Raw genomic sequence first — 56,261 nt, forward strand, 5'->3', positions numbered from 1 at the left:
CGCCATCGTCGTCCGTTCGCCGGGCACCATGGTGACCATGCTCGACGAGAGCCCGGTACCGCTGGTCTACGCCCGCAAGGTGGCCGACCTCGAGGACTTCGTCGCCGCTCAGCCGCTGGCCCTGACCCTGTACGTCAACCAGAACGCCAAGAACTTCCAGATGATGCGGTACGGCCGCATGTGGCACGTCTTCGTCAACCACGGCGAGAGCGACAAGATGTACATGACGACGAACCAGTTCAAGGCCTACGACTACGCCTTCGTCGCGGGCGACGCCGCCAAGGACCGCCTCGCCGCCAAGCTCTGGGACTACGACCTCGAGAAGCGCGCCGTGCCCATCGGACGCCCGCAGGCCGACCACTTCTCGGGCGAGGTGCCCTACCCCGACGACGACCGCCTCGTCGTGCTCTACGCCCCGACCTGGGAGGGTGACCGTCCCGCGGCCGCGTACGGGTCGATCGCGACGCACGGTCTCGCCCTCGTCAGGGCCCTGCTGGCCTCGGGGCGTCACCGGGTCGTCTACCGGGCGCATCCGCGGAGCGGCGTGCTCGACCCCGAGTACCGGCGGGCGCACGAGGCGATCATCCGGGCCCTTGACGAGGCGAACGCGCGTGATCCCGACGCCCACCACGTCCACGACGTGGGGCCCGAGCTCGGCTGGCAACTGGCTGCGGCCGACGTCGCCGTGACCGACATCTCGGCGATGGTCTACGACCGCCTGGCCACGGGCCGTCCCCTCGTCGTGACCCGTCCGGTCGCCGTCGAGGCCGACGTCGACGAATCGGGCTACCTCGGTGACGCCGAGTGGTTGACGGCCGACGGTGCGGGCGACATCGTCGCCCTCGTCGATCGGGTCGTCGACGATCCGGAGGCGCGGGGTCGCCTCGAGCACTGGGTCCGTCGTCACTTCGGTGACACGTCGCCCGGAGCGGCCACGCATCGGTTCGAGAGCGCGGTGGCGCGCCTCGTGCAGCTGCGTGACGACTACGCGGCGCGCCGGCCGTCGACCGATGACCCACGTTCGACCGGTTCGGCGGGCGACGCCGAGCAGGAGGCCGGCGACGCGGAGGCGTCCGACCTCTGACCCCCGGCACCGCACGCGAGGGGTCTGAGGCACCAGGGCTTTCATGTCTCGGTGCCGTGGACTCTGGATGTCAGACGCTGAGCAGCGTATCCATGAGGCATGCCTGAACCGACGTCCGCCGCCGCCCGCCTCTTCGGAGAACGCATCCGTGACGAGCGTCTGCGCCTCGGGCTGAGCCAGGACGAGGTGGCGCACCTGGCGGGCATGAACGTGTCCAACTACGGAAAGATCGAGCGCGGCATCGGCAACCCCGTGTTGCACACGATCGTCCGTCTCGCCGTCGTGCTCGGGGTCGACCCGGGCGTGCTGGTCACCGACCTCGGGGCCGATCACCTGCCGCCCGTCCTCGAGGCCTTCACGGCTGCGGACTACGTCGCCGAGAGACGCGCTCGGCTCAGCAGCTGACCCGCCACCTCACGGGAAGGGCTCGTCGGCCAGGGTTCCGTCGACCAGGCTCAGAAACTGAACCGCCAGAGGTACTCGTCGCCGCCGGGCCGGAACCATCGCACGACGGCGATCGCACTCCGGCTCAGTTCGACGCCCAGCACGCAGAGGTCGACGGACTGGGCGGGGTCGAGTCGGGTGGTCGCGACGGGGACGAGGAGCCCGGTGCCCACGAGGGTGACCCTGACGCCCGTCACGGTCTCGGGGGAGTCGTTGACCAGCCGGTAGACGCGGGGTGCGCGGGAGCGGTCGAGGCTGAAGGGACGGTGTAGGCAAGGATCGACGTCGTCATGTCGTCGACCCTAGGAGCGACCGACGCGGGTCGACGCGCGTTCTTGTGGACGACGGCTGACTGGGGAGGACCCGTCAGGGGCCGGATCGCCGCCTCGCGCGAGGCCCGCGTGGCCGCCTCGCGGACGCCGGGTCGCCCTGGCGAGGGGAACGGTCAGAGCGACAGGTCGAGGGGGAATTCGGCAGGGGCCGCACCGAACGCCGTGCGGGCCGTCGTGACGACCTTGCGTCCGAGGAGGTGGTTGCCCGTCCCTCCCACGACGGCACCGATGCCGAACGGAAGGGCCCTGCCGAGGACCGAAGCCCCCTGCGACGCGGCGAACCGTCGGACGAACTGCTTGCGGATCGTGTCGGTCAGGCCACTCATCGCCGCCTTGGGCAGTTTCGAGGTCACGAGCTCACCCCAGAACGCGGTCCTGGCCGGGGCCGTCCCCATGGCCTCGCCCGCGAACTGTCGGACGAGGCTGGCACCCGGGCCGCCGAGCAGCATCGCCATGACGAGGGCCCGGGCGCGGTCGGGGTCCGAGACGGCGATGCCGTGGACCTCGGTCACGGACTGCGCGAAGAGGGCGCTCGCCTCGAGGAAGCCCGCGGTCTCGACACCCGAGAGGGCCAACGACACGCCCCAGCCGACACCGGGGATCACGGCGCTGGCCCCGACGGCGGCCCCGCCGGTCGTCACCGCGGCGAGGTACTCGCGTTCGAGGATGGTGATCAGCTTCTGTGGCGTCGCCTTCTTGTGCCGACGGCGCAGCGTGGCGACGTGCTTGACGACCACCGGACGTTGGACGGCCAGCAGCTTGTCGAGACGGCGCACCCAGGCGGTGTCCTCGGACCTGTCGGGCGCGGACGTCTGGTAGTGGTACTCGGTCGAGTTCCCGGCGTCACGGGCGACGAGTCGTCCGTCCGCCGTCGAGGCGTCGTGGTCGGGGCTGTGGGGCTGACTGCGTTCGGGCACTCCTCGACCCTACGCCGAGGGGCGGGGAGGGTGATCGGTGGCGTACCGGGCCAGGGCGTCGTCGAGTGGGCCGTCGAACACCAGGGCGCCCTTGTCGAGGTAGAGGCCCCGTCGGCAGAACCGTTTGAGGTCGCGTTCGTTGTGCGACACGAGGAAGAGCGTGCGACCGTCGGCGAGCATCTCGCCGATCCGGGCGTAGCACTTCTCACGGAATGCCTTGTCGCCCACGGCGAGCACCTCGTCGACCAGCACGACGGGCTCCTCGAGCCGCGAGATGACGGCGAACGCGATGCGGACCTTCATTCCGCTCGAGAGGTGTTTGTAGGGCGTGTCGACGAAGTCGCCGATCTCGGCGAACTCGATGATCTCGTCGAAGCGCCGGTCGATCTCGGGGCGGGACATGCCGTGCAGGCCGGCGGTCAGGTACACGTTCTCCCGGACGGTGAGGTCGGCGACGAAGCCACCGGTGATCTCGATGAGCGGCGCGACGCCGCCCGTCACCTCGACGGTGCCGGTGTCGGGCAGGATCACCTCGGCCACCAGCTTCAGCAACGTCGACTTGCCCTGGCCGTTGCGTCCCACGACGCCGATGGCCTCGCCCGGCTGCACCTCGAAGCTGATGTCGCGCAGGGCCCAGAACTCGCCCGGCCGGGACCGCCTGCCGCTGTCGGCGAAGAGGTCCTTGAACGACCGTCGGCCACGTCGGTTGCGGCGGAAGCGGATGCCGACCCCGTCGACGCGGATCACGGGGCGAGGTCCGGCGACGGTCATCAGATCTCCTTCAGGACGGCACGTTCGCTGGCTCGGAAGACGAGCAGCCCGACCGCCAGGACCACGACGCACACGCCTCCGCCGACCAGCACCTCGGTGAGGTCGAACTGTTCCGGGAAGAACGCCGACCGGTAGAGGCCGAAGATGCCGCTCAACGGGTTGAACGCCGCCAGCAGGTGGAGGCTCTCGGGGAGGTCCTGGGTGCCGTAGATGATGGGCGAGGCGTAGAAGGCGAACCGGAGGGCGAGCTTCGTGGCGCGCTCCAGGTCGCGGAAGAACACGACGAGCGGCGCGACGATCAGCCCCACCCCGGCGACGAGCACGGTCTGCAGGACCATGGCCAAGGGGAAGAACACCACCTGCCACTGCAGGTGCGCGCCGCCCACGACGGCGAACAAGGCCAGGACGGGAAGGCTGAGGGTGAACTCGATTCCCTTCGAGCCGACGAGCCGGAACACCCAGATCGTCCGGGGGATCTTGGTCGACCGGACGAGCTTCGCCTCGCGGATGAACGCCCGGGTGCTGTCGGACACCGCCCCGTTGAACCACATCCAGGGCAGGAGGCCCGAGAGCAGGAAGACGATGTACGGCTCGTCGCCGACCGACCGCTTGAACACGACCGAGAAGACGAAGAAGTAGATGCCCGACATGACGAGCGGGTCGAGGATCGACCAGAAGTAGCCGAGCTTCGACGTCGAGTACCGGACCTTGAGGTCGCGGCTCGTCAGCAGCCACAGCGTCTGTCGGTACCGCGCGAAGCCGCTACGACGGGGCCGTTCGGCCAGGTCAGTGCTCACGGACGTCCTTCTCGTTCAGGACACCAGGCACCGGCGCGCAGCCGTCGGGAGACGGCTCGGTTCAGACGAACAGGTTCGCGCGCTCGAGGTCTTCGGCGAAGTCGACCTCGACGGCGTAGAGGTCGGAGATGTCCACGGGCTCAAAGCGTAGCCCGTCCTGGCCGATGGCCAGTTCGATGCCACGCTCGAAGTAGTCCTGGTTGTCGACCTTCGAGAGCTGGTGCATGAGCGTCGCCTTGTCGGCCTTCGACACGAAGTTGATGCCGACGGCCTCGCCCAGACCACCCTTGACCTGCTTCGACAACTCGGCGATGTAGCCCTCGGCGTCGGTCGTGTACTTGACCTCTTCGTCGGACACCTTCGAGGTGTTGACGGTGACGAACGACTGGTCGTCGCGGACCAGGCGGGCCGCGCGAGTCAGGGCCGTGGGGTCGAAGACGACGTCGCCGTTCATCCACAGGACGCCACCGGAGGCGCTGGCCCGCAGGGCGCGGAGCAGGCTCTTCGACGTGTTGGTCTGGTCGTACATCTCGTTGTAGACGAACGAGGCCGACGGGAACGCCTCGACGATGTGCTCGAACTTGTAGCCCACGACGACGGTCACCCGTGCGTCGGGCCCGAAGGCGGCCCGGATGTTGTCGAACTGCTGCTGCATGATGGTGCGGCCGTCGTTGAGCTCGGTCAGTGCCTTGGGCAACGAGCGGCCGAGGCGGCTGCCGAGCCCGGCGGCCAGGATGACGATCTGCTGGCGGTGGTTCGTGTCGTTCTTGCTCACGCTGGTCTCCTCACAAGGGGCGAGCCCATGCGGGACGGGCTCTGCGGTGGCCCCGGCGGTGCGGACCGGACCCGTCTCTGGGTGCGATTCGCCTCGTGTTCGAGCGGTGTTCACCGCGGAGCATCGATCTGGACACGTCGTCGTGCTGTTGCAGACTACCCGATGGGGCCAGGAGCGGCCAGGGACCGTGCCCGAAGCGTGTCCGTTTCGTGATATGAGTCACCCGTCGACCGGTCGGCGTCGCGGCCTTGGTACGGTGGGGCGATGGCTGGACGGCGCGAGGACGAAGTGGGTGACATCGCCCCCGACTCGACACCGGGTGACGACACGGTCGGAGCGGTGGGCGCGTCCGACCAGGGGGAGAACACAGTGGACGACGACTCGACGACCGCGGGGGACGTGGCCGAGGGGACGGCTGAGTCGACGGAGGCCGCGACGCCCCGCGTCCCGGTGACGAAGTCGTCGACCGCGCGCAAGCCCCCGGCACCCCGGAAGCCCGCGTCGCCCCGCAAACCCTCTCAGCGCACCGCCGCCGACCGGTCGGCGGCGGCCAAGAAGGCAGCGGCGACCCGTGCCGCGAACGCGCGCGCCCGGGCCGAGGCGGCGGCCAAGGCCGCGGAAGAAGAGGTCGTCGCCGAACTCGCCGACGCGGGTGCCACGACGGACGGTACGGTCGTCGTCCCCGTCTCGGCCGACGACTACTTCGGCGACGCCCTGACGGCCGAGGAGGAATCGGCGGTCGCCCCGGACGACGCGCTCGCCGCCGACGCACCGACGACCGCCGGCGCGACCGCCCCGGCCGACGAGGCCACCGTCGAGGTCCCCGAGGCCGAGACCGAGGCCGACGACGTCGAGGCCGCCGAGGCCCTCGACAGCGAGGGCGACGTCCGACCGACCCGTCAGGTCGACGTCGAGGCGCCCGTCGTGCTGTCGATCTCGGGGCTCATGAAGCGCTACGGCGGCACGGTCGCCGTCGAGAACGTCGACCTCGAGGTGCGGGCCGGGTCGTTCTACGGCATCGTCGGTCCGAACGGGGCCGGCAAGACGACGACCCTGTCGATCGTGACCGGTCTCCTGCGTCCCGACGCCGGCACCGTGACCGTCCTCGGGGCCGACGTCTGGCGCGACCCGGCCGCAGCGAAGCGGAGCCTCGGCGTCCTCCCCGACCGCCTGCGGCTCTTCGACCGGCTGACGGGTGCCCAGCTCCTCTACTACTCCGCGACCCTGCGGGGGCTCGACGGCGTGACGGCGCGCAAGCGCTCCTCCGACCTCGCCACCGCGTTCGGGCTCCACGACGCGCTCGGTCGTCTCGTCAGCGACTACTCCGTGGGCATGACGAAGAAGATCGCCCTGGCCGCCGCGATCATCCACTCGCCCCGGGTCCTCGTCCTCGACGAGCCCTTCGAATCGGTCGACCCCGTCTCGGCCGCGACCGTGACGGACGTCCTGCAGCGCTACGTGGCCGGGGGCGGGACGGTGCTGCTCTCGAGCCACAGCATGGACCTCGTCGAGCGCATCTGCGACAGCGTCGCGGTGATCGTCGACGGCCACGTGCTCGCCAGCGGCACGGTCGACGAGGTGCGGGCCGGACGCTCCCTCGAGCAGCGGTTCGTCGAGCTCGCCGGCGGGCGCGCGGTCACGGAGGGCATGGAATGGTTGCAGAACTTCTCCGACTGAGGCTCCAGACGATCGGCAACACGGTCCGCTTCGGGCCCCGCCGACTGACCGTCGCCGTCGCGTCCGTGCTGGCCGTGTTGATCGCGACCATCGCGGTCGCGAGCCTCGTGAGCGGCCTGCGTGATGCGCCCCTCGACGACGTGCGCGCCCTCGCGGTCGGCGGGGGAGCCCTCTTGCTGGTCGGATTCGCCGTCGTCCCCTTCGCGACCGTCCGTCCTGCCTGGAGCGACCCCCGCCGCCTCGCCGTCCTCGGCGTGCCCGAGGGGCGGGCGGCGATCGGACTCGCGCTCGGTGCCGCGGTCGGACTCCCCACGCTGGCCCTGCTCGTCCTCTCGACCGGATACGTCCGGGCCTGGGGCGAGGGCACCGGCGTCGCCGCCGTCGCGGTCGTGGGGGCACTCGTCGCCGGCGTCACCGCGCTGTTGCTGGCCCTCGTGGCCTCCACGCTGAACAGCGTCGTCCTGACCTCCCGACGCGGTCGCGAACTCGCACTCGTCGGTGCCGTGCTCGTCGTGCTGCTCGCCGTGCCCGTGGTCGTCGACCTCGTCCGTCTCTCGCTGCCCGGCCGTTCGGGCACCGGCGTCGTCGCGGACGCCCTCGCCTGGACTCCCTTCGGAGCCGCGCTGGCGCTCCCCGGTCACGTCGCCGCAGGTCAGACCGGTCGCGTCGTGGCCGACGTCGCCATCGCCGCCGTCACGCTCGTGGCGCTCTGGCTCGCCTGGCGGGCACTCGTCGCGCGCGCGTTCGTCGACCGACCCGAGCCCGAGGAAGTCGACGACGGCGACGGACTCGGGTGGTTCGAGTACGTCAGGGCCTCGCCGACCGGAGCCGTCGCGGGCCGCAGCCTCACCTACTGGATGCGCGACGCCCGCTACCGCATGTCGCTCGTCATCATCCCGTTCCTCCCGCTGCTCGTCGTCCCCCTCGGCATCGCGGGTGTCAGCTGGAACTGGCTGGCCCTCGTCCCGGTGCCGATCATGTGCCTGATCCTGGGGTTCCTGCCACACAACGACGTCGCCTACGACAGCACGGCTCTCTGGATGCACGTGGCGTCCGACACGCGGGGTCTGGCGGACCGGGTGGGGCGACTCGCGCCTCCTCTGCTGATCGGCGTCCCGCTCGTGGTGCTCGGCTCGGTCGTCGCCACCTGGTTGTTCGGCGACTGGCAGGCCCTGCCGTCCGAGCTGGGGGTCAGCGCCGGCTTCCTCCTCAGCGGCCTCGGTCTCTCGAGCCTGGTGTCGGCCCTCCTGCCGTACGCCACGGTCCGACCGCACGACGACCCGTTCCAGCAGCCGCAGTCGAACGGCGCGACCGCGGCCTGGGCCCAGACCGTCATGATCGGGGGAGCCGTCCTCGCCACCGCACCCGCCCTCTGGTTCGCCGGTCGCGGGCTCATCACGGGCTACCCCGCGGGCGGCACGTGGGCGCTGGTCCTCGGCGTCGGCATCGGACTCGTCGTGCTGGTCGCGGGTGTCGCCCTGGGTGCCCGGGTCTTCTCGCGCCGGGCTCCCGAGCTGCTGGCGTTCGCCCTCCGCAGCTGAGCCGAGGTCGACGTACGATGTCTGCATGACTGACACGCAGACGGGCGGCGGCCTCGACGTCATGGACCGCGAGCTCGAGAAGCTCCTGAACGACGAGGCGATCGACCCGGGCGACCACGAGCGCTTCTCGCACTACGTGAAGAAGGACAAGATCATGGAGTCCGCGCTGAGCGGCAAGCCCGTCAAGGCGCTCTGTGGCAAGAAATGGACGCCCGGTCGCGACCCCGAGAAGTTCCCGGTGTGCCCGACCTGCAGGGAGATCTACGAGAAGATGACGTCCGAGTGACGTCGGCGCCTGATCAGGCGTAGACGGTCGGCACGACAGGCTCGCCACGACCCAGCCGTAGTGCCTGGTCGGGTAGCTCGGCCACGGCCGCGGCCCGGTGGAGGCGCGCGCGGGCGACACCTTCCGGCCCGGTGTGCCGGGCATCGATCTCGCCGGCCGTGACGAGCGGGACGTGCAGCGAACGCTCCCCGGCCGCCGTCTCCGACGACCCGATGCGGATGAGCTCGCGGGTGGCGACCCCGTCCACGATGACGCGCACGGGGGACTTCCGTCCGCCCACGGAGGCCTTGTCGGCCGACTTCTTCGCCACGGAGACCCAGTCGCCGTCGTCGCCGCGACGGGCGACCAGTTTGAAGACCATGCCGGCGGCCGGGTGGCCCGATCCCGAGACGACCGAGGTGCCGACGCCGAACGAGTCGACCGGGGCCGCGCGCAGGGCGGCGATCGTGTACTCGTCCAGGTCGTTCGTGACGGTGATCTTCGCCGCCGTCGCGCCGAGCTCGTCGAGCTGAGTGCGGACCTGCCCCACCAGCGACGGCAGGTCGCCGCTGTCGATGCGCACCGCCCCGAGCGAAGGCCCGGCGACCCGGACGGCCGTGGCCACGGCTTCGGGGATGTCGTAGGTGTCGACGAGCAGGGTGGTACCCGGCCCCAAGGTGTCGACCTGGGCGCGGAAGGCGTCCTCCTCGGTGTCGTGCAACAGGGTGAACGCGTGGGCGGCGGTGCCCATCGTCGGGACGCCCCATGACCGGCCGGCCTCGAGGTTGCTCGTGGCACCGAAGCCCGCGATGTAGGCGGCCCGGGCCGCGGCCACGGCGCTGCGTTCGCCCGTCCGCCGTGAGCCCATCTCGGCGAGCGGGCGACCGTCGGCGGCCGAGACCATGCGCGCCGCCGCGCTGGCCACGGCCGAGTCGTAGTTGAAGACGCTCAGCGCCAGGGTCTCGAGCAGCACGGCCTCGGCGAACGTCGACTGGATGACCAGCAGCGGCGATCCCGGCAGGTAGACCTCGCCCTCGGCGTAACCCCAGATGTCGCCCGAGAACCGGTAGTCGGCCAGCCAGTCGGCGGTCGTCGCGTCCACGACCCCCGCCTCGCGCAGCCAGGCCACCTCGTCGTCGCCGAACCGGAAGTCGGCGAGCAGCTCGAGGAACCGACCGGTGCCCGCGACGATGCCGTAGCGCCGCCCCTCGGGCAGGCGTCGCGCGAACACCTCGAACACGCTGTCGCGGTGGGCCGTGCCCGCCTTGAGGGCGGCCTCCACCATGGTGAGCTCGTACCGGTCGGTCAACAGCGCGCTGGTCACCCCACCAGCCTAGGCTCGCCCGGTCGTCGAGGGGGTCGCGGCTCGCGCCGGGTAGGCTTCGTGGTCGTGACGGACGCACCCATCGGAGTCTTCGACAGCGGCGTCGGCGGGCTGACCGTGTCGAGGGCGATCATCGACCAGCTGCCCCACGAGTCGATCCGCTACGTCGGCGACACGGCCCATTCGCCGTACGGGCCGAAGCCGATCGCCCAGGTGCGCGGCTACGCCCTCGCCGTGATGGACGACCTCGTCGCCCAGGGCGTCAAGTTGCTGGTCATCGCCTGCAACACCGCCTCGTCCGCAGTGCTGCGCGACGCCCGGGAGCGGTACACGATCGGCGCGGGCATCCCCGTCGTCGAGGTGATCCAGCCCGCCGTGCGCGCGGCGGTGCAGCAGACGCGCAACGGCCGCATCGGCGTCATCGGCACCGAGGGCACGATCAACTCGCGCGCCTACGAGGACGCGTTCGCGGCGGCCGCGGGTCTCGAGCTGATCACGCAGGCCTGTCCCCGCTTCGTCGAGTTCGTCGAGGCGGGCGACACGTCGAGCCCCGAGCTGCGGGCCGTCGCCGAGGGGTACCTCGCCCCGCTGCGCGACGCCGGCATCGACACCCTCGTCCTGGGCTGCACCCACTACCCCCTCATGTCGGCCGCCGTCCAGTACGTCGTGGGCCCCGACGTCCGTCTCGTGTCCAGCGCGGAAGAGACGGCAGCCGACGTCTACCGCACCCTCGTCCAACACGGGCTCGAGCGCACCGACCGGGGCGAGCCGCACCACGAGTTCGAGGCGACCGGGCCCGACGAGAAGTCGTTCCTGCGCCTGGCCCGCCGGTTCCTGGGTCCCGAGGTCTCGCGCGTCGGGCACCTCGAGACGGGGGCGATCGAGTTGCCCCCGGGCCGCCGCCCCGTCGACCGGACCTGACCCGCGCCTCCTGCGCCCGCGGGGTCGACGACCCCGCCCGCCACCGTCCATCCCCAGCCGAGAGAAGGCACCATGACCGACACCACGAGCACGACCGTCCGCGCCGACGGGCGCAGCACGACCGACCTGCGCCCCGTCACGATCGAGACCGGGTGGAGCGCCCACGCCGAGGGCAGCGCCCTCATCACCTTCGGCGGCACGAAGGTGCTCTGCACGGCGTCCTTCACGAACGGCGTGCCCCGCTGGCTGACCGGCAAGGGCAAGGGCTGGGTCACGGCCGAGTACGCGATGCTGCCCCGGGCCACCAACTCGCGCAACGACCGCGAGAGCGTCAAGGGCAAGATCGGCGGTCGCACGCACGAGATCTCGCGCCTGATCGGCCGCAGCCTCCGCGCCGTGGTCGACACCAAGGCCCTCGGAGAGAACACGATCGTCCTCGACTGCGACGTCCTGCAGGCGGACGGCGGCACCCGCACCGCCGCGATCACGGGTGCCTACGTCGCCCTCGCCCAGGCGATCGAGTGGGGGCGCGAGAAGAAGTTCGTCGGGCAGAAGGCCACGCCCCTGACCGACAGCGTCTCCGCCGTCTCGGTGGGCATCATCGACGGCGAGCCGATGCTCGACCTCGCCTACGTCGAGGACGTCCGGGCCGAGACCGACATGAACGTCGTCGTCACGGGCAGCGGATCGTTCGTCGAGGTGCAGGGCACGGCCGAGGGCGCGCCGTTCGACCGTCGCGAGCTCGACTCGTTGCTCGACCTCGCCGTCGCCGGCGCCGTCGACCTGAGCCGCTTCCAGCGCGAGGCCCTCGGCCGATGACCCGCGTCGTCATCGCCACGCACAACCAGGGCAAGGTGGCCGAGCTCCGACAGCTGCTCGCCGAGACGGCGCCGGGCGTCGAGCTGGTCGCCTACGACGGCCCCGAGCCGGTCGAGGACGGTGAGTCGTTCGCGGCCAACGCCCTGATCAAGGCGCGTGCGGCAGCACGTCACACCGGGCTGCCCGCCCTCGCCGACGACAGCGGGATCTCGGCGGCGGCCCTCGGCGGGGCTCCCGGCATCCACTCGGCGCGCTACGCCGGCACCCGCGACGCGGACGACAACATCGACAAGCTGCTGGCCGAGCTCGACGGGGCCGACGACCGCTCGGCGTGGTTCTCGTGCGCCGCCGCCCTCGTCGTGCCGCCGCCCGTCGGTGCCGAGGGGCCCGACGGGCCGCCCGAGGCGAGCGCGTGGATCGAGCACGTCGAGTACGGCGAATGGCACGGCGAGGTTCTGGAGGCGCGGGTCGGCTCGAACGGGCACGGTTACGACCCCGTGTTCCGCCCCGCGGGCGAGAGCCGCAGCGCGGCCGAGCTCACCGCGGACGAGAAGAACGCCGTCAGCCATCGCTCCCGGGCGTTCCGGGCGATCGCGCCCCGGGTGGCCGCGCTCGCGGACTGAGCCGCGCGCGCCTCCTCGGGGCCCTCGGCCGGCGGGCGCCTGGTGCCCGGGGTGGTCAGGCGTCGTGGGGCGCGGACGAGACATGCGGCGTCTCGACCTCGCCCGAGGCCTCGGCCTTCTTGGCCTGGTGCACCCCGTGGAAGTAGTGGATCGCGATGGGGATCACCGTCGCCAGCACGGCCCCGAGCAGGATGAGGTCGATGTACGAGCTGACGAAGTCCGCGACGGGCGGGATGTGCCCGATGCCGAAGCCCGCCAACGTGATGCCCATGCCCCAGACGACGGCGCCGACGGCGTTGAACAGCGAGTACCGCCGGTAGCTCATGTGGCCGACTCCGGCCATGATCGGAGCGAAGGTGCGGATCACCGGGACGAACCGGGCGATGATGACGGCCATCGGGCCGAACCGCTCGAAGAAGGCGTTCGTGCGGTTGACGTTCGCGACGCTGAACAGCCCGCTCTCCTTCCGTTCGAAGATGCGGGGGCCGACCTTGTGGCCGATGAGGTAGCCGAGCTCGCCGCCGGCGAACGCGGCGATGCTGATGAAGATCGCGATCAGCCAGATCGGCAGGCCGAGGGCGCCGGGGTTCGTCGCGGCGAGGATGCCCGTGATGATCAACAGCGTGTCACCCGGGAACAGGAAGCCGATCAGCAGGCCCGTCTCGGCGAAGACGAGCAGGCAGACGCCGAGCACGGCCCACGGTCCGAAGGACGTGAGCAGGTACTCGGGGTTCAACCAGGGGATGGAGACGAGGGGCAGCATCGGGTGTTCTCCGGTCGTGGTGGCCGGCCTGCCGGTCTCGCTCAGGGTACCCGTGCGGGTGGAGGGACGTGAACCCTGGCGGGAGGGAGCACGTCGAAGTCGTCATCTGTGCGGGAGAAGGGACGTGAACCCTGGCGGGAGGGGGCACGTCGTTACGGCGCTCTTCGTGCGGGAGAAGGGACTTGAACCCTCACGCTCGAAAGCACAGGAACCTAAATCCTGCGTGTCTGCCAATTCCACCACTCCCGCGGCAGCACCGAGTGTACCGACGGCGACCCTCGGCGGGAACGGGGACGAGGAGGCGCTAGCGCTGCGAGCGCGGCACGTGCGGTGAGTAGCGGGGCACGTAGCGCACGAGGATCGCCGCACCCACGAGGCCGAGGACGCCCATCACCCCGCTGGCGAGCGAGATCGACACGACCGCGGTCACCCCGGAGATGAGCAGGGGCGCCGCAGCGCTGCCCGCGTCGCCGGTGAAGCGCCAGGCGCCGAGGAAGGGGGCGGGGTCGCCTTTGTCGGCCAGGTCGGCACCGAGCGTCATGAGGATCCCGCTGCCGACGCCGTTGGCCAGGGACATCAGGATCGCGACGGCGACGAACCATCCGACCCTCGCGTCGAGGTCGTGCGTGACCGACAGGGCGAGGTACGAGAGTCCGAGGCCCACCATGCAGGGGACGGCGCTCCAGAGGCGCCCGAAGCGGTCCATGATCTGTCCGCTCGTGTAGAAGAGCGCGAAGTCCACGGCGCCGGCGATGCCGATGATGATCGCGGTCTCGGACGCCCCGAGGCCGATGCTGACGGCCCAGAGGGGCAGCATGACCTGGCGACCGGAACGCATGGCGCCGATCAGGGCCGCCCCGCTGCCGAGCTTCAGCAGCACGCCTCGATGACGCCAGAGGGTCGCGAAGAGGCCGTGTGCCTCCCGGGCGACGAGGTCGGCGCCGTCCTCCGTGCCGCTGCCGGGCCGGACGCCGAAAGCAGCCGACGGGTCGCGCAGGACGAGCAGCGCGATCGCCGCGCCCAGGCAGCCGACGATGTGGACGACGAACGCCGATTGCACGGACCCGGTCAACTCGATGACCCCGGCCGAGAGGAACGGGCCGACGAAGTAGCCGAGTCGGAAGACTCCGCCGAGGCTCGAGAGCGCCCTGGCGCGGATCTCGACGGGCACGAAGCTGGTCATGAAGGCGTGCCGTGCGAGGGCGAAGACCGCGGTCGCGAGGCCGATCACCAGCACGCCGACGGCGAGGACGATCTCGTTCGGCGCCAGCAGACAGGTGACGAGTCCGCCGATGCTCACGAGCGAGGCACCGATCATCGCGGTGCGCTCGCCGATGCGGCTGACGAGCCATCCGCTCGGGATGTCGCCGATCAGCTCGCCGACGAGGATGAGCGCGGCGACGAAGCCGGCGAAGGGGAGCGAGGCACCGAGCTCGCTCGCCACGACGGGGATGATCGGGATGATGGCCCCCTCGCCGATGGCGAAGAGCGCCGCGGGCAGGAACGCCGCGAGGGCCACCGACCGCATGCTGAAGGCGGGGGAGGAGGAAGACATGTCGCTCGCCACCCTAGGCCCGCTGCGTACACTTGTCGGATGAAGGTCTTGGCAGCGATGAGTGGTGGAGTCGACTCGGCGGTGGCCGCGGCGAGGGCGGTCGAGGCGGGCCACGACGTGGTGGGCGTGCACCTGGCGCTCAGCCGGATGCCGGGGACGCTCCGCACGGGCAGCCGTGGCTGCTGCACCATCGAGGACTCGATGGACGCCCAGCGCGCCGCCAACAAGATCGGCATCCCCTATTACGTGTGGGACTTCTCCGAGCGCTTCAAGCTCGACGTCGTCGACGACTTCGTCGCCGAGTACACCGCAGGCCGCACGCCCAACCCCTGCATGCGCTGCAACGAGCGCATCAAGTTCGCCGCCCTGCTCGAGAAGGCGCTCGCGCTCGGCTTCGACGCGGTCTGCACGGGTCACTACGCGACCATCGTCACCGACGACCGGGGCAACCGAGAGCTGCACCGCGCCTCCGCCTGGGCGAAGGACCAGTCGTACGTGCTGGGCGTGCTCACCGCCGAGCAGCTCGCGCACTCGATGTTCCCGCTCGGGGCGACGCCCTCCAAGGCCGAGGTGCGGGCCGAGGCCGCCGAGCGCGGCTTCAGCGTGGCGTCCAAGCCCGACAGCCACGACATCTGCTTCATCCCCGACGGCGACACCCGCGGGTGGCTCGCCGAGCGGGTCGGTGCCGAGACGGGTGAGATCCTCGATCGCAGCGGTGCCGTGGTCGGGTCGCACGAAGGGGCGCACGCCTTCACGGTCGGCCAGCGGAAGGGCCTCAACATCGGCTTCCCGTCCGACGACGGGAAGCCGCGCTTCGTGCTCGAGGTGCGGCCGGTCGACAACACGGTCGTCGTCGGCCCGAAGGAGGCCCTCGACATCGCCGAGATCGCCGGCGGCTCGTACACCTGGGCCGGGCTCGCCCCGGTCGACCCGACGGTCGCGTTCGACTGCGACGTGCAGATCCGTGCCCACGCCGACCCCGTACCCGCGGTCGCGCGGGTGTCGGAGGTCGAGGGTAAGAAAGAACTCGTGATCACACCTCGCGAACCCCTCAACGGCGTCGCCCCCGGGCAGACCGCCGTCGTCTACGTCGGCACCCGCGTCCTCGGTCAGTGCACGATCGACCGCACGGTCAGCGCCGTGCCCGTGCCCGCAGTCGTCACCGTCTGAGGCGACCACGATGAGCGAGACCGGCGACGACGCCTCCGCCTCCGGGCCCGCGGTCGAGACCGACGGCGTCCCCGACGACCTGTCCCAGGCGCGAGACGAGGCCGAACGTCTGACGACCCGCATCCTCGAGCTGCGTGACCAGTACTACGAGGGCAACGGCTCGACCGTCTCCGACGCCGACTACGACGGCCTCGTGCGACGCCTCGACTCCCTCGAGCGGGCTCACCCCGAGCTGCAGAAGCCCGACAGCCCCACGCAGACGGTCGGTGGCCGGGCCGAGACCACGCAGTTCGCCCCGGTCGAGCACGCCGAGCGCATGCTCAGCCTCGACAACGTGTTCAGCGACGACGAGCTCGCCGAGTGGGCGGGCAAGGTCCAGCGCGACGCCGGGGCCGAACGCGTGCGGTTCCTCACCGAACTGAAGATCGACGGCCTGGCGATCAACCTGCGGTACGAGGACGGCGTGCTCGTCACCGCCGCCACCCGCGGCGACGGCGTCGTCGGCGAGGACGTGACCGGCAACGTGCTCGCCATGGGCACGATCCCCGAACGGCTCGAGGGCACCGGCCACCCGCCGCTGGTCGAGGTGCGAGGCGAGATCTTCTTCCCGGTCAGCGAGTTCGACGAACTCAACGCCCAGCAGCGCGAGGCGGGAGAACGCGTCTTCGCGAACCCCCGCAACGCCGCCGCCGGCTCGCTGCGTCAGAAAGAAGAGGGCAAGAGCCCCGAGAAGCGCGAGTTGATGCACGCACGCCTGCGCCGCCTGCGGATGCTCGTGCACGGCATCGGCGCCTGGCCGGTCCGCGAACTCGAGCGGGCGACCGAGGTGCGGTCGCAATCCGAGGTCTACGACCTGCTGGGCGGGTGGGGCCTGCCCATCTCGACCCACTACCGCGTCTTCGACACCGTCGACGAGGTCGAGGCCTTCATCCACGACTACGGGGTGCGGCGCTCGTCGGTCGAGCACCAGATCGACGGCATCGTCGTCAAGGTCGACGACCTCGCCCTGCACGAAGAGCTCGGGGCCACGAGCCGGGCTCCGCGGTGGGCGACGGCGTTCAAGTACCCGCCCGAAGAGGTCAACACGACGCTGCTCGACATCGTCGTCAGCGTCGGACGCACGGGCCGAGCGACGCCCTTCGCCGTCATGGCCAAGGTCGAGGTCGCCGGCAGCGAGGTGCGCCAGGCGACCCTGCACAACCAGCAGGTCGTCAAGGCGAAGGGCGTGCTGATCGGCGACACCGTCGTGCTGCGCAAGGCGGGCGACGTCATCCCCGAGGTGCTCGGCCCGGTCATCGAACTGCGCGACGGCACCGAACGCGAGTTCGTCATGCCCGTCGACTGCCCCGAGTGCGGCACCCCGCTCAAGCCCGCCAAAGAGGGCGACATCGACCTGCGCTGTCCCAACGCCGAGAGCTGCCCTGCCCAGGTCCGCGGACGCGTCGAGCACATCGCGTCCCGCGGCTCGCTCGACGTCGAAGGCCTCGGCGAGGTCGCGGCGGCCGCGCTGACGCAGCCCGTCGAGCCGGCCACGCCGCCCCTGCGCACCGAGGCCGGCCTCTTCAGCCTGACGATGGCCGACATCTTCCCCGTACGGGTCGTCGTCCGCGACACCGAGACCGGCATGCAGAAGCTCGAGGCCGACGGGCAGCCGAAACTCGTCACCCCGTTCCGCCGGAAGCGCGCCAAGCGCGACGGCGCCTTCGACCCCTCGGCCACCGAGTTCTCGGGTGACGAGACCTCGGTGCCGTCCAAGACGGCGATCGAGATGCTCGCGAACCTCGAGAAGGCGAAGACCAGCCCGCTGTGGCGGTTCCTGGTCGGTCTGAGCATCCGACACGTCGGGCCGGTCGCGGCCCGGGCGCTGGCCAACCACTTCGGCTCGCTCGACGCCATCCGAGCCGCCTCGCGGGACGAGCTCGCGGCCGTCGACGGCGTGGGCGGCATCATCGCCGATGCGCTGCTCGCCTGGTTCGACGTCGACTGGCACGTCGAGATCATCGATCGGTGGACGGCGGCGGGAGTGCAGTTCGCCACACCCGGTCATCCCGGACCGGGTGCCGCCGAGGCGGCGGGTGGCGTGCTCTCGGGCGTGACGGTCGTGGCGACCGGGAGCCTCGAGGGGTTCACGCGCGAGGGCGCACTCGAGGCCATCGTCGAGGCCGGCGGCAAGGCGGCGAGCAGCGTCAGCAAGAAGACGGACTTCGTCGCGGCCGGACCCGGCGCCGGATCGAAGTTGACGAAGGCCGAGCAACTCGGGGTACGGATCATCGACGCGGAGCAATTCGCTGTCCTCCTTAAGGAGGGCCCGGCAGCTCTCGTTGTCCCCCAGGTGGGGGACGAGGAGACGCCGGAATCATGATTTCCCTGGTCAGGGGCACTTTCGTTTCCTAGGATGTGAGGACGTGTCGTTCTCCAGCAGTAGGGAGCCGGGGTACAGGCACGTGACTAGGGGGAAGACCCGACGTGCTGTTCCTCGCTGCAGCAATGCTCTCTGCCTCGGTGCATCTCGCCGGGGTGGCCGACGCTCCAAGCGTGTCCTCGGCGACCGCCGTGACGCTCGACCGCCCGGCGACCGGATCACCCGTCGGGGCGTCGCCGGACAGCGTCCCGGGAGTCGCACCGGTACGGGACGGTCGTGCCGTGCCCGAGCTCGACGGCTGCCGGGGGATCGAGGCGACCGCCTTCTCGGCCGAGGCCTGCCTCGACCAGCTGGCCCGCGCCTCCTCGGCCGGAGTCGAGCGCTTCGCCGACACCCTCGACGCCGACGGTGACGACGCGACGGCGCTGACGGCGGCGCTCGGCGAGCAGGTCGCGCCCGAGGTCACGGCCGCCTGGTGGTCCGGGCTGGACGACGGTCGGCAGGCGGTCCTCGCGCGCAGCGTGCCGGGCGTCGTCGGCAACCTCGAGGGCGTCCCGTACTCGGTGCGCGACACCGCCAACCGGCAGCTCCTGCGGTACGCGACGGGCGCCGTCTCGCAGCGGATCGGTTCGGACGACGAGGAGCCGGGTGACGCCCGTCGCCTGGCCATGCTCCAGCAGGTGCGGGCGACGCTCGACGGGGCGACGAACGACGTCCCCTTCGCCGGGGAGGCCGACCGACACCTCGTGGCGCTCGACACGGTCCTGCCCGGACGCGCGGCCGTCACCGTCGGCGACCTCGACACCGCCGACGACGTCAGCGTGCTCGTCCCCGGCATGCTGTTCACGGTGTCCGACCAGCTCGTCGACTGGACCAACACCGCCGGCGCCCTCCACGACGAGCAGGCCACCTGGGCGACGTTGCTGGGCCGCGGCGGCCCCGGCCCCGTGCCGACCGTCGCCGTCGTGGCCTGGATGGGCTACCAGACGCCCGACCTGACCAACTTCTACGACCTCGGCCTCGCTCGGCAGGGTGCGTCCCACCTCGTGGACGCGCTCGACGGGCTCGACGCGGCCCGGGCGGACGACGAGCCGCGGGTGTCGGTCATGGCGCACTCGTACGGCTCGACGACGGCGACGATCGCCCTGTCGTCCGGACGCGTGTCGGTCGACTCGCTGGTGCTGCTCGGATCGCCCGGCAGCGTCGTCTCCGACGCCGGGGAGCTCGCGGTCCGCGGTCACGACGTGTACGCCGCCGCCGGCAGCTTCGATCCCGTCGCCGGGAGCGGCTTCTTCGGGGCCGACCCGGCGACGGGCGCCTTCGGCGCCGTCGTGCTGCACCTGAGCGGTGGAGCCGACGCGGTGACGGGACACGCCCTGGCCTCCGCCCTCGGTCACAACGACTACTTCCGGGCCGGCACCGAGTCGATGCGCAGCCTGGCCCTCATCGGGCTCGGGCACGGCGCACTCGTCGACGGTCGCACCGGCCAACCGGGCGAGGGCGGTCCGGAGGCGCCCGCCCTCACGCTCGTGCGGCCGCAGGACGTCTACTTCCGCGACTGAGGGTCCGACGCCGCGACCCCCCACGACCCCGCGCGTCGGTGCCGCCCCGTAGAATCGTGCGGTACCGCCGCCGCGGTACCCCCGCACGACCACGTGAGAGAGAAGCATGTCCGAAATCACGCGCGAGCAGGTGCAGCACCTCGCCGGTCTCGCCCGCATCGCCCTCACCGAGGCCGAGATCGACACGATGACCGCCGAACTCGGCCACATCGTCGACAGCGTCGCCAAGGTCCGAGAGGTCGCGACCGACGACGTCCCGGCGACCAGCCACCCGATCCCGCTCGAGAACGTGTTCCGGCCCGACGTCGTGGGCCAGACGCTCACGGCCGAGCAGGCCCTGTCCGGCGCCCCCGACCACGACGGCTCGCGCTTCCGGGTGAGCGCGATCCTGGGAGAAGAGCAGTAGCCATGACCGACACCACCTCGCTCGTCCACCTGTCCGCCGCCGAGCTGTCGACCCGCCTCGCCGCCGGCGACGTGTCGTCGGTCGACGTCACGCGCGCCCACCTCGACCGCATCGAGGCGGTCGACGGGGACGTCCACGCCTTCCTGCACGTCAGCACGGCCGCACTCGACACGGCGGCCGACGTCGACCGCCGCCGCGCCGCGGGCGAGGCCCTCGGCCCGCTCGCCGGCGTCCCGATCGCCATCAAGGACGTCCTCTGCACGATCGACATGCCGTCGACCTCCGGCAGCAAGATCCTCGAGGGTTGGGTGCCGCCGTACGACGCCACCGTCGTCGCCAAGCTGCGCGCGGCCGACCTCGTCCCCCTCGGCAAGACCAACATGGACGAGTTCGCGATGGGCTCGTCGACCGAGTTCTCGGCCTACGGACCCACGCACAACCCCTGGTCGCTCGACCGGATCCCCGGTGGCTCGGGTGGCGGCTCCGCGGCGGCCGTCGCCGCCTTCGAGGCGCCCCTCGCCCTCGGCAGCGACACCGGCGGGTCCATCCGCCAGCCCGGTGCCGTCACCGGCACCGTCGGGGTCAAGCCGACCTACGGGTCGGTCAGCCGCTACGGCGCGATCGCCCTGGCCAGCTCGCTCGACCAGGTCGGCCCGGTCAGTCGCACGGTACTCGACAGCGCGATGCTGCACGACGTCATCACGGGGCACGACCCCCGCGACTCCACCTCGCTGCGCGACGCCTGGCCCTCGTTCACCGAGGCGGCCCGCACCGGTCTCGCCGGCGGGGCCCTGCAGGGTGTCCGCATCGGAGTCGTCCGCGAGCTGAACGGCGAGGGCTTCCAGGCCGGCGTCAAGGCCCGCTTCGCCGAGGCCCTCGAGCTCATGAGCGCGGCCGGTGCCGAGATCGTCGAGATCTCGGCCCCCAGCTTCGAGCACGCGATCAGCGCCTACTACCTGATCCTGCCGGCCGAGGCGTCGAGCAACCTCGCCAAGTTCGACTCGGTGCGCTTCGGCCTGCGGGTCGTCCCCGAGGGAGGCGGCACCGTCGAGGACGTCATGGCCGCCACCCGCGAGGCCGGCTTCGGCCCCGAGGTGAAGCGCCGCATCATCCTCGGCACCTACGCGCTGAGCGCGGGCTACTACGACGCCTACTACGGCAGCGCGCAGAAGGTGCGCACCCTCGTGCAGCGCGACTTCGCGGCGGCGTTCGACCAGGTCGACGTCCTCGTCTCGCCGTCGGCGCCCACCACGGCGTTCCGGCTGGGCGAGAAGATCGACGATCCGCTGGCCATGTACCTCAACGACATCACGACGATCCCGGCCAACCTGGCCGGCATCCCCGGCATCACGGTGCCGATGGGCCTGGCCGCCGAGGACGGGCTGCCGACGGGGTTGCAGTTCATGGCCCCCGCGCGCGGCGACGCCCGCCTCTACACCTACGGCGCCGCCCTCGAGCAGTTGCTCGAGCAGGGCTGGGGCCACACGCTCATCTCGCGCGCGCCCGACCTGAGCGCGACCGAGCAGACCGCCGCCACCGAGGGAGTCATCTGATGGCCAAGGCAGACCTGATGGACTACGAGAAGGCCCTCGAGCAGTTCGAGGTCGTCCTCGGCTTCGAGGTCCACGTCGAGCTCGCGACCAAGACCAAGATGTTCTCGGACGCCCCGAACTTCTTCGGTGGCGAGCCCAACACCAACGTGACCCCGGTCGACCTGGGACTGCCCGGATCGCTGCCGGTGGTCAACGAGCAGGCCGTGCGCTACTCGATCAGCCTCGGCTTGGCCCTGGGCTGCTCGATCGCCGAGAGCTCGCGCTTCGCCCGCAAGAACTACTTCTACCCCGACAACCCCAAGAACTACCAGGTCAGCCAGTTCGACGAACCCATCGCGTTCGAGGGCGAGGTCGAGGTCGAGCTGCCGGACGGGACCGTCTTCGCGATCCCGATCGAGCGCGCCCACATGGAAGAAGACGCCGGCAAGCTGACGCACGTCGGCGGGTCGACCGGTCGCATCCAGGGCGCCGAGTACTCCCTCGTCGACTACAACCGCGCCGGCATCCCGCTCGTCGAGATCGTCACCAAGCCGATCATCGGGGCGGGCGCCAAGGGCCCCGAGCTGGGCGCGGCCTACGTGTCGACCATCCGTGACATCGTGCGGGCCCTCGGCGTCAGCGAGGCCCGCATGGAGCGCGGCAACCTGCGCTGCGACGCGAACGTCTCCCTGCGTCCGCACGGGCAGGAGAAGCTCGGCACCCGCACCGAGACCAAGAACGTCAACTCGTTCCGTTCGGTCGAGCGCGCGGTCCGCTACGAGATCCAGCGTCAGGCCGCGATCCTCGCCGCGGGCGGCACCATCACGCAAGAGACGCGCCACTGGCACGAAGACACCGGTCGCACCTCGGCGGGCCGCCCCAAGAGCGACGCCGACGACTACCGGTACTTCCCCGAGCCCGACCTGCTGCCCGTCGTCCCTCCTCGCGAGCTCGTCGAAGAACTGCGTCTGGCCCTTCCCGAGGCGCCGGTCGCCCAGCGTCGCCGGCTCAAGTCCGAGTGGGGGTTCGCCGACCTCGAGTTCCAGGACGTCGTGAACTCCGGCCTGCTCACCGAGCTCGTCGAGACCGTCGCCGCGGGTGCCTCACCCCAGGCCGCACGCAAGTGGTGGACCGGCGAGATCGCCCGCCTCGCCAACGCGCAGGGCGTCGAGGCCTCGAGCCTCGTGTCGCCCCTGCACGTCAGCGAACTCATCGCGCTCGTCGAGAGCGGCGAGCTGACCGACCGACTGGCCCGTCAGGTGCTCGAGGGTGTCGTCGCCGGCGAGGGCAGCCCGTCCGAGGTCGTCGAGGCCCGCGGGCTGAAGGTCGTCTCGGACGACGGCGCGCTCATCGCCGCCATCGACGAGGCCCTGGCCGGTCAGCCCGACGTGCTGGCGAAGATCCGCGACGGCAAGGTCCAGGCCGCCGGTGCCGTCATCGGCGCCGTCATGAAGGCCATGAAGGGGCAGGCGGACGCCGCGCGCGTCCGCGAGCTGGTGCTCGAGCGGGCGCAGGCCTGATCGACGTGACCACGGCCGCGGCAGGGAGCGGCGCACGATGAACCTCGTCGCGCGTCTGCGCCCCGCCGTGCCCGTGGCCGTCGCCCTCGTCGGCGTGCTCGTGACGCTCGCGGTGGCCTCGCGCGTCCTGCCCGGCCGGGTCGTGATGGTCCACCTCAGCGAGACGGGTGGGTCGGCGTTCGCGGCGAGCCGTGACGACCTCGTCCTCCTGGGCGCCGTGCTCGTGGTCGGCATCGTCGTGACCTGGTCGGTGTCGGCTCTGTTCCTCGCGGTCACGCCCGCCCGCCACGTGCTCGTCCCGCACGCCGCCTTCTGGAAGAACCCGGCCAACCGGGCCGAGATGAGGCGCCGGTACCAGCGCTACCTCGCGGTGGCGACCAGCGCCTCCCTGTGGTTCGTCGCGGCGCTGTTCGTCCTGGCCCTCGTCTCCCAGGGCGGGCCCCTCGCGGCCTGGTGGCTGCCCGCGGCCGTGTCGGCCGCGTTCGTGCTCTTCGTCCTGGGTGGTCTGATCTGGGTGTTCACGGCCGGCTTCACGCCGACCCCGGCGGGCGTCGCGGTCCGCACGGCCGCATCCGACCGCGAGGCGCGGGTCGCGTCGTCACCGTCCTCCACCCGCGTCGCGCTCCCGAAGCCCGACGCGTCGGCGGCGCGTCCGCCGAAGGTGAGCGCGCGTCCGACGGAGGCGACGCCACGGAGCGGCACCGCGCCTCCTGCTCCGTCCCCCCGGCCGGGCCGCACGTCCGGGCGTCCCGAGACCGCACCCGCCGACGGCCCGCGAAAGGGCCCACCCCGCCCCTACCAACCCCGACCACGCTCCGGAGGCCCCCGTGGATGACGACCGGTACGGTGCCGACGTGCTCGCCGGCGACTGGAAGCGCTCGACGAAGCCGGCGCCGACGCCGACCGACGCGGTCCGCGACCTCGTGGTGGAAGAGGTCCGGTCGGGCTTCACGGGCGCGATCGTCCGCGTCGAGGCCGGCACCGTCGAGCTCGAGGACTGGAAAGGCCGGGTGCGGGCCTTTCCGATGTCGGGCTCGTTCTCGATCGATGGCGCCCCCGTCGCGCTGCGGGTGCCGCGGGCGGCACCCCAGGGGCGCGCGCGCACGGCGTCCGGCTCGTTCGCCGTCGAGGGGGTCAAGGCCCGGGTCGCCCGTCAGAGCCGCATCTTCGTCGAGGGACGGCACGACGCCGAGCTGGTCGAGAAGGTCTGGGGCTCCGACCTGCGGGTCGAGGGCGTCGTCGTCGAGTACCTCGAGGGCGTCGACCACCTGGCCGACGTGCTCCGCGACTTCCGGCCGGGGCCCGAGCGACGCGTCGGCGTGCTCGTCGACCACCTGGTGCCGGGCTCGAAAGAGAGCCGTGTCGCCGAGGGCATCGCCCGCAGTCCGCTCGGCCGCCACGTGTTGGTGGTCGGGCACCCGTTCGTCGACGTCTGGCAGGCCGTCAAGCCCGGGCGGCTCGGTGTCGAGGCCTGGCCGGTCGTGCCCCGATCCGTCGAGTGGAAGCACGGCGTGTGCGAGGCCATGGGCTGGCCGCACGAGGACCAGGCGGACATCGCGCGGGCCTGGCAGCACATCCTGTCGCGCGTGCGGAGCTATGCCGACCTCGAGCCGTCGGTGCTCGGCCGGGTCGAGGAACTCATCGACTTCGTCACGTCGGGCTAAGTCCCGGCGTCGACGCGGGTGACGCGGCCCGAGTCGTGCATCGCCGTCGACTCCGCCGGGCTGCTCGGACACCTCGATCCCCGGGAATCGCCCGGGCGTGTCGGCGTCCCGGCCGCTTTTCGCCCTAGATTCGAGGCATGGCCGAGCAGATCGAGGGACGCGTGAGCTCTGCCGTCGACGCCTGGCTGCGCTGGCTGCCCCGGTGGCACATCGGCACCGCCCGCGGTCGCACGCGACCGTGTCGGGTGTGCCTCGGCTCGCCCGTCGCCACCGCCGCCGGATTCGACCACGACGTGCCGCACGCCGTGCAGCACGCGCTGTTGAACCGGATGCGGCAGATCGTCGACGACGACGTCGACGAGTACACGGCCCGCAACCTGCCGCTCGTCACGCGCGAGCTGCGACTCGCCGAGGCCCAGGAGGCGCGGGGCTACCGACCCGAGCAGGGTCTCGACCCCGAGTTCCAGGGTCTCGATCTCGACCCCGAACCCGAACCGGGCCAGCCGTTCCTCTTCACGCTCGCCGGGCTCGCGGGGATGCCGGCGGACGCCGGCATCGTCCCGCCCGACCCGACCGTCGTGGGCGGGTCCACGGACTCCACGTCCGAGGCCGACGTCGCTGCCGCGCCGTTCGACCCCGACGACCTCGACGGCTGGCTGCTGCCGCCCGATTCGGCGATGCCGACCGACGCGCCCCTGCTCGACGATCCTCGTCCGGCCGCCGGATCGGAACACCGACCGGGTCCTGCCCCGCGACCCGAGCCCGAGCCCGAGTACTCGGACGAGGCCAAGGCCGCACTGCGACACGAGATCACCCTGGCGGGCGACCACGCCGAGTCCGTCGGCACGAGCCTGTGCCTGGCCCTGGTGCAGCACCGTCCGCGCATCGCCGAGGCCCTCGACCGCCTCGTGGCCCCCCAGGTCGACGAACTGCTGGCAGAGTTGTCGCGCGCACTCGAGCAGCCGCGGTCGCGCTGAACCCGAGCGACCCGGTCCGCGGCTGGAGCCGACGTCACGAGAGGACACCGAGATGACCCGCCCCAGCCCGACCTCGTCCCCGACGACCCGGCGGCGGGAGGTCGGCCCGGCCTGGTGGCCGATCGTCGTCGACCTCGTCGCGGTCCTGGCCTTCGTCGTCATCGGCCGTCGCAGCCACGCCGAAGGTCTCGACCTGCCCGGCCTGCTCGGCACGCTGTGGCCGTTCGTGGTCGGCTCGGTCGTCGGCTGGGCGAGCGTGACCGGCGTCCGCTGGCCGCTGTCGGCCGTCCGCTCGGGAGCGGTCGTCTGGGTCTCCACCGCCGTGATCGGCGTGCTGCTCCGTGTGGTGAGCGGTCAGGGTGTGCAGGTCAGCTTCGTCGTCGTGACGGTCGTCGTGCTCGGCGTGTTCGTCGTGGGGTGGCGAGCGGTCGCCGCCCTCGTCCGCCGCTGACGCGGGGACCTCAGACGACGCGGACCGAGCGGGCCTCGATGCCCACGTTGCCCCGGCCGTCGAGCGCGTAGACGTAGATCTTCCACACCCCGGGGCGGGACGGGGCCTGCACCGTCATGGTCCCCGGCCCCGTGGTGGTCGCCGGCATCGGCCGGAGGGACTCGTCCCCGTCGACGTACCGGCTCGTGGCGTAGACCCGGTAGGTCACGGGGTCGCCGTCGGGGTCGGTCACCGAGGTCGTCAGCGTGACGGGTGTGCCCGGGCGCACTCCCGAGGCCGGGGACAGCGTCATGGAGCGCACGACGGGCGACGTGTTGGTGGGCGCCTCCCCGCCGTAAGCGCGTTGGACCGCGAAGTACGACAGTCGACGGAGACCGTCGGTCCGCAGGTTCAACCAGACGCCGGGCTCGTCGTTCTCGAGGCCGTAGTTGAAGACGGTGGCCCCGAGGGCGACGCCGGGATGGGACAGGACGGCCTGCCACGCGGCGGTGTAGGCCCGGGCCTTGGCCTCGTCGCCGGGTTCGAGCGGGATGCCGTTCGCGTCGTCGGGGACCTCCCACGAGCCGGCCGGACCGGTCTCGGTCACCAGGTAGGGCTTGGTGTAGCCGCCGGAGGTCCACCCGTCCTCGAGGTACCCGACACCGCCGTACGAGTTGACCGAGTAGAAGTCGAGCGACGGAGCGTGCTCCTCGTAGTACGAGAGGGCGCCGATCCAGGCGTCGGTCGAGGTGACGGGGTGGCCCGGGTCGATCGAGTGGATCGTCCGGGCGACCTCGTCGACGAAGCGGGCGTAGGCGACCCGTTGGGTCTCGCCCTGCCCCAGCATCACCTCGTTGCCCACGTCCCAGGCCAGGAGGCTCGGCCGATCCCGGTAGGCGGCCACGGTCGAGCGGATGCTCGCCAGGGTGGCCGTCTTGTACGCGGTGTCGCCGACGTAGTCGACGCCGTGGTCGAGCCACAGGCCGGCGACGACGTGGAGACCGGACGCCGACGCGGCGTCGAAGAGGCGCCCCGAGCCCGTGTCGGTGCCCCAGGTGCGGACCGTGTTGGCGCCCATCGAGGCGATGTCGGGGAAGTGGGTGGCCGCCTCGGCGACCGGGGCGCCGTAGGTGACCCCCTCGACCATGAAGGGCCGCCCGTCGACCTCGAGGCGCCACGAGCCGGCACCGCCGGCGAGCCGGACGCCCGGGGTGGCGGACGGCGACCCGGTCCGGGACCCACGCACCGTCAGCTCCGACAGCGAGTACCCCGTGCCCGTGGCCGAGACCGTCGCGAGCACCCGGACGTGCCTCCCCGTCCCGGCCACGTCGTACGTGTCCGTGCCGCCGTCACCCCGGGTCGTCGACGCCAGCGTGCGCCAGGTCTTGCCGTTCGACGAGATCTGGACCTCGTAGGCCGTCGCCGGGGCGTCACCCCATTGCAGCAAGACCTGCGACACGTCGACCTGCGGCCCAATGCTGACCTGCAACCACTGCGAGCCCGCCCGCGCGCTCCTCCAGCCCGTCCGCCCGTCGCCGTCCACCGCGGCCGCTGCCGGGGTGGACCGCGAAGAGACCGACGAGGCCCCCGCACTGCGTCCCTGCGAGAGGACGGCGTCCGAGGCCCGGGCCGCGACGGGGGCCTGGGCCGTCACGAGGGTCGCGACCAGGGCGACCGTCATCATCGTGGCGATCGTGAGACGGCCCGCGCTCGCGCGCCTGGCACCCTGCATGACCGCCCCCTCCGTCGCCGTCGGGCCCACGGTACGGAACGGACCCGAACCGGGTCAACGCCTCGAAAGGGGGGAGGTGCGGGTCAGCCGCGTCGTTTGGCGCTGTTGTCGAGACTGGGCTCGTCGGTGAGGACGAGGCCGGACGAGCTGTTCGACGAGGCCGTCAGCTCGGTGAGCCAGTCACGGTTGATCGACGGCACCCGGCCGCCGGAGTACTTGAAGTAGAGCGAGATGCCGGCGTCCAGCCAGATGCTGCTGCGACCGTCACCGACCTTCTGCGTGTCGCGCCACGAGAAGAAGAACGACTCGCGGCGACGCAGCTTGGTGGCGATGACGATCTGGAGGTGTTCGAGCACGCGGTCCTCGAACTCGACCTCGATGCCCGAGGTTCCGTAGATGAGCGATCCCATTGGGGTCCTGTTTCGTGAGTGTGTCCGGCGTCGGAAACCAAGCCGACACAGGTCAATGTAGCAAGCGATGCGGTGTTCCCCGTCAGGCGCAGCCCACCCGGGCGTTGTGGGCGGACGCGCAGGCTGCCCCGCCATACTCGGGGCTGCCGATCCGTTGCGCCCCCGAGCGCCCGACCGACCACCTGGGAGCCATGACCTCGACAGCCCTCGTCCTCCGCGCCTCCTCGTCCTCGAGCCAGGACGTCGTCGCCGACCTCGACGGCCTCGTCGGGTTCGCCGCCCGCGTCATCGACGCCCTCGGCGAGTGGGGCGTCGCCCTGCTGACCTTCGTCGAGACCGTGTTCCCGCCGATCCCCAGCGAGGTCATCCTGCCGCTGGCCGGGTTCCTGGCCGGCGCCGGGTCGATGAACATCGTGCTGTTGATCGCGCTGAGCACCTTCGGCGCCTACCTGGGCGCCCTGGTCCTCTACGGGCTCGGGGCCGGTCTCGGCCTCGACCGCAGCATCCGGTGGCTGGCCAAGCTGCCGCTGGTCGACCGCCACGACTTCGAGAAGGCGGCCGGCTGGTTCGAGCGCCACGGGCGGTCCGCGGTGTTCTTCGGCCGGTTCATCCCGGGCGTGCGCAGCCTCATCTCGCTTCCCGCCGGTGCCGAGCGCATGCCCCTGCTGGTCTTCTCGGTCTTCACGATCGTGGGCAGCGGCCTCTGGAACGGGCTGTTGATCGGGTTGGGCGCCGCCCTCGGCACCCAGTACGAGCTCATCGACCGGTACGCGAAGTACCTGGACTACGTCGTGTACGCCGCCATCGCGGGCGTCGTGGTGTTCCTCGTCGTCCGGTCGGTGGGCCGCCGTCGAGCCGGCGTCGACGACGCGTCGCGTGACGCCGTCGATCAGGACGTTCGCGGCTGACGTTCCGTCGCCGTCCAGGCGGCGGGCCGGGACGATCCGTACCGTGGTGGGCAGACCGACGTCGCGCCCCGCGCGCGGCACCGAGCACACGATCCGACAGGACACCACCATGGGATTCCTCGACCGCCTCCTCGGCCGCGAGCCGCAGCAGGGCCAGCCGCAGCAGCCCTCCGCTCCGCAGGGCTACCGGTACGGGCAGCAGAGCTACGAGCAGCCCGCCGCCCCGCAGCAGGGGTACGGCCAGCAGGGGTACGGCCAGCAGGGGTACGGCCAGCAGGGCTACGGCCAGCAGCCGTCGGTCCCGGCCTCGTCGGCCGGCACCGGCCCGGCCCGCAGCGACGACGAGATCGCCGTCGAGCGGTACCGCTACCTGCTGAAGACCGCCCCGCCCGAGACCATCGAGCAGGTGCACGCCGAGGCGTTCGCGAAGCTCAGCCCCGAACAACGCCGTCTCGTCTTCGACCAGCTGACGGCCGAGTCGAGCCCCGGCGAGGCACCGCGCGGCGACGACGCCGGCTCGCTCGCCCAGGCCGCCACCCGGTCCGAGCTCCGACGACCCGGGACCCTCGAGCGCACCCTCGGCGGCGGCCCGGACGGACGGCAGCAGGTCGGGCCGAACGGCCAGCCCCTCCGTCAGGGCCCCGGCATGGGTTCGATCATCGGCGGGTCGATCCTGGGCACGGTGGCCGGTTACGTCATCGGGTCGACCCTGATGAGCGCGTTCCTGCCCGACGCCGGGGCGACGGCGGACGGCGGCGCGGGTGACGACGCCGGCGGCGACCAGGGCTCCGAGGGCGAGGGCGGCGCGGACGGCGGTGCCGACGCCGGCACCGAGACGGCGAGCGACGGCGGCGGCGACTTCGGTGCCGACGGGGCCGGCGACTCCGGCGGGGGCTTCGGGGACTTCGGGGGAGGCGACTTCGGCGGAGGGGACTTCGGCGGAGGCTTCGACATCTGACACCTGGGCATCACCCCCGGGACGGACCTCCGGTCGCGGACTAGCGTCGGGGGTCCGTCCACGATCCGCCGAGAGGCCCGAGGTAGCACCATGACCAGCACGAGAACCGCCGTCGTCACCGGAGGGTCCGCGGGACTCGGCCGGGCCACCGTCCGAGAGCTCGCCGCGCGCGGATGGGACGTCGCGATCCTCGCTCGGGGACAGGACGGCCTCGACGGGGCCGTCCGCGACGTCGAGGCCGCCGGTCGCCGTGCGCTGGGCATCTCGACCGACGTGGCCGATCGCGCCCAGGTCGAGTCGGCCGCCGATCGCGTCGAGGCCGAGCTCGGGCCGATCGACCTCTGGGTCAACGACGCGATGGTCGGTGTGTTCGGCGAGTTCCTCGAGACGGACCCCGACGACTTCGAGCGGGCCACGGCCGTCAACTACTTCGGCTTCGTCAACGGCACTCGTGCGGCCCTGTCGCGCATGGTGCCCCGCGACCGCGGGCAGGTCATCCAGGTGGGATCGGCGCTCGCCCACCGAGGCATCCCGCTTCAGGCCTCGTACTGCGGTGCGAAGCACGCCGTCCAGGGCTTCACCGAGTCGGTGACGACCGAGTTGATCCACAACAAGAGCTCGGTGCGGATCAGTACGGTCGACATGCCGGCCCTCAACACCATCCAGTTCAACTGGGTGCGCTCGACCCTGCCCGAGCACCCCCAGCCCGTGCCGCCCATCTTCGAACCCGAGGTCGGGGCCCGGGCGATCGCCGACGTCGCCGACAAGCCGCGTCGCCGGACCTGGCTCGGCGAGCCCACCGTCATGACGGTGCTCGGCAACCGGTTCGTCGCGAACTTCCTCGACGTCTACCTCGCCAAGAGCGGGTACTCCGGCCAGCAGGCTCCCGACAAGAGCGAGCCCATGCTGCCCGACAACCTCTACGAGCCCACGGCCGGTGACCACGGGGCTCGCGGCATCTTCAGCGACCGCGCGCGCACCACGAGTCCGCAGGTCTGGTACACCCGCAACCGTGCCCTGACCGTGGGGGCCGTGGTGGGGGCGTCCGCGGCCGCCACCGCCGCCGTGGTGGGTCGGGTGACCCGCGGGCGTCGGGCATGAGCGCCGCGCCCGAGGTGGACGCGGTCGTCGTCGGTGCGGGGCCCAACGGTCTCGCGGCGGCCGTGGTGCTCGCTCGGGCCGGTCTCCGCGTCGAGGTCGTCGAACGGGCCGACACGATCGGTGGGGGAGCGCGCACCCAGGAGGCGACCCTGCCGGGCTTCCGCCACGACATCTGTTCGGCCGTGCACCCCATGGCCCTCGCGTCGGGGTTCTTCCAGCGGTTCCAACTCGACCGCCGGATCGAGCTGACGGTCCCCGACATCTCGTACGCCCACCCGCTCGACGGCGGACGTGCCGGCATCGCCTACCGTGACCTCGACCGGACGGCGGACGGACTCGGTGCCGACGGGGCCGCCTGGGCGCGCCTCCTCCGGGGTCTGGTCGAGACCGAGCCCCGCATGGCGAAGTTCACGATGCGCGAGCTCGTCCGGGTGCCGGACGACCCGGTGACCCTCGCGCGCTTCGGTCTGGCCGCCCTGTCACAGAGCGGCCCCTGGTGGAACGCCGGGTTCTCGGGTGACGAGGCCCCTGCCATGCTCGCCGGGGTGATGGCCCACGCGATCCGCCCGATGCCGAGCCTGTCGACCTCGGCCGCCGGGCTCGTCCTGGCCGTGCACGCGCACGCCCGGGGCTGGCCGGTGCCGACCGGTGGCAGCCAGTCGATCGTCGACGCCATGGCCGACGACGTCCTGGCCCACGGAGGCACCATCACGACGGGCGTGGACGTCACGTCGATCGACGAGCTGCCGAGGGCGAAGGCCACGATCTTCGACACGAGCGCCCGTGCCCTGGCCGACATCGCGGGCAGTCGTCTGCCCGACCGGTACGAGCGCGCCCTGCGGCGCTTCCGGTACGGGAACGCGGCGGCCAAGGTCGACTTCGCGCTGTCGGGGCCGGTGCCCTGGGCGAACGACGAGGCCCGGCGCAGCCCCACGCTGCACCTCGGGGGGACGCGGGCCGAGATCGCCTCGGGAGAGCACGACGTCGCCTCGGGTCGACACGCCCGCACGCCGTACGTCCTGGTGGCCCAGGCGGGCGTGGTCGACGGCACGCGCGCCCCCGACGGTCAGCAGGCCCTGTGGGCGTACACGCACGTGCCGCGCGGGTCCACGGTCGACCAGACCGAGACCGTCATCGCCGGCATCGAGCGCTTCGCGCCGGGGTTCCGCGACACGATCCTGGCCACGAACAGCCGGACGGCGGTCGACCTCGAAGCGCACGACCCCAACTACATCGGCGGCGACATCGCCGCCGGGGCCCCGAGCGTCTGGCAGCTGGCGGCACGGCCGACGCTGTCGACCGAACCGTGGCGCACGCCGACGCCGGGCCTCTACCTGTGCTCGTCCTCGACCCCGCCGGGCCCCTCGGTGCACGGGCTGGGTGGCGCCTACGCCGCGCGCAGCGCCCTGAAGCACGAGTTCGGCATCGACCGGCTGCCGTACCTCGGAGTCGACTCCTGATCGCGTCGACTCCCGACGGGGGAGGCGCCCGACGCCCGATCTGATCCACGGCGGCAGGGGCGCGTCAACGGGGTGCGCGGCGCGCGGGGACCGTGCCAGGATCGACGGATGAGCACCACGCACCGCTTCATCGAGGCCTCACCCCACGACGTCTTCGACGTGCTGAGCGACGGGTGGCTCTTCACGAGCTGGGTCGTCGGGTCGGCGCGCATCCGCGAGGTCGAACTGACCTGGCCGAGCGTCGAGGCCAGGGTCCACCACTCGTTCGGGGTCTGGCCGTTGGTCATCGACGACGTGACGACCATCCTCGAGTGGGACCCTCCGGTCCGGGCCGTGTTCCACGCCAGGGGCTGGCCGATGGGCGAGGCCCGGGTCGAGATCGACGTGCGCAACCGCATGGGCGGCTGCTTCGTCACGATGACCGAGTACGCCGTCGCGGGCCCCGGTCGGCTGGTGCCGAAGGCCCTGATGGACCCGCCGCTGCACTGGCGCAACAGAGAAGCGCTGCAGCGACTGGCCTGGTTGGCCGAGGGTCGCATGACGGATCGCGTCTCGCCCAGCTGAGCCGCGCCTCCTGAGCCGCGGCCGCGGGTGGACCGACCCGCACCTGCCGACCGTCGTCCGGTCGAGGAGGCGCGGGTCCGGTCTCAGCGCTCGGCCAGGGAGTCGCGTACCTTGCGGCGCAACACCTTGCCGATGAGCGACCGGGGGAGGTCGTCGACGACGACGATGCGCCGCGGCACCTTGTACGGCGTGAGGTGCTTGCGCGCGAACGAGCGCAGGGCCGCGACGTCGACGTGGGCGCCCGGCTTCACGACGATCGCGGCGGCCACCTGTTCGCCGCCGGGGGTGGGCAGACCCACGACCGCGGCTTCGGCGACGCCCTCGAACCGGGTCAGGACCTCTTCGACCTCGGACGGCGAGACGTTGAAGCCGCCGGTGATGATGAGCTCCTTGATGCGGTCGACGATGCGGACGAACCCGTCGTCGTCGATGGTGACGATGTCGCCGGTGCGGAACCAGTCGCCGTCGACGAAGACCTCGCCCGATTCTTTCGGCTTGCGGTAGTACCCGCTGAAGACCTGCGGGCCACGGACGATCAGCTCGCCGCGTTCTCCGGCCGCCACGTCGACCGTGGGGTTCTCGGGGTCGACGACGCGCACCTCGGTGCCCGGCAGGGGCAGACCGACCGTGCCCGCGCGGCGCGTCGGACCGACGGGGTTGGCCATGAGGACGGGCGAGCACTCGGAGAGCCCGTAGCCCTCGACCAACCAGCCGCCGGACTCGGCCTCCCACGGCTCGACGACGTCGGCCGAGAGCGGCATGGCCCCCGAGATCGCGACGTCGACGCCCTTCAGCGAGACGCCGGCGTCGTCGGCGGCCTTCTGCAGACGGGCGTAGATCGGGGGGACCGCGGGCAGGAAGGTCGGCGGGTGCTTCTTCATGACCTTGAGCACCAGCGCCGGGTCGAAGGCCGGGAAGAGCACGAGTCGGGCGCCCATGCTCATCGCGAAGGTGAGGCAGAGCGTCAGGCCGTACGCGTGGAACATCGGCAGCACCGCGTAGACGACGCAGGTGCCGCGCTCGATCGTCGGCACCCAGGCCTGGGCCTGCGCGGCGTTCGACAGGAGGTTGTGGTGCGTCAGCTGGGCACCCTTGGGCGCGCCCGTGGTGCCGCTCGTGTACTGGATGACCGCCAGGTCGTCGGTGGTCGGTCGCGGGTGCCTCGCCTTGATGCGCGACGAGCCGACGACCTTCTCCCACGGCGTGGTGCCCGTCACGGTCGACGTGAGGCGCTCCCGTGACTGGCGGGCCTTCTTGATCGGCAGGGCCAGGGCCGCCCGCGTGGTGAACGGCATCGCCCGGGTGACGTCGACCGAGACGAGGTGTTCGACGGCCACGTCGTCGGGGAAGGCCTGGATGGTCTCGACCACCTTGTTCCAGGCGATGGCCACCTTGGCGCCGTGGTCCTCGAACTGGTGACGCAGCTCGCGCGGCGTGTAGAGCGGGTTGTGCTCGACGACGATCGCGCCGAGGCGCAGCACCGCGTAGAACGCGACGACGTGCTGCGGACCGTTCGGCAACACGATCGCGACGGTGTCGCCGTGGCCGACCCCGAGCTTGCGCAGCCCCTCGGCCGCCCGCGCGATCTGGTCGACGAGCTCGGAATAGGTGGTCGTCGCCCCGAAGAACTCGAGCGCCACCGCCCTGGGGTACCGCGCCGCGGAGGCCTCGACCAGGTCGAGCAGCGAGCCGTCGACCGGTTCGAGGTCGTGCGGCACGCCGGGTGCGTAGGAGTCGAGCCAGGGACGAGCGCTGTCGGTGGTCACCGGGCCACTCTATCGACCGCCGGGCGTACCCCGTGGGCTCGGTGCCGGCTGGCAACCTGACCGCGGACGAGGAGGCGCGGCGCAGCATGGTCCTCGACATCACGAAGAGAGGAACGACACATCGTGAGCAAGGTCTGGTTCATCACCGGTGCATCCAAGGGCTTCGGCCGCGAATGGGCCGAGGCGGCCCTCGAACGCGGCGACATGGTCGCGGGCACCGCACGGAAGATCGACGACGTCACGCCCCTCGTGGACGCGTACGGCGACTCCTTCCTGCCCCTCCAGCTCGACGTCAACGACCGTGCGGCCGACGTCGCCGCGGTGCAGAAGGCCGCCGAGCACTTCGGACGGCTGGACGTCGTCGTGAACAACGCCGGCTTCGGCCACTTCGGCATGATCGAGGAGATCACCGAGGACGAGGCCCGTGCCCAGCTCGAGACGAACCTGTTCGGCGCCCTCTGGGTGTCACAGGCGGCCCTCCCGATCATGCGCGAGCAGGGCTCGGGTCACATCGTCCAGGTGTCGAGCATCGGCGGCATCAGCGCCTTCCCGACGGTCGGCATCTACCACGCCTCGAAATGGGGGCTCGAGGGCTTCAGCCAGTCGCTGGCCCAGGAGGTCGCGGGCTTCGGCATCAAGGTGACCCTCGTCGAGCCCGGCGGCTACTCGACCGACTGGTCGGGCCCCTCCGCCTCGCGCAGCGACGAACTCGAGGCCTACGCCGACGTCCGTGAGGCCGCGTCGAAGCGTCCCTCGGCCGCCGACCCCGGCGACCCCACGGCCACCCGTTCGGCGATCCTCACGGTCGTCGACGCCGACGAGCCGCCGCTGCGCGTCTTCTTCGGCAAGGCGCCGCTCGAGATCGCCACGAAGGACTACGAGTCGCGTCTGGCGACCTGGAACGAGTGGCAGCCCGTCTCGATCGAGGCTCACGGGAACTGAGACCCACCCCGAGTCGCACGCCGCGCCTCCTGCCCCTCCCCGGGACGCAGGAGGCGCGGCGTGCGTCCGGTGCGAGCGTCCAGCCACCGCGGCGCATGATCGAGGCATGCCCGCACTGACCGAACCGCTCCGCGCCCGCCTGCAGTACACCTTCAACGGGCAGTACACGGGCACGCCCGAGTGGGTCACCGACCTCGAGAAGGGCGACGACGAGGGGTTCTTCCTGCCGGGCTCGGCGGTGTGGGCCGTGCACGGCGCCATGTCGACCATCCCCGCCGGCGTGCGGGCACTGCTCGTGCAGGCGCTGCACCCGGGGGCGCTCGCCGGCGTCCACGACCACTCGCGCTTCCGCGAGGACCCGCTCGGCCGTCTCGCCGGCACCATCCGCTGGATCTACACCGTCTCGTACGGCAGCCGCGAGGCCGCCACCCACGCGTCGAACTGGGTGTCACGCCTGCACGCGAAGGTCGTCGGCACGTACGACGACCGGAACGGCGTGACCCACGACTACGCCGCCAACGACCCGGAGCTGCTCAGCTGGGTGCACATGGCCTTCGCCGACTCGTTCCTCGCCGCCTACCTCGAGTGGGGCCGGGAGGCGATCCCCGGGGGGCCCGACGCCTACGTCCGCGAGTGGGCGACGGCCGGCGAGCTGATGGGCGTGCCGAACCCGCCGCGCAGCGTCGCCGAGATGCAGTCACAGCTGATGGACTTCGACCGCCGGGGCGTGCTCGAGCGCACCGCGCGCACCGACGACGTCGTGAAGTTCATCAAGCGGCCCCCGCTCTTCCCCGCCCTGAAGGTCGGCTATCCCGTGCTCTTCAACGGCGCGGTGGGCACGCTGCAGCCGCGCTTCCGCGAGTTGCTCGGGCTGCGCGCGCCGCACGTCGGCCCGATCGGCATCCCGACCCGGGCGCCGGCGCAGGCCATGCTCGCGGGCGTCGGGGGAGTCCTCGGCAAGCGACCCGTCGCCGAGGAGCACGCCCTCGCCCGGCTCGACCGCATCGGATGGACGGCCGCCTGACGGACGACCCGGGGCACCGGGACCGTGGCCCCACGGCCCCCTGACCGGGGAGGGCGGGCGCGGGCACGCGCTGACAGGATGAGCCGGTGACCGACAGCAGCCCCCTCGCGGACGCGACCGACGAGGGCGAGGGGACCCGCGCCTCCGGGATCCGCCGGAACCCCACGGGCCGGTGGCTGCTCGAGTTGCTCGCGATCGTCCTGGTGGGGCTGTTGCTGTCGTGGGGCGTGCGGACCTTCCTCGTGCGCAGCTTCTCCATCCCGTCGGGATCGATGGAACGGACGCTGATGATCGGCGACCGGATCATCGTCAACGAACTGGCACCCGGACTCCTGCCGTTGCACCGCGGCGACATCGTCGTCTTCGAGGACCCGGGCGGGTGGCTCGGCTACGGCGACGACGCCGGTCAGGACCTCGTCAAGCGCGTCGTCGGCCTGCCGGGCGACCACGTCAGCTGCTGCGACGCGGACGGCCACGTGCTCGTCAACGGCCGGGCCCTCGACGAGCCGTACCTCACGCTCGCCGACGGCGGACCCCGCGCCTCGGCGACCGACTTCGACGTGACCGTGCCCGAGGGGGCGCTCTGGGTGCTCGGCGACAACCGCGACCGGTCGGCGGACTCGCGCGCACACCAGACCGGGCCCTACGCGGGCTTCGTTCCCGTCGACGACGTGATCGGGCGGGCGTTCGTGATCAGCTGGCCGGTCGACCGGTGGCAGGGCCTCTGACCACGCCGACCGGACACGCCGACGGGGCCTGCCGACGGGGCCCGTTGGCAGGACCCGCCCGAAGGGTCAGCCCGCAGCGATGAGCCGGTCGCGCACCTCGCGCCGCAGCACCTTGCCGATCAGCGACTTGGGCAACTCGTCGAGCCGGACGACCCGCCGCGGCACCTTGTAGGCCGCCAGCTGGCCGCGTGAGGCTTCGCGGATGGCCTCGGCGTCGAACGCGGCACCCGGCTCGAGCACGACGGCCGCCACCACGTCCTCGCCGCCGCCCGACCGGGGCAGGCCGACCACGGCCACCTCGGCCACGCCGGGGGCGTTGCGGACCGCCTCCTCGACCTCGGAGGGGGCGACGTTGAAGCCACCCGTGACGATGAGCTCCTTGATGCGGTCGACGATCGTGACGTACCCGTCGGTGCTCATCGTGACGATGTCGCCGGTGCGGAACCAGCCGCCCTCGAGGAAGGCCTCGGCGGTCTCGTCGGGTCGGTTCCAGTAGCCGCGGAACACCTGCGGGCCCCGCAGCAGCAGTTCTCCGGCGGCCCCGGCGACGACCGGGCGGCTCGGATCGGGGTCGTCGCGGTCGACGACCAGGGCCTCGGTCGACGGGAACGGCACGCCCACGGTGCCGACGCGACGGGTCGGACCGATCGGGTTGCCGAGGGCGACGGGCGAGGTCTCGGTCAGTCCGAACCCCTCGACCAGCATGCCGCCCGTGACGCCCTCCCAGGCCTGGACGACGGCGGTCGGCAGGTTCATCGCGCCCGAGATCGCGAACCGTGCCGACGACAGGTCGACGCCGCGCTCGCGGGCCGCGTCGGCGAGGCGCTGGTAGATCGGCGGCACGGCCGGCAGGAAGGTCGGCGGGTGCTTCTTCGCGGCCTTCAGCACGAGGTCGACGTCGAACTTGGGGAAGAGGACGAGGCGCGCCCCGATGCTCATCGCGAACGTCAGGCAGAGCGTGAGGCCGTAGGCGTGGAAGAACGGCAGCACGCCGTAGACCGTCTCGTCGCCGTCGACGAGTCCCGGCACCCAGGCGCGACCCTGCGCGGCGTTGCTGCGGAGGTTGCGGTGGGTGAGGATCGCGCCCTTGGGCGAGCCCGTGGTGCCGCTGGTGTACTGCAGCAGGGCGATGTCGTCGACATCGGGTCGGGGGTGCTTCTTGCGCAGCGGACGGTTCGCGAGCAGCCCCTGCCAGGTGACGTCGCCCTCGGCTCCGTCGGTGAGGGCCGCGCGGCTCTTCTTCGCGGCGGGCACCGGCAGCTTGAGGGCGAGGCGCGTGCCGAGGGGCATGCCCTTCGTCACGTCGACCGAGACCACGGTCGAGAAGCCGATGTCGGCGGGCAGGGAGCGCAGTCGGTCGACCAACTTGTCCCAGGCGATGGCGATCGTGGCGCCGTGGTCCTCGAAGAGGTGGCGCAGCTCACGGTCGGTGTAGAGCGGGTTGTGCTCGACCACGACCGCGCCCAGGCGCAGCACCGCGTAGAACGCCACCACGTGCTGCGGGCTGTTCGGCAGGATCAGGGCGACCCGGTCGCCGCGACCCACGCCGAGCCTCCTGAGGCCCTCGGCCGCGCGGGCGACCTGGTCGCCCAGGTCGCGGTAGCTCGTCTCGCGGCCGAAGAACTCGAGGGCCGGCTTCTGCCGGTACGTCGACACGGCGTCGTCGATGAGGTCGACGAGGCTGCCCGTCACGGGCTCGATGTCGGCGGGGACGTCGGGGGCGTAGCTGTGCAGCCACGGGCGATCGATCGGGGCGGTCATGCCCCCACCTTGGCAGGGCCGGGTGATGAACCCCCGGGAGGCGCGGGTCGGGTCGCCGAGGACGCCCACCCGGGTGGGCGGACGGCTCAGCGGGCGTCGCGCCCGGTGAGGGCCAGCAGGCGGATGCGCAGCGGCGCGTCGTCGTCGACCGGGACGGGGGACGCGAACAGGCCCGAGGCCTCGAGGGCGTCCTTCTGCGGCGCGAACACGCCCCAGACGGCCTCGACGAGCGCGTCGTCGAGCTCTTCGTCGGTCCCCACGGCGCGGGCGAGGTCCCAGGTGTGGATCGTCACGTCGGCGACCTGCTCGGCGAGGTACTCGTGGACGGGCACGACGTCGGCGCTCAAGCGCACCTCGGCGTGGGGGTCGGCCGCGCTCCAGGCGGCGGTGGCGGCACCGGACCACCGGTGCCAGGCCTCGACGAGGTCGTCGCCGAGCGGCTCGATGGAGTTCTCCGCCTCGGAGGGGTCGCCGCCCTCGAGCAGCAGCGGCACCCACTGCTGCTCGCGCGTGACGTGACGCACGAGGTCGCGCACCTTCCACTCGGTGTCCGGCGTCGGGGCGTCCCAGTCGGCCACGGCCTCGACGCGACGGGCGAACTCGTCGTGGGCGGTCTTCTGCAGGGTGATCCAGTCGACGGTCATCGGGAAGTCCTCTCGGGGCGGGGCGGTGGCTCTCGGCGTCAACCGCGTGGGACGGCACGGTGTTCCCGAGGGCACTGCCCCGATGGTAGGACCGTCGGCTAGGGTCGTCGGCATGACCCTCGGCCTCTCGATGCTGGCGCCCCTCGCGGCGTTCGTCGAGGCCGTGCTCTCGTCCGGCGGGGCGCCGCTGTCCGCGGTCGTGTTCGTCGGCCTGCTCGGTGCGGCCACCGCGGTGGTCGCGCTCGGCGTGGCCCGGGTCGTGCTCACGCTCTGCGGGCTGGCCGGGGCGGTGCCCGAGGTGACGCTCCGTGAAGAAGCCGGCACGCGCCTCCTCGTCTGGCGACGCGACCCGGACGCCCGCGGGCACGTGCGGTCCCGGGCTCCCGGGCGGGCCGTCCCGGCCGCCTGAGCGCACCCGCGCCCGCGTCGACCCGACGCCCCTCGGCGGCCAGAAGACACCCACCGTCTCTCTGACCGAGGAGTCCGCATGGACCTGTCCACCTTTCCCCCGATCGCCGTCGTCCTCGGCGGTCTGCAGTCGCTCGTCACCACCCTCGGCGTGCTCGTCGAACCGGTGGCCGGGTCGTCCGCCGCCGCCCTCGGCGTCGTGCTGCTCACCCTGCTCGTCCGGCTCGTGCTCGTGCCCGTGGGCGTCTCGCAGGTGCGCGCCGAGGTCGCCCGTCGCCGCCTGGCCCCCGCGATCGCCGACCTGAACCGCCGGATCACCGACCCCGCGGCCCGCAGCAAGGCGCTGATGGCGCTGTACGCGTCCGAGAAGGCGTCCCCGCTGGCCGGCTGCCTGCCGACGCTCGCGCAGGCACCCGTGCTCACGGCGGTCTACTCGCTGTTCGCGCACTCCGAGATCGCCGGGCACGCCAACGCCCTGTTGACGCACACCCTCGGCGGGGCCGCCCTCGGCGCCAACCTGTTCGCCTCTCTCGCGGTGGGGCTCCCGGCGGTCTGGCCGTACCTGGTGCTGCTCGCGCTGCTCGCCGTCGTGGTCGAGACGAGCCGGCGCGCCACGCTGCGCTTCACCGGCACGGTCACCGTCACGTCGGCCGGGCCGGGGCAGGAGGCGCTCCCGGGCATGGCGGGCCTGGTGCGCTGGCTGCCCTTCGTCAGCGTGTTGTTCGCGGCGTTCGCCCCGCTCGCGGCCGCTCTCTACCTCGTGACGAGCGCGGCCTGGACGCTGGGGGAGCGCGCCGTGCTGCGGCGCGTCCTCGCGGGATGACGCGGAAGGGCCCGCCCTCGCCGAGCGAGAGCGGGCCCTTCGTGGTGCCGGTGTCTACGCGGCGAGCGTGAACTGGATCTCGAGCGTGACGGTGACGTCGTTGCCCAGCGTGAAGCCGCCGGCCTCGAGGGCCGCGTTCCAGGTGACGCCGAACTCGGTGCGGTCGATCTTGGTGGTCGCCGAGAAGCCGAGCTTGGTCTGGCCGTAGCCGTCGACGACGAGGCCGCCGAACTCGCTCTTCAGGGTGACGGGCTTGGTGACGCCGCGGAGGGTGAGGTCGCCGTGCACGAGGAACGCGTCGTCGCCCTTCTCCTCGATGCTGGTCGACACGAAGGTCATCTTGGGGTGCTCCTCGGCGAGGAAGAAGTCACCGGTCTGCAGGTGGCCGTCGCGGTCCTTCTGGTTGGTGTTGACCGAGGCCACGTCGATCGAGGCGGTGACCTTCGAGGCGGTGTGGTCCTCGGCCGTGACCAGCGAGGCGTCGAAGGACTCGAACGAGCCCTTGACCTTGCTGATGGCCAGGTGGCGGACGCTGAACGAGACCTCGCTGTGGGTGGGGTCGAGGTTCCAGGTGCCGGCGGGGATCTTCTCTGCGGTGATGGTCATGGTGTTCTCCTGAATCTGTGAGGTCGAGGTCGATGACGTGTCATCGAAGCTGGTACGAGTATATGCAAGCGCATCCAGCGGGACAACATTCCCGGGGTGTCCGGACGATGTCCAGGGGATGTCCTGCGGACCGGCCCGGGTCGGGCCGGTCGGGCGTCGGGCCGGACGGGCGTCAGGCCGGACGGGCGTCAGGCCGGGCGGCGCTCGGGGGAGACCGTCTTGCCGGGGTCCTTCTCGGCGAGGTCGCCGAGCGCCTCGTCGATGCGGGCCATGACGTCGGCGGGCACCGTGACGCCCGCCGCCTTGACGTTGTCGGCCACCTGCTCGGGACGCGAGGCCCCGATGATCGCGGAGGCGACGTTGTCGTTCTGCAGCACCCATGCGATGGCCAGCTGGGCCATCGAGAGGCCGAGGTCGGCGGCGATCGGCTCGAGCTTCGCGACGCCGGTGAGCACCTCGTCGGTGAGGAAGCGCTTGATCGTGTCCGCGCCTCCCTTGTCGTCCGTCGCGCGGCTGCCCGCGGGCAGCTCGGCTCCGGGCTTGTACTTGCCGGTCAGGACGCCCTGGGCGACGGGCGACCAGACGATCTGGCCGAGGCCGTGCTGCTTGCTCGCCGGCACGACGTCGGACTCGATGACGCGCCAGAGCATCGAGTACTGGGGCTGGTTCGAGATCAGCTGCACGCCGTGCTTCACGGCGAGCTCGTGGCCCGCCCGGATCTGCTCGGCGGTCCACTCGCTGACGCCGATGTAGAGCGCCTTGCCGGCGCGGACCACGTCGGCGAACGCCTGCATGGTCTCTTCGAGCGGGGTCTCGTGGTCGAAGCGGTGGGCCTGGTAGAGGTCGACGTAGTCCGTGCCGAGGCGGCGGAGCGACCCGTCGATCGACTCGAGCACGTGCTTGCGGCTGAGGCCGACGTCGTTGTGCCCGCGGGGGCCGGTGGGCCAGTAGACCTTCGTGAAGATCTCGAGTCCCTCGCGACGCTCACCCTTGAGGGCGTCGCCGAGGACCTGCTCGGCCGCGGTGTTCGCGTAGGCGTCGGCGGTGTCGAAGGTCGAGATGCCGGCGTCGAGGGCCGCACGGACGCACTGCGTCGCCACGTCGTTCTCGACCTGGGACGCGTGCGTCAGCCAGTTGCCGTAGGTGATCTCCGAGATCTTGAGTCCGCTGTCGCCGAGGTGTCTGAATTCCATGACCCCACGCTACGCGTCGCAGGGGACGCGGCGAAGGCCCGTGCGGTCGGCTGAGGAGGCGTACAGTGACGATTCATCAGATCATGTCCCCCGGCTGGGGGACACGATCCGTCGGACGTCGCGGTCCCCTGCGGGACCGGACGTCCGAGGCTCCCGCTGCCCCGACCCGACTGGATCACCACCGTGACCTCCGCACCCGCCTTCGCGGCGCCCGGCCCCGTCCTGACGCCGACGCTGCCCGCGACGCCGACACCGTTCGTGCCGAACCGGGGCGGCCTGCCCTCCGTCCCGGGGGACGACGTCTCGGCCGCGCTGCCGTGGGCGGACTGGTCGAGCCTGCAGTGGGCAGGCACGGCGCTGCTGGCCGTGCTCGTCGCGCTGGTCCTGACCGTCACCATCGGTCGCATCGTGCGCAGGCTCTACCTCGTCCGCGAGCAGGAGGAGCTCGGCCACGGCGACCTCGACGGCCCGGTGCTGCCCCCGGCGCACGCGTTCACGGCCCTGGTGCCCGCGCACGGGCCGGCCGGCCTGGCCGTGACGCTCGACCTGCTGGCCCGGCAGCGGCACCCCGACGTGCGCGTCCTCGTGGCCGTCGACGCGGACGACACCCTGACCCTCGACGTCGCCGCCTCCGCCGTCCGGCGTCATCCGGAGCGGGTCCGGATCGTCAGGACCGGCCCGCTCGCCGGGCGGACGCCCGTGGCCGCCTCCGCCCTGGCGGACGAACTCGTCCCCGACGGTGACGGCATCGTCGGCGTCTTCTCCGCGGGCGACCGACCGCACCCCCGCCTCTTCGCCCTGGTCGACTCGGTGCTGACCCGCACGGATGCCGACGCGGTCCAGCACGCCAGCCGCCCGGCGCTCGCGGCGACCCCCTGGTGGACGCCCCGGTCGACCGTCGACCGCTGGTGGTGGTCCCGGTCGGTGGTCCGCTCCCACGGTCGCGCCGGCTTCGTGCCGCTGTCGGACAGCACGCTCTTCGTGCGTCACGCGTGGCTCGCCTGGGCGGGGGGCTGGGACGCCTCCCGCGTCGAGGCGGGCCTGGCCCTCGGCGTGCGCATGACGGCGGCCGGTGCCCGGATCGTCATCGCGACCTCGGCCGAGGCGACCACGGTCGAGCGGTCGCCGGGTGGGCTCCGCGACCTGGCCCGCGCCCGGGCGACGTGGGTCCGCGGCTGCCTGCAGGTGCTGGGGCAGGGCGACTGGCGTCGGCTCCGGCCGGGCGCGCGGCGCCGCGCCCTCGGCGTCCTCACAGAGCCGCTGGTCGACGCCGCCGTGACGGTCCTCACGGCCACGACGGTCGCCTCGACGGTCCTGGTCGGTGCACCCGTCCTCGTCGTCGCACTCGCGGCGTTCCCGGTGCTGCCCTGGATGCTCTCGCAGCTCCTGGACGTCGGGGCCACGACGGAGGCGGCTGCGGAACAGGGGCGGCGCGCGACGAGCCGGGAGCGCCTCCTGGTCGTCGTCGGTTCGGTGCCGGACCGGCTGGTCACCCTCTGCGCGGTCGTCACGGCGGTCGCGGCCGAACTCGCGATCGTCCGCCCGCGGGTCGTCGGCCCGTCGACGAGCGCCCCGGTCCTCGCCGGGCAACCCGTCGGGCTGGACGAATCCGCCGTCGGATGACCGGCAGATGTCGCCTGTCTGGCAGTTGGCCCAGATCTGCGTACCCCGACCAAACCGATCCGGCGACGTCCCCCGAACCGGTGTCATGCCCGAACCAGAGTCCCCCGTCCAGGGGGCACGTCCCGACCGTGCCGCCACGACGAACCCGACGCCACCCCTGCGCCTCGTCGCACGGGTGAAGGAGCTCGCGACGTTCGGCGCCGTGGGCGGGATCGCCTTCGTCGTCGACGTCGGCGTGTACAACCTGCTGCGCGCCACCCTGCTCGACGACAAGCCCATCGGGGCCAAGGTCGTCTCGGTGATCGTCGCGACGGCCGTCGCCTGGCTCGGCAACCGGTACCTGACCTTCCGGGAAGGACGCAACCAGGCCGTAGTCCGCGAGGCCGTCACCTTCGGCCTCGTGAACGTGGGCGGCCTGCTGATCGCCTCGGCCTGCCTGTTCGTCTCGCACTACCTGCTGGGCTTCACGAGCCAGCTCGCCGACAACGTCGCGGCCAACGGGATCGGTCTCGTCCTCGGGACCGCATTCCGCTACCTGGCCTACCGCCACCTCGTCTTCCGCGGCTCGCCCGCGGTCACCACCACGGCCGACACCCCCGACCCGTCGGCCGCGCTCGCCACCGTCATCGACCCCCGGTCGACCGACGACCCCATCCCGCAGACCACCTCGCAGGCCCACCTGCACCCGACCCCCTGACTGGAGAGTGATCCTGTGTCGACTGACCCGACCCAGATCCCGACATCACATCTCGCAGCGGGCGAACCCGCCCCGTTGCTCACCCCGCAAGCCCCCGCCGACCCGTCGCAGTTCGTCCCGAACCGTGGCTCGACCGGTGCCGCCGACTCGATGATCGGCTTCCAGCTACCCGACTGGTCGCCCCTCGAGTGGATCGGCTACTCGTCGCTGATCGTCGTGACGATCCTGCTGACCGCGGTCGCCGTGTCGACCCTCTGGTGGATGCTGCACGCCTGGCGGTCGAAGGACAACCTCGACGACAGCCAGTTCAGCGAGAACCCCCTCGACGCCGCCCACTCGTTCACCCTGCTCGTGCCCGGCCGGCACGAGGAGGAGGTCATGGGCCAGACCCTCGACCGCCTCGCCCAGCAGGACCACCCCGACTTCGAGATCATCGCGATCGTCGGCCACGACGACCCCGGCACCGAGCGGGTCGCCCGTGAGGCGGCCGCCCGTCACCCCGAGCTGATCCGCGTGGTGGTCGACTCGAGCGTGCCGAAGAACAAGCCCAAGGCGCTGAACCTGGCCCTCCAGTCGTCGCGCGGCGAGATCGTCGGCGTGTTCGACGCCGAGGACGAGGTGCACCCCCGCCTCCTGACGCTCGTCGACTCCCGGTTCACCGAGACCGATGCCGACGTGGTGCAGGGCGGCGTCCAGCTGATGAACTTCCAGAGCAGCTGGTGGAGCCTGCGGAACGTGCTCGAGTACTACTTCTGGTTCCGGTCGCGCCTGCACTTCCACGCCAAGGAGAAGTTCATCCCGCTCGGCGGCAACACCGTCTTCGTGCGCAAGGACTGGCTCGACTGGTCCGAGGGCTGGGACGCCGAGTGCCTCGCCGAGGACTGCGAGCTCGGCGTCCGCCTCTCGAGCGCCGGGGCCAAGGTCGTCGTGGCCTACAGCCCCGAGGTCGTCACCCGCGAGGAGACCCCCGGCACCTTCGTCTCGCTGCTCAAGCAGCGCACCCGCTGGAACCAGGGCTTCATGCAGGTCTACGGCAAGGGCGAGTGGAAGAAGCTGCCCCGCCTGCGCCAGCGCCTCATGGCCCGCTACCTGTTGACCATGCCGTTCATCCAGGCCGCCACCGGTCTGCTCATCCCCGTCTCGATCGTCCTGATCCTGACCACGAAGGTGCCGACCGCCATCGCACTCGTGTCGTTCGTGCCCCTGGCGCCGACGCTCGTGCTGTTGGCCGTCGAGTTCACCGGCCTGCGCGAGTTCGGGCGGGTCTACGGCCAGAAGGTCCGGGCCCGGGACTACTTCCGCCTCGTCTGGGGACTGCTGCCGTACCAGATCTTCCTCGCGCTCGCCGCGGTCCGGGCGGTCTTCCGCCAGCTGCGCGGCCTCAACGCCTGGGAGAAGACCGAGCACACCGGCGCGCACCGCGACGAGGTCGCGACCGAACCGCAGGAGGCGCCCCGCGCCTCCTCGACGGAGCCCGCCCTGGCCATGACCGGAGGTGACCGATGACCAGCACGCTGAACCGCCCCCGCGCGGCCGGCACCACGGTGTCGAACGGACCGGGAACCCCCGTGGTCCCCACGAAGGACCCGAGGGGCGCCCGGCCCGCGTCGTGGTTGCGTCGACACGGCGCGAGCCTCGCCTGGCTGCTGCCCGTCCTCGCCATCGCCGCGGTCGTCATGGCCTTCAACATGGACGGCTCGCCGCAACGCATCGACGACGAGGGCACCTACGCCGCCCAGGCCTGGGCCATCCAGAACCTCGGCGAGATCACCCACTACACCTACTGGTACGACCACCCGCCGGTCGGTTGGCTGCAGATCTCGGCCTACACGGCCCTGACCGGCGCCTTCTCGCGATACGACGTCGCCGTGCTCGCCGCTCGCGAGGCGATGCTGTTCTTCACGGTCGTCTCGGTGGCCCTCGTCTGGCTGCTCGGCCGCAAGCTCGGCCTCAGCCGTCCCGCGGCCGCCGTGGCCGGTCTCGTGTTCGCCGTGTCGCCGCTGGCCCTGCAGTTCCACCGCACGGTCTACCTCGACAACGTCGCCACCCCGTGGCTGCTGGCCGCGTTCGTCTTCGCCCTGAGCAAGCGCTACCAGCTCGCCGGCTTCGCGGCGGCGTCCCTCTCGTTCGGCATCGCGGTGCTCTCGAAGGAGACGTACCTGCTGGCGCTGCCCTTCCTGGCCTGGATCATGTGGCGCGGGGCCGACAAGTCGACCCGTCGGTACACGTTGTCGATCGCGGGCAGCCTGCTCGTGCTCGTCGGCCTCGGCTACGTCGCGCTCGCCGCGGTGAAGGGCGAGCTGCTGCCCGGTGCCGGCAGGGTGAGCCTGCTCGAGGGCATCCAGTTCCAGCTCGCGACCCGTGAGGCGAGCGGCTCGGTGTTCGACACCGGCAGCCTCTTCTTCGCGACCGTGTCGCAGTGGTGGCAGCTCGACCAGGTGCTCATCGTGCTCGGCACGCTGGCCTCGGTCGTCGCGGTCTTCGTCAAGAGGCTGCGCCCGCTCGGCGTGATGATGGTGTTCCTGATCGCCTTCATGTTCCGTCCCGGCGGCTACCTGCCGGTGCCCTACGTGATCATGCTGCTGCCGTTCGCGGCGCTGCTCGTCGCGGCCGTCACCGACCACGCGGTCCGGGCTTTCCGTGCCCGTCGGGCCGGCGCGCTCTCGACCGCGGCGTCCCGCACCGGTTCGGTGGCCTGGCTCGCCCTGACCCTCGCGGCCGTCGTGGCGATCGTCCCGCTCTGGGCCGTGCAGTTGCGCGGCTTCCTGGACAGCGACCTCGACGCGCCCATGCGCAACGCCGAGAGCTGGGTCGAGACGAACGTGCCGAAGGACAGCCGCCTGCTGGTCGACGACGCGGTCTGGGTCGACCTCGTCAAGGCCGGCTTCGCCCGCGACAACGTGATCTGGTTCTACAAGATCGACACCGACGGTGCCGTCCAGGCGCAGTCGCCGAACGGCTGGCGCGACTCGGACTACCTCTTCGAGACCGAGTCGGTCCGCACCTCGGGGCCGACCTCGCCCGAGATCCGCGAGGCCCTCGCGAACTCGACCGTGATCGCCTCGTTCGGCGACGGCGACCAGCAGGTCAACGTCCGGCAGATCGACAGCCAGGGGGCCGCGCAGGCGCAGACCGAGGCGGACGACGCCGCGTCGGCCCGTTCGCAGGCCGGTGCCGAACTCGCCCAGAACCCGAACCTGCAGATCTCGTCGACCCTGTCGACGGCGCTCTCGGACGGCCGCCTCGACCCGCGCGCGATCATCGTGCTCGGTCAGCTCGCCGCCCTCGGGCCGATCTCGGTCGCCGACCCCGCGGCCCTGCCGGGCGAACAGGACGCCCTGTTCCGGCAGTTCGACGTCACCCCGCAGGGTGGTCAGTCGGTCGACGAGGTGCGGACCACGCTCGAGGGCCTGGGCAGCGTCTACGTCCCCGAGTCGGTCGTCCCCTCGGGCGACGGACTGCGCGTCACCTTCTCGGCCGTCGCACCGACGGGCGTCCTCGCGAACTGATCGCCACGCCGGCGTCCGTCCTCCCGCGGGCGCCGGCACCTCCTCACCGCGTCCCACCCGTCCCGGGTGGGACACCCGACCGGAAAGGACCAGCCATCGTGGCTTCCCTCTCACGCACCACCACCGCACCCGCCGCCGTCACCGGCGTCCCGTCCCGACGCCGCCGTCTCGCGACGGTGCTCGCCCTTACCGCCGCCACCGGGGTCGCCCTCGCCGGCGCCCTCGTGGGCACGTCGCCCGCGCACGCCGCCGACGGGGACGGCTGGGTCCGCGTCGGCCACCTCTCGCCCGACACGAAGGCCGTCGACGTCACGCTGACCTCGCTCAAGGGCGGGCAGGTCGTCATGGACCTCGACGACGTCACCTACGGCCAGGTCAGCCCCTACCAGGCGCTGGCCGCGGGCACCTACGTGGTCTCGATGACGGCCGCGGACGCACCCACCAGTGCCAAGCCGGTCATCACGTCGAACATCACGGTCGACAGCGGCCAGCCGATCACCGCCGTCGCCTACGGCCCGAACGACGACCTGAAGACCCAGGTCTTCACGGACGACCTGACGGCCCCGGCCGACGGCCAGGCCAAGGTCCGCCTCGTGCAGGCCGCGAACGTCAGCAAGACCGTGACGGTCGCGACGAGCACGGGCACCACCATCGCCGAGGACGCGCCCTTCGGCAGCGCCAGCGGCTACGCGCAGGTCGCGGCCGGCCCCTGGACCCTCGACCTGACCGGCAAGAAGGTGACCGGCACGAGCGACGTCGACCTCGCGGCGGGCAGCATCAACACGCTGTTCGTGCTCGACAACTCGACCGGCGGTCTGACCGTCGTCCCGGTCGTCGACAGCGCGGCCACGGCGCAGGCGCCCGTCGGTGGCGTCCAGACCGGTGGCGGCTACCTCGCCGAGCACCCGCAGAAGAGCGAGACCAAGGGCCTCTGGGCCACCGTGCTCGGCTGGTTCGGGGCCTGACGCCCGGCACCACCCGACAGGACGAGGAGGCGCGGTGAGCGACCCGTCGCACCGCGCCTCCCCGGCACCGATCGCGTCCAGAGCGTCGACCGGGTCGACCGACCGCAGCACCGAGCAGGAGAAGAGAACGACATGACGAAGAAGACGAAGGCGCTGCTCGCAGCGGCCGTCGTGGTGGCCCTCGCCATCACCGCCGGCATCGCCTCCCTCGTCGTCGGAGGGGCCGGCGGCCCGTCGACGGACCAGGCGGGCGCGGACGCGACCGGCACCCCCGGGACGGGTACGGCCACTCCTCAGGCCCGGACGGCCGCCGAGATCGGCAAGGACTTCCTCGACGGGTACGTCGACGACGACGGCCGCGTCGTGCGTCGCGACCAGGGCGACGACACCGTCAGCGAAGGGCAGGCCTACGGGATGCTCGTCGCCGTCGGAGTGGGCGACGAGGACCGTTTCGACGCGATCTGGGACTGGACGAAGAGCAACCTGGTGCGCCCGGACGGCCTGCTGGCCTGGCAGTGGAAGGACGGCGAGGTCGTCGACGACATGCCGGCCAGCGACGCCGACGTCGACGCGGCGCGGGCCCTCGTGCTCGCCGGCTCGACCTTCGACCGCTCCGACCTCACGACCGAGGGCGTCGACCTCGGCACCGACGTGCTCGACGAGATGACGGTCTCGACCGACGTCGGCCGCATCCTGCTGCCCGGACCGTGGGCGATGGGCTCCGGCCCATGGTCGTACAACCCCTCGTACGCGTCGCCCGCGACCTTCGCGCAGCTCGGCGAGGCCAGCGGCGACCCCCGATGGGCCGAGCTCGAGACCGGCTCGCGAGCCGTGACCACGAACATCCTCGCCTCGACGGCCCTCCCGAGCGACTGGGCCCAGGTGCAGCAGGACGGCACGACGGTCCCGCTGCCGAGCGCCGACGGGTCGTCGGGCACCGTGCAGTACAGCTACGACGCCGGTCGGCTCGCCCTGCGCTACGCCGAGTCGTGCCAGCCCGAGGACGTGGCGCTCTCGGCGTCGATGGCCTCCGTGCTGCAGCGCTATGACGAGCTGCCCATGCAGCTCGACCTCGGCGGGCAGTCGGTCGGTTCGGACCAGAGCCCCCTCGCCTACGCCGCCCGTGCCGCCGCCGAGGCCAGCGACGGTCAGCACGACCGGGCGACGGCCGACCTGCGGACCGCCGACTCCCTGTCACAGTCGACGCCGACCTACTACGGCAGCGCCTGGGCGGCGCTCGCCGCCCTGCAACTCGAGGGTTCGAGTCTCGGCGCCTGCACCCCCCTGGTGGTGAACGGATGAGCCTCTCGACGTTCGTCGCCGGTCACCGCGCGGCGGTCCTCGCCGCGGTCGCCGCCGTCGTCCTCGTGGCCGGTGGCGTGACGGTGGCCGCGGTCGCCGCCCGGCCCGACGCGGACGCACCCGGCTCCGTCGCCACGGCCCCCGCCACCACCGGTGCGACGCCGGATGCGGCGAGCGGAGCGGCCGGTGCCTTCCAGGACCCGGCGGCCCCGTCGTACACCTCGCCCCCGGCCGACGCGACGCCGGTCCGCCTGCAGATCCCCTCGATCGGGGTCGACTCCGGCCTCGAAGACCTCGGCCTCGGCGCCCAGGGCGAGCTCGACCCGCCGAAGGAGTGGCTGTCGGCCGGGTGGTACCAGGACGGCGTCGTGCCCGGGGCGGTCGGGCCAGCCGTGATCGCCGGACACGTCGACTCGGGTGACGCCCCCGCGGTGTTCGTCGACCTCGCGAAGCTCGTGCCCGGCGACGAGGTGCAGGTGACGCTGTCGACCGGCTCGGTCGAGACCTTCCGCGTCACGGGCAGCGAGCGCACCCCGAAGGCGACGTTCCCGACGAGCGACGTCTACGGGGCCAGTCCGACCCCCGGCCTCCGGCTGATCACCTGCGACGGCACCTTCGACCGGTCGACCGGGCACTACGTCGACAACCTCATCGTGTTCGCGGACCTCGTGGCCTCGTGAGCTGACGCCCGACCGACGCCTCCGACACCCGACACCTCCGACACCCGACACCCGACACCTCCGACTCCCACCCGACGGGAAAGGACCCCACCATGAACGACGCCCTCGTCATCATCCCGACCTTCAACGAGCGCGAGAACCTCGACTGGATCGTGGGGCGCACCCTCGCCTCCGGCGCCGCGGTCGACGTGCTCGTCGTCGACGACGGCTCGCCCGACGGCACCGGAGAGCTGGCCGACGCCTACGCCGACCGCGATCCCCGCGTGCACGTGATGCACCGCACCGAGAAGGCCGGCCTCGGCGCCGCCTACCTCGCCGGCTTCGCCTGGGGGCTGGAGCGAGGCTACGACGCCCTCGTCGAGATGGACGCCGACGGCTCGCACCACCCCGAGTACCTGCCCGGCATGCTCGAGCTGCTGCGCGAGAACGACCTCGTGCTCGGCTCACGGTGGGTGCCCGGCGGCGCCGTCGAGAACTGGCCCCTCCGCCGGGAGCTGCTCAGCCGTGGCGGCAGCTGGTACACGCGGGGAGCCCTGGGCATCCGCGTGGCCGACACGACCGGTGGGTTCCGGGTGTTCCGCTCGTCCGCGCTGCGCCGGATCGACCTCGACCGGGTCGAGTCGCGGGGCTACTGCTTCCAGGTCGACCTGCTCTGGCGCGCGCTGCAGGCGGGCATGCGGGTCGTCGAGACTCCGATCACGTTCACCGAGCGCATCCACGGCGCCTCGAAGATGAGCGGCTCGATCGTCCGGGAGTCGCTGACCAAGGTGACCCTGTGGGGTCTGCGTCGACGGTCCCGCGCCGTCGTCGAGTTGGTCGTGCGACACCGTCGCCTGCCGAGCGTCCGCGCGACCTCGCACCGGGTCGGGCCCGTGCGTGGCGGCGTGTCGACGCGCTAGCAGGGAGGCGGCACGCGCGCGCCCGGGGTGGTCAGCCCCGGGCGCGCGTCATCTGTCCTGGCCCCGGTCGGGCCCGCGTCGGCCGTGCCCGCGTCAGCGGACGATCGCGACCGAGTGCGCCGGGAGCAGCAGGATCGACCCCGCGGCGATCGACGCGTCGCTCGCGAACAGGACGGTCTCGGCGCTCACCGCGACCCGCGCCTCCTGGTCGGCGAGGTTGATCGCGATCTTCAGGTCACCGCGCGTCAGCACGAGCCAGCGGGCGTCGCCGTCGTACTCGACGCCCGTCTCGCCGAAGCGGGGGTCGGTCAGGGCGGGCTCGCTGCGGCGCAGCGCCCCCAGACGGCGGTACGCGTCGAGCAGCACCGCGTGGCGGCCGGTCTCGAGCTCGGACCAGTCGAGCTTGCTGTCCTCGAACGTCGAGGGCTCCTGCGGGTCGGGCACGGACGACTCGTCCCAGCCCATCTTCGCGAACTCCTCGATGCGGCCCTTCGCCGTCGCCTCGCCGAGGTCGTGCTCGGGGTGCGAGGTGAAGAACTGCCACGGGGTCGAGGCGCCCCACTCCTCGCCCATGAAGAGCATCGGCGTGTACGGACCGGCCAGGGTCAGCGCCGCGGCGATGATCAGCTGCCCGTCGTCGAGCGTCGCGGCCAGGCGGTCGCCGATCGCCCGGTTGCCGATCTGGTCGTGGTTCTGGTTGGCCACGACCAGGCGCCAGGTCGGCATGTGCTCGGTGTCGACCGGGTACCCGTGCGTCGCCTCGCGGAACGACGACCAGGTGCCGTCGTGGAAGAAGCCCTTGGTCAGCACCTTGGCCAGGGCGCCGAGCGGCTCGAAGTCGGCGTAGTAGCCGGTCGTCTCGCCGGTGAGCGCGACGTGCACGGCGTGGTGGAAGTCGTCGCTCCACTGCGCGTCGAGGCCGTAGCCCTGGCGGTGGTCGGGGCCGAAGCCGCCGCCGTCGCGCGGGGTGACGAGGCGCGGGTCGTTCAGGTCGCTCTCGGCGATCAGCGAGAGCGGCCGGCGCAGGTGGCTGCTGAGGGCGGCGGTCCGCTCGGCGAGCTCTTGCAGCAGGTGGACCTCGCTGTCGTCCTTGAGGGCGTGCACGGCGTCGAGGCGCAGGCCGTCGACGTGGTAGTCGTCGAGCCACATCGCCGTGTTGTCGAGGATGAACTCGCGCACCTCGTGGGCGCCGTCGTCGTCGAGGTTGACGTTGTCGCCCCAGGTGTTCGCGTGCTTGCTCGACAGGTACGGCCCGAACAGCGGCAGGTAGTTGCCCGACGGGCCGAGGTGGTTGTACACGACGTCCTGCACGACGCCGAGACCTGCCGCGTGCGCGGCGTCCACGAAGCGCTGGTACGCCTCGGGACCGCCGTAGTTGTCGGTCACCGTGAACCAGTCCACGCCGTCGTAGCCCCAGTTCCAGCGGCCGTTGACGCCGTTCACCGGCAGCAGTTCGACCAGGTCGACGCCGAGGTCGACCAGGTGGGGCAGCTTCTCGATCGCCGAGTCGAGCGTGCCCCCGGGCGTGAAGGTGCCGACGTGCAGCTCGTAGACGACCGATCCCGCCAGCTGGCGGCCGGTCCACGCGTCGTCGGTCCACGCGAAGGCGCCCGGGTCGTAGGTCTCGCTCAGGCCGTGCACGCCGTCGGGCTGGCGACGCGAGCGGGGGTCGGGCAGCGGCGTCTCGCCCTCGGGGGAGTCGCCGCCGTCGAGCACGAAGCCGTAGCGGTGCCCCGGGCCCCGGTCGAGGTCGGCGGGGGCGCGCCACCAGCCCGTGTCGGGCTCGGCGGACAGCGGCAGCAGCTCGCCGTCGAGGTGCAGGTGGACGGTGGTCGCTTTCGGGGCCCAGACGTCGTAGACGCTCATCGGTCTCCTCGGGTTCGGAAGGGGCGGGGGAGGGGGTCGAGAAGGCACGACATGCCGCTCACGTCGAGAGGTGAGCGGCATGTCGTGACGTCTCGCCCGGGGGCGACGGTAGTCGGGCGCGACGGGGCGCGACCCGACGGGGTCAGTCCTCTGCGGGGATCAGCAGGGCGACGGGGTACGTGTCGAGCACGTCGGCCAGTCGGAGGCGACCGCCCTCGTGCCGACGGCCGGTGAGCACGTCGCGGTACGCGCCTCCTGCGGTCAGGACCACGGTGTCGTCCCAGCCGCCGGCCTGCTCGAGGGCCACGGGGAGGCGGGTCGCGATCGCGAGCGCCCCGCCGCGGTCCACGGCGACGGCCGACGCGGCCTGCTCGCCGAAGACCGGCAACGCGGCGTAGCGCGTGAACAGGTCGGGTCGGTCGCGGCGCAGCGTCAGGGCGTGGTGCGTCACCACGAGCTTGGCGGCACCGGTGTCGTCGATCGCCGGCGTCGCGCCGCCGCGGACCTCGTCCAGGAGGCGCCGGCGGAGGGCGAAGTCGACCTCGCGTCGGTTGTCGGGGTCGACGAGCGAGAAGTCCCACAGCTCGCCGCCCTGGTAGACGTCGGGGCTGCCGGGGCCGGTCAGCTGCATCAGCGCGACGCCGAGGGAGTTGCTGTAACCGGGTGCACGCAGCACGTCGACGATGCGCTCGACCTCGTGACGCACCTCGTCGTCGTCGAACGCGGAGTCGACGGCGGCGTGCATCCGTCCTTCGAAGGCCTCGGCCTCGTCGGTGCGGTCGGTCCACGTGGTCGACGTGCTCGCCTCGCGGGACGCCTTCTCGGCGTAGGCGTGCAGGCGCTCGCGCGACGCGGGCCACGAGCCGACGATCGTCTGCCAGAGGATGTTCTCGAACGGGCCGTCGCCGACCGGGGCCAGCTCGCGCAGGCGTTCGAGGGTCGCCGCCCACTCGGTGGCGACCTCGGCCAGCACCGAGACGCGGGCGCGGACGTCGGCGCTGCGCTTGGTGTCGTGCGTGGAGAGGGTCGTCATGCCGAAGGGACGCTCGGCGAGGCGGACCTGCTGACGCGCGTGGAACTCGTCCGGCGTGACGGAGAACTCGCTCGGATCGGCGCCCACCTCGGTCAGCGTGGCCAGTCGGCTGTAGCGGTAGAAGGCGGTGTCCTCCACGCCCTTGGCCATGACCATGCCGCTCGTCTGCTGGAAGCGCACGGAGGCGGGGTGCGACTCGTCGCGCAGCACGGCGACGACGCGTCCGACGGCGTCGGCCAGGTCGGGGCGGTGGGTCGTGGCGACCTCGGCGGCCTCGGTCAGCCACTCGGCACCCTGCGGCAGGTAGCTGCGGTACACCGGGAAGGCGGCGGCGAGCTCGGCCAGCGCGTCGACCACGGACGGGCCGACGGTGTCGCCCTCGGCGATCAGCCGGGCGAGGCGGTTGATCTCGCTGCCGAGGATGCCGT

53 protein-coding genes and 1 tRNA gene (2 of these 54 running past the window's edge) are annotated in these 56,261 nt (G+C 72.0%); 36 read left to right on the plus strand and 18 right to left on the minus strand.

The annotated features are described in order from the left end of the window. Both QRN23_RS04945 and QRN23_RS04950 read left to right on the plus strand, forming a co-directional pair. Positions 1-1,084 carry the 3' portion of a CDP-glycerol glycerophosphotransferase family protein gene (locus tag QRN23_RS04945; RefSeq protein ID WP_285062747.1) on the plus strand. 221 nt of this gene lie to the left of the window's left edge, so only the last 1,084 of its 1,305 coding nucleotides appear in the window; the start codon falls outside the window, past its left edge; its stop codon occupies positions 1,082-1,084. A 99-nt stretch (positions 1,085-1,183) separates the two neighbouring features. Then, complete coding sequence (locus QRN23_RS04950; RefSeq protein ID WP_056048603.1) at positions 1,184-1,489, plus strand: helix-turn-helix domain-containing protein; 306 nt, start codon at positions 1,184-1,186, stop codon at positions 1,487-1,489. A gap of 50 nt (positions 1,490-1,539) precedes the next feature. On the opposite strand, the gene QRN23_RS04955 is transcribed toward QRN23_RS04950, so the two are convergent. From QRN23_RS04955 to QRN23_RS04975, 5 genes are all read right to left on the minus strand, one after another. Further along, positions 1,540-1,701: a hypothetical protein gene (locus QRN23_RS04955; RefSeq protein WP_285062748.1), complete on the minus strand. Its 162-nt coding sequence runs from the start codon at positions 1,699-1,701 to the stop codon at positions 1,540-1,542. Between the two features lie 272 nt (positions 1,702-1,973). Next, positions 1,974-2,777, minus strand: coding sequence for a hypothetical protein (locus QRN23_RS04960; RefSeq protein ID WP_342211740.1), 804 nt, complete (start codon positions 2,775-2,777; stop codon positions 1,974-1,976). A 9-nt stretch (positions 2,778-2,786) separates the two neighbouring features. Then, on the minus strand, positions 2,787-3,548 hold the full coding sequence (locus tag QRN23_RS04965) for an ABC transporter ATP-binding protein (protein ID WP_123571534.1): 762 nt from the start codon (positions 3,546-3,548) through the stop codon (positions 2,787-2,789). After that, entirely contained in the window at positions 3,548-4,345 is a 798-nt protein-coding gene (locus QRN23_RS04970; protein WP_285062749.1) for an ABC transporter permease, read from the minus strand. Before QRN23_RS04970 ends, QRN23_RS04965 begins: the two co-directional genes overlap by 1 nt. 61 nt (positions 4,346-4,406) lie before the next feature. Beyond that, a complete protein-coding gene (locus QRN23_RS04975) occupies positions 4,407-5,120 on the minus strand; it encodes a phosphocholine cytidylyltransferase family protein (protein WP_159827048.1) in 714 nt (237 codons plus the stop codon). A 264-nt stretch (positions 5,121-5,384) separates the two neighbouring features. Here QRN23_RS04975 and QRN23_RS04980 point away from each other — a divergent pair, with 264 nt between their 5' ends. Genes QRN23_RS04980 through QRN23_RS04990 form a run of 3 tightly spaced genes read left to right on the plus strand, consistent with a single transcriptional unit; the run spans position 5,385 to position 8,624 of the window. Next, entirely contained in the window at positions 5,385-6,797 is a 1,413-nt protein-coding gene (locus QRN23_RS04980) for an ABC transporter ATP-binding protein (RefSeq protein ID WP_285062750.1), read from the plus strand. Next, positions 6,773-8,338, plus strand: a complete 1,566-nt coding sequence (locus QRN23_RS04985; protein ID WP_192122722.1) for an ABC transporter permease — start codon at positions 6,773-6,775, stop codon at positions 8,336-8,338. The genes QRN23_RS04980 and QRN23_RS04985 overlap by 25 nt, the downstream gene beginning before the upstream one ends. Before the next feature lie 25 nt (positions 8,339-8,363). Then, on the plus strand, positions 8,364-8,624 hold the full coding sequence (locus tag QRN23_RS04990) for a DUF3039 domain-containing protein (protein WP_056048588.1): 261 nt from the start codon (positions 8,364-8,366) through the stop codon (positions 8,622-8,624). Between the two features lie 13 nt (positions 8,625-8,637). Here the strand turns inward: QRN23_RS04990 and QRN23_RS04995 are convergent, their stop codons facing one another. Beyond that, positions 8,638-9,888 (minus strand): nicotinate phosphoribosyltransferase, encoded by a 1,251-nt coding sequence (locus QRN23_RS04995; protein ID WP_502874810.1) that lies wholly within the window; start codon positions 9,886-9,888, stop codon positions 8,638-8,640. Between the two features lie 105 nt (positions 9,889-9,993). Here QRN23_RS04995 and murI point away from each other — a divergent pair, with 105 nt between their 5' ends. The 3 genes from murI (at position 9,994) to QRN23_RS05010 (ending at position 12,290) form a co-directional block, all read left to right on the plus strand. Next, positions 9,994-10,848 (plus strand): glutamate racemase, encoded by an 855-nt coding sequence (gene murI, locus QRN23_RS05000; RefSeq protein ID WP_192122720.1) that lies wholly within the window; start codon positions 9,994-9,996, stop codon positions 10,846-10,848. Between the two features lie 72 nt (positions 10,849-10,920). Then, positions 10,921-11,667, plus strand: a complete 747-nt coding sequence (gene rph / locus QRN23_RS05005) for a ribonuclease PH (protein ID WP_043595412.1) — start codon at positions 10,921-10,923, stop codon at positions 11,665-11,667. Beyond that, on the plus strand, positions 11,664-12,290 hold the full coding sequence (locus tag QRN23_RS05010) for a non-canonical purine NTP pyrophosphatase (protein WP_285062752.1): 627 nt from the start codon (positions 11,664-11,666) through the stop codon (positions 12,288-12,290). Before rph ends, QRN23_RS05010 begins: the two co-directional genes overlap by 4 nt. Positions 12,291-12,345: 55 nt before the next feature. Here QRN23_RS05010 and QRN23_RS05015 read toward each other — a convergent pair whose 3' ends face one another. The 3 genes from QRN23_RS05015 to QRN23_RS05025 form a co-directional block, all read right to left on the minus strand. Then, on the minus strand, positions 12,346-13,053 hold the full coding sequence (locus QRN23_RS05015; protein ID WP_173152671.1) for a DedA family protein: 708 nt from the start codon (positions 13,051-13,053) through the stop codon (positions 12,346-12,348). 167 nt (positions 13,054-13,220) lie between these two features. Then, positions 13,221-13,302: transfer RNA gene (locus tag QRN23_RS05020), tRNA-Leu, on the minus strand. A gap of 55 nt (positions 13,303-13,357) precedes the next feature. Next, positions 13,358-14,608 (minus strand): MFS transporter, encoded by a 1,251-nt coding sequence (locus QRN23_RS05025; RefSeq protein WP_123571528.1) that lies wholly within the window; start codon positions 14,606-14,608, stop codon positions 13,358-13,360. A 39-nt stretch (positions 14,609-14,647) separates the two neighbouring features. Here QRN23_RS05025 and mnmA point away from each other — a divergent pair, with 39 nt between their 5' ends. The 10 genes from mnmA to QRN23_RS05075 all read left to right on the plus strand — a co-directional run bounded on the left by mnmA (position 14,648) and on the right by QRN23_RS05075 (position 26,252). Continuing rightward, positions 14,648-15,778, plus strand: a complete 1,131-nt coding sequence (mnmA, locus tag QRN23_RS05030) for a tRNA 2-thiouridine(34) synthase MnmA (protein WP_123571527.1) — start codon at positions 14,648-14,650, stop codon at positions 15,776-15,778. 10 nt (positions 15,779-15,788) lie between these two features. Beyond that, on the plus strand, positions 15,789-18,140 hold the full coding sequence (ligA, locus tag QRN23_RS05035) for an NAD-dependent DNA ligase LigA (RefSeq protein WP_123571526.1): 2,352 nt from the start codon (positions 15,789-15,791) through the stop codon (positions 18,138-18,140). 281 nt (positions 18,141-18,421) lie between these two features. Beyond that, positions 18,422-19,702 carry an alpha/beta hydrolase gene (locus QRN23_RS05040; protein WP_285062753.1) on the plus strand — a complete coding sequence of 427 codons (1,281 nt, stop codon included), beginning with the start codon at positions 18,422-18,424 and terminating at the stop codon, positions 19,700-19,702. A 106-nt stretch (positions 19,703-19,808) separates the two neighbouring features. Beyond that, positions 19,809-20,108 carry an Asp-tRNA(Asn)/Glu-tRNA(Gln) amidotransferase subunit GatC gene (gene gatC / locus QRN23_RS05045; RefSeq protein WP_159827032.1) on the plus strand — a complete coding sequence of 100 codons (300 nt, stop codon included), beginning with the start codon at positions 19,809-19,811 and terminating at the stop codon, positions 20,106-20,108. 2 nt (positions 20,109-20,110) lie between these two features. Then, positions 20,111-21,661: an Asp-tRNA(Asn)/Glu-tRNA(Gln) amidotransferase subunit GatA gene (gene gatA, locus QRN23_RS05050; protein WP_285062754.1), complete on the plus strand. Its 1,551-nt coding sequence runs from the start codon at positions 20,111-20,113 to the stop codon at positions 21,659-21,661. Further along, positions 21,661-23,160 carry an Asp-tRNA(Asn)/Glu-tRNA(Gln) amidotransferase subunit GatB gene (gene gatB / locus QRN23_RS05055; RefSeq protein ID WP_056048565.1) on the plus strand — a complete coding sequence of 500 codons (1,500 nt, stop codon included), beginning with the start codon at positions 21,661-21,663 and terminating at the stop codon, positions 23,158-23,160. The genes gatA and gatB overlap by 1 nt, the downstream gene beginning before the upstream one ends. Before the next feature lie 37 nt (positions 23,161-23,197). Continuing rightward, the gene (locus QRN23_RS05060) at positions 23,198-23,995 is read left to right on the plus strand and encodes a hypothetical protein (protein WP_192122714.1); all 798 of its coding nucleotides are present in this window, start codon (positions 23,198-23,200) and stop codon (positions 23,993-23,995) included. After that, positions 23,988-24,824, plus strand: coding sequence for a DUF3097 domain-containing protein (locus QRN23_RS05065; RefSeq protein ID WP_285062755.1), 837 nt, complete (start codon positions 23,988-23,990; stop codon positions 24,822-24,824). The genes QRN23_RS05060 and QRN23_RS05065 overlap by 8 nt, the downstream gene beginning before the upstream one ends. 137 nt (positions 24,825-24,961) lie before the next feature. Beyond that, a complete protein-coding gene (locus tag QRN23_RS05070) occupies positions 24,962-25,801 on the plus strand; it encodes a spermidine/putrescine ABC transporter substrate-binding protein (RefSeq protein ID WP_285062756.1) in 840 nt (279 codons plus the stop codon). 52 nt (positions 25,802-25,853) lie between these two features. After that, positions 25,854-26,252 carry a DUF3054 domain-containing protein gene (locus QRN23_RS05075; RefSeq protein ID WP_082460565.1) on the plus strand — a complete coding sequence of 133 codons (399 nt, stop codon included), beginning with the start codon at positions 25,854-25,856 and terminating at the stop codon, positions 26,250-26,252. Between the two features lie 10 nt (positions 26,253-26,262). Here QRN23_RS05075 and QRN23_RS05080 read toward each other — a convergent pair whose 3' ends face one another. Both QRN23_RS05080 and QRN23_RS05085 read right to left on the minus strand, forming a co-directional pair. Continuing rightward, positions 26,263-27,963: a discoidin domain-containing protein gene (locus QRN23_RS05080; protein ID WP_056049150.1), complete on the minus strand. Its 1,701-nt coding sequence runs from the start codon at positions 27,961-27,963 to the stop codon at positions 26,263-26,265. Between the two features lie 83 nt (positions 27,964-28,046). Continuing rightward, positions 28,047-28,373 (minus strand): DUF7882 family protein, encoded by a 327-nt coding sequence (locus QRN23_RS05085; RefSeq protein WP_285062757.1) that lies wholly within the window; start codon positions 28,371-28,373, stop codon positions 28,047-28,049. Positions 28,374-28,564: 191 nt separating this feature from the next. Between QRN23_RS05085 and QRN23_RS05090 the strand changes: the two genes are divergently transcribed. The 5 genes from QRN23_RS05090 (at position 28,565) to QRN23_RS05110 (ending at position 33,364) form a co-directional block, all read left to right on the plus strand. Then, entirely contained in the window at positions 28,565-29,281 is a 717-nt protein-coding gene (locus QRN23_RS05090) for a DedA family protein (RefSeq protein ID WP_285062758.1), read from the plus strand. Positions 29,282-29,390: 109 nt separating this feature from the next. Continuing rightward, positions 29,391-30,239, plus strand: coding sequence for a hypothetical protein (locus QRN23_RS05095; protein ID WP_285062760.1), 849 nt, complete (start codon positions 29,391-29,393; stop codon positions 30,237-30,239). Between the two features lie 90 nt (positions 30,240-30,329). After that, positions 30,330-31,340: an SDR family oxidoreductase gene (locus QRN23_RS05100; protein ID WP_043594173.1), complete on the plus strand. Its 1,011-nt coding sequence runs from the start codon at positions 30,330-30,332 to the stop codon at positions 31,338-31,340. Further along, the gene (locus QRN23_RS05105) at positions 31,337-32,800 is read left to right on the plus strand and encodes a phytoene desaturase family protein (protein ID WP_159827008.1); all 1,464 of its coding nucleotides are present in this window, start codon (positions 31,337-31,339) and stop codon (positions 32,798-32,800) included. The genes QRN23_RS05100 and QRN23_RS05105 overlap by 4 nt, the downstream gene beginning before the upstream one ends. A gap of 108 nt (positions 32,801-32,908) precedes the next feature. Further along, positions 32,909-33,364 carry an SRPBCC family protein gene (locus tag QRN23_RS05110; protein WP_056048541.1) on the plus strand — a complete coding sequence of 152 codons (456 nt, stop codon included), beginning with the start codon at positions 32,909-32,911 and terminating at the stop codon, positions 33,362-33,364. Between the two features lie 83 nt (positions 33,365-33,447). Here QRN23_RS05110 and QRN23_RS05115 read toward each other — a convergent pair whose 3' ends face one another. Then, positions 33,448-35,130: a long-chain-fatty-acid--CoA ligase gene (locus QRN23_RS05115; RefSeq protein WP_285062761.1), complete on the minus strand. Its 1,683-nt coding sequence runs from the start codon at positions 35,128-35,130 to the stop codon at positions 33,448-33,450. A gap of 123 nt (positions 35,131-35,253) precedes the next feature. Between QRN23_RS05115 and QRN23_RS05120 the strand changes: the two genes are divergently transcribed. The 3 genes from QRN23_RS05120 to lepB all read left to right on the plus strand — a co-directional run bounded on the left by QRN23_RS05120 (position 35,254) and on the right by lepB (position 37,824). Continuing rightward, positions 35,254-36,072 (plus strand): SDR family oxidoreductase, encoded by an 819-nt coding sequence (locus QRN23_RS05120; protein ID WP_200412293.1) that lies wholly within the window; start codon positions 35,254-35,256, stop codon positions 36,070-36,072. Positions 36,073-36,178: 106 nt separating this feature from the next. Further along, the gene (locus tag QRN23_RS05125) at positions 36,179-37,096 is read left to right on the plus strand and encodes an oxygenase MpaB family protein (protein ID WP_285062762.1); all 918 of its coding nucleotides are present in this window, start codon (positions 36,179-36,181) and stop codon (positions 37,094-37,096) included. Between the two features lie 86 nt (positions 37,097-37,182). Next, on the plus strand, positions 37,183-37,824 hold the full coding sequence (lepB, locus tag QRN23_RS05130) for a signal peptidase I (protein WP_056048528.1): 642 nt from the start codon (positions 37,183-37,185) through the stop codon (positions 37,822-37,824). A 66-nt stretch (positions 37,825-37,890) separates the two neighbouring features. On the opposite strand, the gene QRN23_RS05135 is transcribed toward lepB, so the two are convergent. After that, positions 37,891-39,585, minus strand: a complete 1,695-nt coding sequence (locus tag QRN23_RS05135) for a long-chain-fatty-acid--CoA ligase (protein ID WP_056048526.1) — start codon at positions 39,583-39,585, stop codon at positions 37,891-37,893. A gap of 86 nt (positions 39,586-39,671) precedes the next feature. Continuing rightward, the gene (locus QRN23_RS05140; protein WP_056048524.1) at positions 39,672-40,229 is read right to left on the minus strand and encodes a TIGR03086 family metal-binding protein; all 558 of its coding nucleotides are present in this window, start codon (positions 40,227-40,229) and stop codon (positions 39,672-39,674) included. 112 nt (positions 40,230-40,341) lie between these two features. Between QRN23_RS05140 and QRN23_RS05145 the strand changes: the two genes are divergently transcribed. Both QRN23_RS05145 and yidC read left to right on the plus strand, forming a co-directional pair. Next, on the plus strand, positions 40,342-40,638 hold the full coding sequence (locus tag QRN23_RS05145; protein ID WP_285062763.1) for a DUF6412 domain-containing protein: 297 nt from the start codon (positions 40,342-40,344) through the stop codon (positions 40,636-40,638). 78 nt (positions 40,639-40,716) lie between these two features. Next, complete coding sequence (yidC, locus tag QRN23_RS05150; protein WP_285062764.1) at positions 40,717-41,460, plus strand: membrane protein insertase YidC; 744 nt, start codon at positions 40,717-40,719, stop codon at positions 41,458-41,460. Positions 41,461-41,514: 54 nt separating this feature from the next. Here the strand turns inward: yidC and QRN23_RS05155 are convergent, their stop codons facing one another. Beyond that, on the minus strand, positions 41,515-42,066 hold the full coding sequence (locus QRN23_RS05155) for a YceI family protein (RefSeq protein WP_054144994.1): 552 nt from the start codon (positions 42,064-42,066) through the stop codon (positions 41,515-41,517). 188 nt (positions 42,067-42,254) lie between these two features. Further along, the gene (locus QRN23_RS05160; protein ID WP_285062765.1) at positions 42,255-43,259 is read right to left on the minus strand and encodes an aldo/keto reductase family protein; all 1,005 of its coding nucleotides are present in this window, start codon (positions 43,257-43,259) and stop codon (positions 42,255-42,257) included. Positions 43,260-43,442: 183 nt separating this feature from the next. On the opposite strand from QRN23_RS05160, the gene QRN23_RS05165 reads away from it, so the two are divergent. The 8 genes from QRN23_RS05165 (at position 43,443) to QRN23_RS05200 (ending at position 52,934) form a co-directional block, all read left to right on the plus strand. After that, positions 43,443-44,882: a glycosyltransferase gene (locus QRN23_RS05165; RefSeq protein WP_285062766.1), complete on the plus strand. Its 1,440-nt coding sequence runs from the start codon at positions 43,443-43,445 to the stop codon at positions 44,880-44,882. A gap of 85 nt (positions 44,883-44,967) precedes the next feature. Beyond that, positions 44,968-45,579 (plus strand): GtrA family protein, encoded by a 612-nt coding sequence (locus tag QRN23_RS05170; protein WP_082460563.1) that lies wholly within the window; start codon positions 44,968-44,970, stop codon positions 45,577-45,579. 15 nt (positions 45,580-45,594) lie between these two features. Further along, positions 45,595-47,085 carry a glycosyltransferase gene (locus QRN23_RS05175; protein ID WP_233568480.1) on the plus strand — a complete coding sequence of 497 codons (1,491 nt, stop codon included), beginning with the start codon at positions 45,595-45,597 and terminating at the stop codon, positions 47,083-47,085. Further along, positions 47,082-49,088 (plus strand): ArnT family glycosyltransferase, encoded by a 2,007-nt coding sequence (locus QRN23_RS05180; protein ID WP_056048512.1) that lies wholly within the window; start codon positions 47,082-47,084, stop codon positions 49,086-49,088. The genes QRN23_RS05175 and QRN23_RS05180 overlap by 4 nt, the downstream gene beginning before the upstream one ends. 98 nt (positions 49,089-49,186) lie before the next feature. Then, positions 49,187-50,053: a DUF4397 domain-containing protein gene (locus QRN23_RS05185; RefSeq protein ID WP_056048509.1), complete on the plus strand. Its 867-nt coding sequence runs from the start codon at positions 49,187-49,189 to the stop codon at positions 50,051-50,053. 132 nt (positions 50,054-50,185) lie between these two features. Then, complete coding sequence (locus QRN23_RS05190; RefSeq protein WP_285062767.1) at positions 50,186-51,355, plus strand: family 8 glycosyl hydrolase; 1,170 nt, start codon at positions 50,186-50,188, stop codon at positions 51,353-51,355. Then, the gene (locus QRN23_RS05195; RefSeq protein WP_285062768.1) at positions 51,352-52,035 is read left to right on the plus strand and encodes a class F sortase; all 684 of its coding nucleotides are present in this window, start codon (positions 51,352-51,354) and stop codon (positions 52,033-52,035) included. The genes QRN23_RS05190 and QRN23_RS05195 overlap by 4 nt, the downstream gene beginning before the upstream one ends. Before the next feature lie 92 nt (positions 52,036-52,127). Then, on the plus strand, positions 52,128-52,934 hold the full coding sequence (locus QRN23_RS05200; RefSeq protein WP_285062769.1) for a polyprenol monophosphomannose synthase: 807 nt from the start codon (positions 52,128-52,130) through the stop codon (positions 52,932-52,934). A 93-nt stretch (positions 52,935-53,027) separates the two neighbouring features. On the opposite strand, the gene treZ is transcribed toward QRN23_RS05200, so the two are convergent. Next, positions 53,028-54,800: a malto-oligosyltrehalose trehalohydrolase gene (gene treZ, locus QRN23_RS05205; protein WP_285062770.1), complete on the minus strand. Its 1,773-nt coding sequence runs from the start codon at positions 54,798-54,800 to the stop codon at positions 53,028-53,030. A 142-nt stretch (positions 54,801-54,942) separates the two neighbouring features. Further along, positions 54,943-56,261, minus strand: partial view of a malto-oligosyltrehalose synthase gene (treY, locus tag QRN23_RS05210; protein ID WP_285062782.1) — the 3' portion only. The gene runs 1,057 nt beyond the window's last position; the window shows 1,319 of its 2,376 coding nt (coding positions 1,058-2,376); its start codon lies beyond the right edge, outside the window; its stop codon occupies positions 54,943-54,945.

Origin of the sequence: Frigoribacterium sp. ME-P-080 (assembly GCF_030209595.1) — a bacterium.
In the GTDB taxonomy this organism is placed as follows: domain Bacteria; phylum Actinomycetota; class Actinomycetes; order Actinomycetales; family Microbacteriaceae; genus Frigoribacterium.

Excerpts from the sequence above, each read along its gene's own strand:
- QRN23_RS05100 (WP_043594173.1), top strand. The coding sequence starts at position 30,330 with ATGACCAGCACGAGAACCGCCGTCGTCACCGGAGGGTCCGCGGGACTC.
- QRN23_RS05160 (WP_285062765.1), bottom strand. The coding sequence starts at position 43,259 with ATGGAATTCAGACACCTCGGCGACAGCGGACTCAAGATCTCGGAGATC.
- QRN23_RS05105 (WP_159827008.1), top strand. The coding sequence starts at position 31,337 with ATGAGCGCCGCGCCCGAGGTGGACGCGGTCGTCGTCGGTGCGGGGCCC.
- gatC (WP_159827032.1), top strand. The coding sequence starts at position 19,809 with ATGTCCGAAATCACGCGCGAGCAGGTGCAGCACCTCGCCGGTCTCGCC.
- QRN23_RS05075 (WP_082460565.1), top strand. The coding sequence starts at position 25,854 with ATGACCCGCCCCAGCCCGACCTCGTCCCCGACGACCCGGCGGCGGGAG.
- QRN23_RS05180 (WP_056048512.1), top strand. The coding sequence starts at position 47,082 with ATGACCAGCACGCTGAACCGCCCCCGCGCGGCCGGCACCACGGTGTCG.
- QRN23_RS05085 (WP_285062757.1), bottom strand. The coding sequence starts at position 28,373 with ATGGGATCGCTCATCTACGGAACCTCGGGCATCGAGGTCGAGTTCGAG.
- QRN23_RS05140 (WP_056048524.1), bottom strand. The coding sequence starts at position 40,229 with ATGACCGTCGACTGGATCACCCTGCAGAAGACCGCCCACGACGAGTTC.
- yidC (WP_285062764.1), top strand. The coding sequence starts at position 40,717 with ATGGACCTGTCCACCTTTCCCCCGATCGCCGTCGTCCTCGGCGGTCTG.
- QRN23_RS05195 (WP_285062768.1), top strand. The coding sequence starts at position 51,352 with ATGAGCCTCTCGACGTTCGTCGCCGGTCACCGCGCGGCGGTCCTCGCC.
- QRN23_RS05025 (WP_123571528.1), bottom strand. The coding sequence starts at position 14,608 with ATGTCTTCCTCCTCCCCCGCCTTCAGCATGCGGTCGGTGGCCCTCGCG.
- gatA (WP_285062754.1), top strand. The coding sequence starts at position 20,111 with ATGACCGACACCACCTCGCTCGTCCACCTGTCCGCCGCCGAGCTGTCG.
- QRN23_RS05060 (WP_192122714.1), top strand. The coding sequence starts at position 23,198 with ATGAACCTCGTCGCGCGTCTGCGCCCCGCCGTGCCCGTGGCCGTCGCC.
- QRN23_RS04965 (WP_123571534.1), bottom strand. The coding sequence starts at position 3,548 with ATGACCGTCGCCGGACCTCGCCCCGTGATCCGCGTCGACGGGGTCGGC.
- QRN23_RS05095 (WP_285062760.1), top strand. The coding sequence starts at position 29,391 with ATGGGATTCCTCGACCGCCTCCTCGGCCGCGAGCCGCAGCAGGGCCAG.
- treZ (WP_285062770.1), bottom strand. The coding sequence starts at position 54,800 with ATGAGCGTCTACGACGTCTGGGCCCCGAAAGCGACCACCGTCCACCTG.
- gatB (WP_056048565.1), top strand. The coding sequence starts at position 21,661 with ATGGCCAAGGCAGACCTGATGGACTACGAGAAGGCCCTCGAGCAGTTC.
- QRN23_RS05155 (WP_054144994.1), bottom strand. The coding sequence starts at position 42,066 with ATGACCATCACCGCAGAGAAGATCCCCGCCGGCACCTGGAACCTCGAC.
- QRN23_RS04990 (WP_056048588.1), top strand. The coding sequence starts at position 8,364 with ATGACTGACACGCAGACGGGCGGCGGCCTCGACGTCATGGACCGCGAG.
- rph (WP_043595412.1), top strand. The coding sequence starts at position 10,921 with ATGACCGACACCACGAGCACGACCGTCCGCGCCGACGGGCGCAGCACG.
- QRN23_RS05125 (WP_285062762.1), top strand. The coding sequence starts at position 36,179 with ATGCCCGCACTGACCGAACCGCTCCGCGCCCGCCTGCAGTACACCTTC.
- mnmA (WP_123571527.1), top strand. The coding sequence starts at position 14,648 with ATGAAGGTCTTGGCAGCGATGAGTGGTGGAGTCGACTCGGCGGTGGCC.
- QRN23_RS04995 (WP_502874810.1), bottom strand. The coding sequence starts at position 9,888 with ATGGTGGAGGCCGCCCTCAAGGCGGGCACGGCCCACCGCGACAGCGTG.
- QRN23_RS05190 (WP_285062767.1), top strand. The coding sequence starts at position 50,186 with ATGACGAAGAAGACGAAGGCGCTGCTCGCAGCGGCCGTCGTGGTGGCC.
- QRN23_RS04950 (WP_056048603.1), top strand. The coding sequence starts at position 1,184 with ATGCCTGAACCGACGTCCGCCGCCGCCCGCCTCTTCGGAGAACGCATC.
- QRN23_RS05170 (WP_082460563.1), top strand. The coding sequence starts at position 44,968 with ATGCCCGAACCAGAGTCCCCCGTCCAGGGGGCACGTCCCGACCGTGCC.
- QRN23_RS05110 (WP_056048541.1), top strand. The coding sequence starts at position 32,909 with ATGAGCACCACGCACCGCTTCATCGAGGCCTCACCCCACGACGTCTTC.
- ligA (WP_123571526.1), top strand. The coding sequence starts at position 15,789 with ATGAGCGAGACCGGCGACGACGCCTCCGCCTCCGGGCCCGCGGTCGAG.
- QRN23_RS05080 (WP_056049150.1), bottom strand. The coding sequence starts at position 27,963 with ATGCAGGGTGCCAGGCGCGCGAGCGCGGGCCGTCTCACGATCGCCACG.
- QRN23_RS05090 (WP_285062758.1), top strand. The coding sequence starts at position 28,565 with ATGACCTCGACAGCCCTCGTCCTCCGCGCCTCCTCGTCCTCGAGCCAG.
- QRN23_RS04985 (WP_192122722.1), top strand. The coding sequence starts at position 6,773 with ATGGTTGCAGAACTTCTCCGACTGAGGCTCCAGACGATCGGCAACACG.
- QRN23_RS05010 (WP_285062752.1), top strand. The coding sequence starts at position 11,664 with ATGACCCGCGTCGTCATCGCCACGCACAACCAGGGCAAGGTGGCCGAG.
- QRN23_RS05015 (WP_173152671.1), bottom strand. The coding sequence starts at position 13,053 with ATGCTGCCCCTCGTCTCCATCCCCTGGTTGAACCCCGAGTACCTGCTC.
- QRN23_RS05070 (WP_285062756.1), top strand. The coding sequence starts at position 24,962 with ATGGCCGAGCAGATCGAGGGACGCGTGAGCTCTGCCGTCGACGCCTGG.
- QRN23_RS05135 (WP_056048526.1), bottom strand. The coding sequence starts at position 39,585 with ATGACCGCCCCGATCGATCGCCCGTGGCTGCACAGCTACGCCCCCGAC.
- QRN23_RS05145 (WP_285062763.1), top strand. The coding sequence starts at position 40,342 with ATGACCCTCGGCCTCTCGATGCTGGCGCCCCTCGCGGCGTTCGTCGAG.
- QRN23_RS05200 (WP_285062769.1), top strand. The coding sequence starts at position 52,128 with ATGAACGACGCCCTCGTCATCATCCCGACCTTCAACGAGCGCGAGAAC.
- QRN23_RS04980 (WP_285062750.1), top strand. The coding sequence starts at position 5,385 with ATGGCTGGACGGCGCGAGGACGAAGTGGGTGACATCGCCCCCGACTCG.